At 59.7% G+C, this 55,683-nt stretch carries 52 protein-coding genes, 1 rRNA gene and 3 pseudogenes (1 of these 56 only partly in view); 34 read left to right on the forward strand and 22 right to left on the reverse strand.

Annotation, left to right across the window (positions count from 1 at the left end; genetic code table 11):
• Nucleotides 1–94 (forward strand): 5S ribosomal RNA (gene rrf, locus AC1DKH_RS14715); the annotation flags it as partial.
• A gap of 144 nt (nucleotides 95–238) precedes the next feature.
• Here rrf and AC1DKH_RS14720 read toward each other — a convergent pair.
• Nucleotides 239–400, reverse strand: a pseudogene (locus AC1DKH_RS14720) (transposase domain-containing protein); the annotation flags it as partial.
• Between the two features lie 309 nt (nucleotides 401–709).
• On the opposite strand from AC1DKH_RS14720, the gene AC1DKH_RS14725 reads away from it, so the two are divergent.
• From AC1DKH_RS14725 to AC1DKH_RS14765, 9 genes and pseudogenes are all read left to right on the forward strand, one after another.
• Nucleotides 710–1,675, forward strand: coding sequence for a glycosyltransferase family 2 protein (locus tag AC1DKH_RS14725; protein WP_477798519.1), 966 nt, complete (start codon nucleotides 710–712; stop codon nucleotides 1,673–1,675).
• 3 nt (nucleotides 1,676–1,678) lie between these two features.
• On the forward strand, nucleotides 1,679–2,389 hold the full coding sequence (locus AC1DKH_RS14730) for a class I SAM-dependent methyltransferase (protein ID WP_477756733.1): 711 nt from the start codon (nucleotides 1,679–1,681) through the stop codon (nucleotides 2,387–2,389).
• Complete coding sequence (locus tag AC1DKH_RS14735; protein WP_477798590.1) at nucleotides 2,386–2,772, forward strand: GtrA family protein; 387 nt, start codon at nucleotides 2,386–2,388, stop codon at nucleotides 2,770–2,772. Before AC1DKH_RS14730 ends, AC1DKH_RS14735 begins: the two co-directional genes overlap by 4 nt.
• Nucleotides 2,769–2,990, forward strand: coding sequence for a hypothetical protein (locus AC1DKH_RS14740; RefSeq protein ID WP_477760748.1), 222 nt, complete (start codon nucleotides 2,769–2,771; stop codon nucleotides 2,988–2,990). Before AC1DKH_RS14735 ends, AC1DKH_RS14740 begins: the two co-directional genes overlap by 4 nt.
• Nucleotides 2,915–3,882: pseudogene (locus AC1DKH_RS14745) on the forward strand (DUF6311 domain-containing protein); the annotation flags it as partial. The gene AC1DKH_RS14740 and the pseudogene AC1DKH_RS14745, both read left to right, overlap by 76 nt.
• A gap of 90 nt (nucleotides 3,883–3,972) precedes the next feature.
• Nucleotides 3,973–4,152, forward strand: coding sequence for a DUF6311 domain-containing protein (locus AC1DKH_RS14750; protein ID WP_477798591.1), 180 nt, complete (start codon nucleotides 3,973–3,975; stop codon nucleotides 4,150–4,152).
• 329 nt (nucleotides 4,153–4,481) lie between these two features.
• Nucleotides 4,482–4,826 carry a hypothetical protein gene (locus AC1DKH_RS14755; protein ID WP_477798520.1) on the forward strand — a complete coding sequence of 115 codons (345 nt, stop codon included), beginning with the start codon at nucleotides 4,482–4,484 and terminating at the stop codon, nucleotides 4,824–4,826.
• 104 nt (nucleotides 4,827–4,930) lie between these two features.
• Nucleotides 4,931–5,857 carry a LysR family transcriptional regulator gene (locus AC1DKH_RS14760; RefSeq protein WP_477760740.1) on the forward strand — a complete coding sequence of 309 codons (927 nt, stop codon included), beginning with the start codon at nucleotides 4,931–4,933 and terminating at the stop codon, nucleotides 5,855–5,857.
• A 57-nt stretch (nucleotides 5,858–5,914) separates the two neighbouring features.
• Nucleotides 5,915–6,277, forward strand: coding sequence for a 5-carboxymethyl-2-hydroxymuconate Delta-isomerase (locus AC1DKH_RS14765; protein WP_477798521.1), 363 nt, complete (start codon nucleotides 5,915–5,917; stop codon nucleotides 6,275–6,277).
• A 3-nt stretch (nucleotides 6,278–6,280) separates the two neighbouring features.
• On the opposite strand, the gene AC1DKH_RS14770 is transcribed toward AC1DKH_RS14765, so the two are convergent.
• The 3 genes from AC1DKH_RS14770 to AC1DKH_RS14780 form a co-directional block, all read right to left on the reverse strand.
• Nucleotides 6,281–7,219 (reverse strand): LysR family transcriptional regulator, encoded by a 939-nt coding sequence (locus AC1DKH_RS14770; protein WP_477798522.1) that lies wholly within the window; start codon nucleotides 7,217–7,219, stop codon nucleotides 6,281–6,283.
• Nucleotides 7,220–7,333: 114 nt separating this feature from the next.
• On the reverse strand, nucleotides 7,334–8,251 hold the full coding sequence (locus AC1DKH_RS14775) for a DMT family transporter (protein ID WP_477798523.1): 918 nt from the start codon (nucleotides 8,249–8,251) through the stop codon (nucleotides 7,334–7,336).
• 13 nt (nucleotides 8,252–8,264) lie between these two features.
• A complete protein-coding gene (locus AC1DKH_RS14780) occupies nucleotides 8,265–9,449 on the reverse strand; it encodes a cyanate transporter (protein WP_477798524.1) in 1,185 nt (394 codons plus the stop codon).
• 471 nt (nucleotides 9,450–9,920) lie between these two features.
• Here AC1DKH_RS14780 and AC1DKH_RS14785 point away from each other — a divergent pair, with 471 nt between their 5' ends.
• The 6 genes from AC1DKH_RS14785 (at nucleotide 9,921) to AC1DKH_RS14810 (ending at nucleotide 16,462) form a co-directional block, all read left to right on the forward strand.
• Nucleotides 9,921–11,303 carry a glutamine synthetase family protein gene (locus AC1DKH_RS14785; protein WP_477798525.1) on the forward strand — a complete coding sequence of 461 codons (1,383 nt, stop codon included), beginning with the start codon at nucleotides 9,921–9,923 and terminating at the stop codon, nucleotides 11,301–11,303.
• Nucleotides 11,304–11,490: 187 nt separating this feature from the next.
• On the forward strand, nucleotides 11,491–13,140 hold the full coding sequence (locus AC1DKH_RS14790; RefSeq protein ID WP_477756351.1) for a phosphoethanolamine transferase: 1,650 nt from the start codon (nucleotides 11,491–11,493) through the stop codon (nucleotides 13,138–13,140).
• Between the two features lie 72 nt (nucleotides 13,141–13,212).
• Nucleotides 13,213–13,863, forward strand: a complete 651-nt coding sequence (locus AC1DKH_RS14795; RefSeq protein WP_477798526.1) for a class I SAM-dependent methyltransferase — start codon at nucleotides 13,213–13,215, stop codon at nucleotides 13,861–13,863.
• Between the two features lie 123 nt (nucleotides 13,864–13,986).
• The gene (gene rnd / locus AC1DKH_RS14800; protein ID WP_477798527.1) at nucleotides 13,987–15,120 is read left to right on the forward strand and encodes a ribonuclease D; all 1,134 of its coding nucleotides are present in this window, start codon (nucleotides 13,987–13,989) and stop codon (nucleotides 15,118–15,120) included.
• On the forward strand, nucleotides 15,117–15,410 hold the full coding sequence (locus tag AC1DKH_RS14805; RefSeq protein WP_477760744.1) for a YcgL domain-containing protein: 294 nt from the start codon (nucleotides 15,117–15,119) through the stop codon (nucleotides 15,408–15,410). The genes rnd and AC1DKH_RS14805 overlap by 4 nt, the downstream gene beginning before the upstream one ends.
• A 119-nt stretch (nucleotides 15,411–15,529) precedes the next feature.
• Nucleotides 15,530–16,462, forward strand: coding sequence for a D-2-hydroxyacid dehydrogenase (locus tag AC1DKH_RS14810; protein ID WP_477798528.1), 933 nt, complete (start codon nucleotides 15,530–15,532; stop codon nucleotides 16,460–16,462).
• 139 nt (nucleotides 16,463–16,601) lie between these two features.
• Here the strand turns inward: AC1DKH_RS14810 and AC1DKH_RS14815 are convergent, their stop codons facing one another.
• Nucleotides 16,602–17,195 carry a nitroreductase family protein gene (locus AC1DKH_RS14815; RefSeq protein ID WP_007984791.1) on the reverse strand — a complete coding sequence of 198 codons (594 nt, stop codon included), beginning with the start codon at nucleotides 17,193–17,195 and terminating at the stop codon, nucleotides 16,602–16,604.
• Nucleotides 17,196–17,359: 164 nt separating this feature from the next.
• Here AC1DKH_RS14815 and AC1DKH_RS14820 point away from each other — a divergent pair, with 164 nt between their 5' ends.
• Entirely contained in the window at nucleotides 17,360–17,809 is a 450-nt protein-coding gene (locus tag AC1DKH_RS14820; protein WP_108218518.1) for a YcgN family cysteine cluster protein, read from the forward strand.
• 35 nt (nucleotides 17,810–17,844) lie between these two features.
• A complete protein-coding gene (locus tag AC1DKH_RS14825) occupies nucleotides 17,845–19,074 on the forward strand; it encodes a hypothetical protein (protein WP_477798529.1) in 1,230 nt (409 codons plus the stop codon).
• A gap of 112 nt (nucleotides 19,075–19,186) precedes the next feature.
• Here the strand turns inward: AC1DKH_RS14825 and AC1DKH_RS14830 are convergent, their stop codons facing one another.
• The 4 genes from AC1DKH_RS14830 to AC1DKH_RS14845 all read right to left on the reverse strand — a co-directional run bounded on the left by AC1DKH_RS14830 (nucleotide 19,187) and on the right by AC1DKH_RS14845 (nucleotide 21,420).
• Nucleotides 19,187–19,564, reverse strand: coding sequence for a YgaP family membrane protein (locus tag AC1DKH_RS14830; RefSeq protein WP_015096372.1), 378 nt, complete (start codon nucleotides 19,562–19,564; stop codon nucleotides 19,187–19,189).
• A 79-nt stretch (nucleotides 19,565–19,643) separates the two neighbouring features.
• Nucleotides 19,644–20,114 carry an RNA methyltransferase gene (locus AC1DKH_RS14835; protein ID WP_007993783.1) on the reverse strand — a complete coding sequence of 157 codons (471 nt, stop codon included), beginning with the start codon at nucleotides 20,112–20,114 and terminating at the stop codon, nucleotides 19,644–19,646.
• Between the two features lie 198 nt (nucleotides 20,115–20,312).
• Complete coding sequence (locus AC1DKH_RS14840) at nucleotides 20,313–20,684, reverse strand: YajD family HNH nuclease (protein ID WP_007898702.1); 372 nt, start codon at nucleotides 20,682–20,684, stop codon at nucleotides 20,313–20,315.
• Nucleotides 20,685–20,733: 49 nt separating this feature from the next.
• A complete protein-coding gene (locus AC1DKH_RS14845) occupies nucleotides 20,734–21,420 on the reverse strand; it encodes a spermidine synthase (protein ID WP_477798530.1) in 687 nt (228 codons plus the stop codon).
• Nucleotides 21,421–21,515: 95 nt separating this feature from the next.
• On the opposite strand from AC1DKH_RS14845, the gene AC1DKH_RS14850 reads away from it, so the two are divergent.
• Nucleotides 21,516–21,806 (forward strand): hypothetical protein, encoded by a 291-nt coding sequence (locus AC1DKH_RS14850; protein WP_477798531.1) that lies wholly within the window; start codon nucleotides 21,516–21,518, stop codon nucleotides 21,804–21,806.
• On the opposite strand, the gene AC1DKH_RS14855 is transcribed toward AC1DKH_RS14850, so the two are convergent.
• Both AC1DKH_RS14855 and AC1DKH_RS14860 read right to left on the reverse strand, forming a co-directional pair.
• Nucleotides 21,803–22,276: a cyclic nucleotide-binding domain-containing protein gene (locus AC1DKH_RS14855; RefSeq protein WP_477762595.1), complete on the reverse strand. Its 474-nt coding sequence runs from the start codon at nucleotides 22,274–22,276 to the stop codon at nucleotides 21,803–21,805. The two genes, AC1DKH_RS14850 and AC1DKH_RS14855, sit on opposite strands and share 4 nt — an antisense overlap.
• A gap of 215 nt (nucleotides 22,277–22,491) precedes the next feature.
• Nucleotides 22,492–24,546 (reverse strand): S9 family peptidase, encoded by a 2,055-nt coding sequence (locus tag AC1DKH_RS14860; protein ID WP_477798532.1) that lies wholly within the window; start codon nucleotides 24,544–24,546, stop codon nucleotides 22,492–22,494.
• A 133-nt stretch (nucleotides 24,547–24,679) separates the two neighbouring features.
• Between AC1DKH_RS14860 and AC1DKH_RS14865 the strand changes: the two genes are divergently transcribed.
• Genes AC1DKH_RS14865 through AC1DKH_RS14875 form a run of 3 tightly spaced genes read left to right on the forward strand, consistent with a single transcriptional unit; the run spans nucleotide 24,680 to nucleotide 26,543 of the window.
• Nucleotides 24,680–25,177, forward strand: coding sequence for an MFS transporter (locus tag AC1DKH_RS14865; protein WP_477760658.1), 498 nt, complete (start codon nucleotides 24,680–24,682; stop codon nucleotides 25,175–25,177).
• A gap of 32 nt (nucleotides 25,178–25,209) precedes the next feature.
• Nucleotides 25,210–25,986 carry a class II glutamine amidotransferase gene (locus AC1DKH_RS14870; protein ID WP_477762593.1) on the forward strand — a complete coding sequence of 259 codons (777 nt, stop codon included), beginning with the start codon at nucleotides 25,210–25,212 and terminating at the stop codon, nucleotides 25,984–25,986.
• 14 nt (nucleotides 25,987–26,000) lie between these two features.
• Nucleotides 26,001–26,543, forward strand: coding sequence for a DUF2937 family protein (locus tag AC1DKH_RS14875; protein WP_477762592.1), 543 nt, complete (start codon nucleotides 26,001–26,003; stop codon nucleotides 26,541–26,543).
• Nucleotides 26,544–26,587: 44 nt separating this feature from the next.
• Here the strand turns inward: AC1DKH_RS14875 and AC1DKH_RS14880 are convergent, their stop codons facing one another.
• The 4 genes from AC1DKH_RS14880 to AC1DKH_RS14895 all read right to left on the reverse strand — a co-directional run bounded on the left by AC1DKH_RS14880 (nucleotide 26,588) and on the right by AC1DKH_RS14895 (nucleotide 32,880).
• A complete protein-coding gene (locus tag AC1DKH_RS14880) occupies nucleotides 26,588–28,699 on the reverse strand; it encodes a TonB-dependent receptor (RefSeq protein ID WP_477798533.1) in 2,112 nt (703 codons plus the stop codon).
• A gap of 15 nt (nucleotides 28,700–28,714) precedes the next feature.
• Nucleotides 28,715–29,926 (reverse strand): MFS transporter, encoded by a 1,212-nt coding sequence (locus AC1DKH_RS14885; RefSeq protein ID WP_477798534.1) that lies wholly within the window; start codon nucleotides 29,924–29,926, stop codon nucleotides 28,715–28,717.
• Nucleotides 29,916–31,838 (reverse strand): IucA/IucC family protein, encoded by a 1,923-nt coding sequence (locus tag AC1DKH_RS14890; RefSeq protein WP_477798535.1) that lies wholly within the window; start codon nucleotides 31,836–31,838, stop codon nucleotides 29,916–29,918. Before AC1DKH_RS14890 ends, AC1DKH_RS14885 begins: the two co-directional genes overlap by 11 nt.
• A gap of 112 nt (nucleotides 31,839–31,950) precedes the next feature.
• A complete protein-coding gene (locus AC1DKH_RS14895; protein ID WP_477752896.1) occupies nucleotides 31,951–32,880 on the reverse strand; it encodes a LysR family transcriptional regulator in 930 nt (309 codons plus the stop codon).
• 146 nt (nucleotides 32,881–33,026) lie between these two features.
• On the opposite strand from AC1DKH_RS14895, the gene AC1DKH_RS14900 reads away from it, so the two are divergent.
• The 4 genes from AC1DKH_RS14900 (at nucleotide 33,027) to AC1DKH_RS14915 (ending at nucleotide 36,760) form a co-directional block, all read left to right on the forward strand.
• A complete protein-coding gene (locus AC1DKH_RS14900; protein WP_477752897.1) occupies nucleotides 33,027–34,313 on the forward strand; it encodes an MFS transporter in 1,287 nt (428 codons plus the stop codon).
• A 73-nt stretch (nucleotides 34,314–34,386) separates the two neighbouring features.
• Complete coding sequence (locus AC1DKH_RS14905) at nucleotides 34,387–35,139, forward strand: 5-oxoprolinase subunit PxpA (RefSeq protein WP_477752898.1); 753 nt, start codon at nucleotides 34,387–34,389, stop codon at nucleotides 35,137–35,139.
• Nucleotides 35,136–35,840 carry a 5-oxoprolinase subunit PxpB gene (pxpB, locus tag AC1DKH_RS14910; RefSeq protein WP_477798536.1) on the forward strand — a complete coding sequence of 235 codons (705 nt, stop codon included), beginning with the start codon at nucleotides 35,136–35,138 and terminating at the stop codon, nucleotides 35,838–35,840. The genes AC1DKH_RS14905 and pxpB overlap by 4 nt, the downstream gene beginning before the upstream one ends.
• Nucleotides 35,837–36,760: a 5-oxoprolinase subunit C family protein gene (locus AC1DKH_RS14915; RefSeq protein ID WP_477798537.1), complete on the forward strand. Its 924-nt coding sequence runs from the start codon at nucleotides 35,837–35,839 to the stop codon at nucleotides 36,758–36,760. Before pxpB ends, AC1DKH_RS14915 begins: the two co-directional genes overlap by 4 nt.
• 88 nt (nucleotides 36,761–36,848) lie before the next feature.
• Here the strand turns inward: AC1DKH_RS14915 and AC1DKH_RS14920 are convergent, their stop codons facing one another.
• Nucleotides 36,849–38,027: a vWA domain-containing protein gene (locus tag AC1DKH_RS14920; RefSeq protein ID WP_008049176.1), complete on the reverse strand. Its 1,179-nt coding sequence runs from the start codon at nucleotides 38,025–38,027 to the stop codon at nucleotides 36,849–36,851.
• A gap of 12 nt (nucleotides 38,028–38,039) precedes the next feature.
• Nucleotides 38,040–38,885 carry an AAA family ATPase gene (locus tag AC1DKH_RS14925; RefSeq protein WP_007984829.1) on the reverse strand — a complete coding sequence of 282 codons (846 nt, stop codon included), beginning with the start codon at nucleotides 38,883–38,885 and terminating at the stop codon, nucleotides 38,040–38,042.
• A 204-nt stretch (nucleotides 38,886–39,089) separates the two neighbouring features.
• On the opposite strand from AC1DKH_RS14925, the gene AC1DKH_RS14930 reads away from it, so the two are divergent.
• Both AC1DKH_RS14930 and AC1DKH_RS14935 read left to right on the forward strand, forming a co-directional pair.
• On the forward strand, nucleotides 39,090–39,320 hold the full coding sequence (locus AC1DKH_RS14930) for a DUF4160 domain-containing protein (protein WP_477798538.1): 231 nt from the start codon (nucleotides 39,090–39,092) through the stop codon (nucleotides 39,318–39,320).
• Complete coding sequence (locus AC1DKH_RS14935) at nucleotides 39,308–39,808, forward strand: DUF2442 domain-containing protein (RefSeq protein ID WP_477752901.1); 501 nt, start codon at nucleotides 39,308–39,310, stop codon at nucleotides 39,806–39,808. The genes AC1DKH_RS14930 and AC1DKH_RS14935 overlap by 13 nt, the downstream gene beginning before the upstream one ends.
• On the opposite strand, the pseudogene AC1DKH_RS14940 reads toward AC1DKH_RS14935, so the two are convergent.
• Nucleotides 39,807–39,908, reverse strand: a pseudogene (locus tag AC1DKH_RS14940) (hypothetical protein); the annotation flags it as partial. The gene AC1DKH_RS14935 and the pseudogene AC1DKH_RS14940 overlap by 2 nt on opposite strands.
• A 129-nt stretch (nucleotides 39,909–40,037) precedes the next feature.
• Between AC1DKH_RS14940 and cysK the strand changes: the two are divergent.
• Nucleotides 40,038–41,012 (forward strand): cysteine synthase A, encoded by a 975-nt coding sequence (gene cysK, locus AC1DKH_RS14945; protein ID WP_477752902.1) that lies wholly within the window; start codon nucleotides 40,038–40,040, stop codon nucleotides 41,010–41,012.
• Nucleotides 41,013–41,277: 265 nt separating this feature from the next.
• A complete protein-coding gene (locus AC1DKH_RS14950; RefSeq protein WP_477762582.1) occupies nucleotides 41,278–42,216 on the forward strand; it encodes an aspartyl/asparaginyl beta-hydroxylase domain-containing protein in 939 nt (312 codons plus the stop codon).
• A gap of 177 nt (nucleotides 42,217–42,393) precedes the next feature.
• Here the strand turns inward: AC1DKH_RS14950 and AC1DKH_RS14955 are convergent, their stop codons facing one another.
• Complete coding sequence (locus tag AC1DKH_RS14955; protein ID WP_477762581.1) at nucleotides 42,394–43,302, reverse strand: DMT family transporter; 909 nt, start codon at nucleotides 43,300–43,302, stop codon at nucleotides 42,394–42,396.
• 159 nt (nucleotides 43,303–43,461) lie between these two features.
• On the opposite strand from AC1DKH_RS14955, the gene aceK reads away from it, so the two are divergent.
• From aceK to AC1DKH_RS14970, 3 genes are all read left to right on the forward strand, one after another.
• Nucleotides 43,462–45,180, forward strand: a complete 1,719-nt coding sequence (gene aceK / locus AC1DKH_RS14960) for a bifunctional isocitrate dehydrogenase kinase/phosphatase (protein ID WP_477798539.1) — start codon at nucleotides 43,462–43,464, stop codon at nucleotides 45,178–45,180.
• A 193-nt stretch (nucleotides 45,181–45,373) separates the two neighbouring features.
• Complete coding sequence (hrpA, locus tag AC1DKH_RS14965) at nucleotides 45,374–49,285, forward strand: ATP-dependent RNA helicase HrpA (protein ID WP_477798540.1); 3,912 nt, start codon at nucleotides 45,374–45,376, stop codon at nucleotides 49,283–49,285.
• A 326-nt stretch (nucleotides 49,286–49,611) separates the two neighbouring features.
• Nucleotides 49,612–50,733 (forward strand): beta-ketoacyl-ACP synthase III, encoded by a 1,122-nt coding sequence (locus AC1DKH_RS14970; RefSeq protein WP_477752907.1) that lies wholly within the window; start codon nucleotides 49,612–49,614, stop codon nucleotides 50,731–50,733.
• 227 nt (nucleotides 50,734–50,960) lie between these two features.
• Here AC1DKH_RS14970 and AC1DKH_RS14975 read toward each other — a convergent pair whose 3' ends face one another.
• Nucleotides 50,961–52,292, reverse strand: a complete 1,332-nt coding sequence (locus AC1DKH_RS14975) for a putative porin (protein ID WP_477752908.1) — start codon at nucleotides 52,290–52,292, stop codon at nucleotides 50,961–50,963.
• Nucleotides 52,293–52,572: 280 nt separating this feature from the next.
• Here AC1DKH_RS14975 and AC1DKH_RS14980 point away from each other — a divergent pair, with 280 nt between their 5' ends.
• Entirely contained in the window at nucleotides 52,573–53,697 is a 1,125-nt protein-coding gene (locus AC1DKH_RS14980; RefSeq protein WP_477752909.1) for a GNAT family N-acetyltransferase, read from the forward strand.
• A gap of 11 nt (nucleotides 53,698–53,708) precedes the next feature.
• Here AC1DKH_RS14980 and aqpZ read toward each other — a convergent pair whose 3' ends face one another.
• Both aqpZ and AC1DKH_RS14990 read right to left on the reverse strand, forming a co-directional pair.
• On the reverse strand, nucleotides 53,709–54,407 hold the full coding sequence (aqpZ, locus tag AC1DKH_RS14985) for an aquaporin Z (protein WP_477752910.1): 699 nt from the start codon (nucleotides 54,405–54,407) through the stop codon (nucleotides 53,709–53,711).
• A 309-nt stretch (nucleotides 54,408–54,716) separates the two neighbouring features.
• Nucleotides 54,717–55,683, reverse strand: the 3' portion of a protein-coding gene (locus AC1DKH_RS14990) for an ABC transporter ATP-binding protein (RefSeq protein WP_477752911.1). 866 nt of this gene lie beyond the right edge of the window; only the last 967 of its 1,833 coding nucleotides appear in the window; its start codon lies off the right edge, out of view; the stop codon is at nucleotides 54,717–54,719.

The following is a 55,683-nucleotide window of genomic DNA, read 5'->3' on the forward strand; positions in this document are numbered from 1 at the left end:
AACCACCTGATCCCATCCCGAACTCAGCAGTGAAACGATGCATCGCCGATGGTAGTGTGGGGTTTCCCCATGTGAGAGTAGGTCATCGTCAAGATTAAATTCCGAAACCCCTATCTGCGCATGCAGGTAGGGGTTTTGTTTTTGTCCGCGGGAAAGCCACGGCTGCTGGATTTCTACGGTAAGCAAACAGCGTACCCATCTTTTCATCGTATGCGTCCGGCCATCACGCCTTGCGTAACTAAACCGGTTGCCACTTATGCGGCAGCAACTCATCGATTTCACTCGCCCGCTGCGTCGGCAGGCGCGTGAGAACATCCTTCAGATATGCGTACGGATCATGGCCATTCAGCCGTGCAAACTGGATCAAGCTCATCAGCGCCGCCGCTCGCTGGCCGCTGCGTGTGCCTTTGAATTGCCTGTAAATCTCGAAGTACATTCAGTTCGCTCCCTGCGATAGATCGTGCGACAACCTGTGTGACGCATCGATGCAAGCCTGGCGGAGCGGGTTTTTTGGCTATCGGACACTTGTTTCCAATCGTTGGCGGATGTTCTGAGGCGGCGGGTTAGAGCGGGTGGATCAGCCTCTGAATTGTCCAAAACGACACTGTTTCACCCTTGCAACACCTTCGGAGCTACTGCTTAATACGCAATCGCTCATAACGTCCAAAATCTTTCGGCGACCGAAAACCACTATAAAAAGAGCACTCCATTGACTGAGCACGGAACGCAACTGGCCTCCCAGGTGACGTTATCGCTGGTTGTCCCCGTTTTTAACGAGGACGATAGTCTCGACACGTTTCTCCTGCGCATTGAGGAAGTCTTCCGGCAGCAGGAATTGATAAAGCTTGAATTGGTATTCATCAATGACGGCAGCACTGACGCCACGCTTGCACGTCTGCTTGAGCGTCAGCAGCATGATTCGCGTCTGCGCATCGTTGACCTGAGTCGCAACTTCGGCAAAGAAGCGGCATTGTCCGCCGGTTTACAGATCGCCACCGGACAGATCGTTGTGCCGATCGACGCCGATCTGCAGGATCCGCCAGAAATCATTTTGCAGATGATCGAGCGTTGGCGAGAGGGCTATGAAGTGGTGCTCGGTCACCGGATCAGCCGGCGTAGCGATACGTGGACCAAACAGACTTCCGCCCACTGGTTCTATCGCCTGCACAACAAGATTGCTGAGCAGCCGCTGCCGGAAAACGTTGGGGATTTTCGCCTGATGGATCGCTGTGTGGTCGACGCCTTGCTGACCTTGCCCGAATCCCGGCGCTTCATGAAAGGCCTGTTTGCCTGGTTCGGGTTTCGCACCACCCACGTTGATTACAAGCGTCCCGAGCGGGTGGCGGGGCAGAGTAAATTCAATGGTTGGCGGCTGTGGAACTTTGCGCTGGAAGGTATCACCAGCTTCAGCACTGAGCCTTTGCGAGTCTGGACGTACATAGGGGCGCTGGTGTCGCTCGTCTCTTTCGCTTTTGCCATATTTATCGTGGTGCGCACGTTGATCCATGGTGTCGACATGCCCGGTTACGCCTCGCTGATGGTCGCCGTAACGTTCCTTGGTGGCCTGCAACTGATTGGCATCGGCGTACTCGGTGAGTACTTGGGCCGCACTTACATCGAATCCAAACGCCGGCCGGTTTTTCTTGTGCGCCGTGTCTACGACCCCAAGGCCTAAAGCATGGATCTCAAGGAAATCGACATCCTCGGCGATAACATCGACGAGCATTGGTATTACTGCTCGAAAGCAGCAGCGACCCGCCGCCTGCTGGGTGACGCGCCAATCAAGCGGATTCTCGACGTGGGCGCTGGTTCCGGTTTTTTTACCCACCATCTGTTGACTCATACCGAGGCGCGCGAGGCTTGGTGTGTCGATATCAGCTACCTCGCCGATTCCAGCGCGACCACCGCTGGCAAGCCGGTGCACTACCGTCGCAGCGTCGAGACCGTCAACGCCGATCTGGTGCTGTTGATGGACGTGCTGGAGCATGTCGATGACGACCTCGGTTTGCTCAAGACTTACGTCGATACAGTGCCGTCAGGCAGCCGGTTCCTGATGACAGTGCCTGCCTTCCAGTTCCTCTGGAGCGGCCACGACGACTTTCTCGAACACAAGCGCCGCTACACCCTGGCCCAATTTGAAACTCTGGCCCGGAACGCGGGTTTGACGGTACAACGCGGTGCCTACTATTTCGGTGCGGTGTTCCCGATCGCCGCTGCGATACGTTTGTTGCCCCTCGGACGGCAGGGTTCAGCGCCTCGTTCGCAGCTCAAGCGCCATCATCCGCTGGTGAACACTGTGCTCAAGACTCTCTGTAGGCTTGAATTGCCATTGATGGGCATGAACCGCCTGGCCGGCTTGAGTGTATTCGTGCTGGCGCGAAAGCCCTGACATCAGCCGAAAAAACAGCGTTGATCCAGCGCGGTTTGCGTTTTGCTGTAACCGGATTGTTCGTTACTGCCCTGCATGCGCTGGTTGCGGTGCTGTTCATCAATTTCGTCGTCGCACTTCCGCCTCTGGCTAACGGTGTGGCATTTGCCGTGGCGACGGTGGTGTCCTACGTCATCAATACTATCTGGAGTTTTTCTGCCCGATTGCATGGCAGAACTCTGCTGCGTTTCCTGCTGGCATCGGCGGGCGGTTTTTTGTTGGCGATGTTTGTCGCCTGGGCCGCGCAGATGGCGGGGTTGCATTATCTGCTGGGGATTGGTGCGGTGGCGCTAATGGTTCCGGCATTCACTTTTGTCTTGCCCAATTTCTGGACGTACCAATGAAGCTTTCTACAACGCGCCGGGTGACTGCGCTGCTGCCCGTCCTTTTGGGAATCCTTGCATTTTTCATCGTGGTCGGCCCGCGGGCATTGAACCCGATGAATATTGCCTGGTTGGAGGGGGGGGCGATCCAGCCACCCATTACCTGGGCTGGGCTTTTTTCAGGCATTCACCCTGGACATTTCCGTTGGGGCTTAATCCGTCGTATGGGTTGGAATTGAGCAACGCGGTAATTTTCTCTGATTCCAATCCTCTGTTCGCTTTGATCTTCAAGCCGTTTTCGGCTCTGCTTCCTGAACCATTCCAGTATTTCGGGTTTTGGTTTCTGACGTGTTTCATCCTGCAGAGCTGGTTTGGCTGGAAGCTGACGGGGTTGGTCAGTCGCAATGTGGTGTTGCAATTGCTCGGTGCCGGGTTGTTTTTGTTCGTCCCGACGATGATTATCCGGATGGGAGTGCATTTATCCCTGGCCGGACATTTTCTCGTATTGGCAGCGCTTTATCTGGCCCTGCGCCCATTTACGCAAAAACGCTGTCTGGCATGGGGGGCGCTGCTTGGTGCGACAGCACTGGTGCACGCTTATTTGCTGGCGATGGTTGCATTGATCTGGACGCGGACCTTGCAGCCGGCGCCCTCCAGCGCCGCCTGAAGCCGGGCAAAGCGCTGACCGAGTTGATCGGTCTGTTCCTGCTGGTCAGTCTGTGTTGCTGGCAAGCGGGTTACTTCAGTGTTGGCGATAGTGGTCTTTCGTTAATGGGATATGGCTTGTTTCGGGCGAATGTCCTGACCTTCTTCGATCCGGGTACCTGGTCCTACAACCTGCGGGACATGCCAAGTGTGTTGGGCGACAGTGATGGGTTTGCCTTCCTGGGGGGGGTGTCATTTTCCTGCTCATCTGCGCTTTAGTGCTATTGCTGCAAGGGACGGGGGATCTTGGCGCCAAGGTTCGCCGTATCCAATAACGTAGGTGTAGGGTCATTCGAATTCCGGATTCCCCTGCCGGACGCCGTTGTAGCCGTCGCAACGATCTTCCGTGGCTCAGGGCGGATGATCTGGCCGGTGATGTACATGGTTATTTTTGTCACTCTTTATGTGGTGATTCGCGGGCATACCCCGCGCACGGCGGTGTTGCTGTTGAGCATTGCTTTGGTGATTCAGGTGGCGGATACGCGATCGGGATGGACAGTCTCGCGCGGTTTATTCATGACTTCACCGGCGTCCGAGTGGAAGACGCCACTGGCAGATCCTTTCTGGCAACAAGCAGCAAAGCATTATCAGTACGTGCGATGGATTTGCCCGCAGAACTTATCGGAACAGTGGATGACATTGGCCGACTATGCGCATACCCATCATCTACCCACAAATGCCGTCTATCTTGGGTGAGTCAGTTCGCTGGCCGTCGAGGCGGCGCAGGCTCAGTCGGTTCGGATGCTGGATTCGGGAAGTTACGCGCAAGATACCCTGTACGTGCTGGATAACCGCTCCTTGCTCCAGGCTGCCCAGACATTGAAGAGTGAGATCGATGTGCTCGCCAGAATTGACGGTTTGAATGTGTTGGCACCGGGATGGAAGCGCTGTAACGATTGTCCGCCCGTATTGGCGCCGGATGCATTGAAGCTGATTCCGGAACTCAAGCAAGGCGAGAGAGTGGTGTTCAGTAAAGAGAGTCCGGCGGTGGATTATTTGGCCAAGGGATGGTCGCTTAACGAACCGTGGGGAACCTGGTCCGAAGGCGCCGAGTCGCAAATCGTTTTGCGGCCAACATCAAGGGTGAATTCATTGTTGCTGGAACCAGCGCGTTGCTCGCACCTACGCACACAGAGCAGTCGCTGGAGATTGTCGTCAATGATGTGAGTGTACTGTCCACCCGGTTGGTCAAGCCTGAAGCAAACCGAATCAACATCGGATTACCCGCAGCCGTGCAACAGCTCATCGAACGTCAAGGCGTACTGCGTATTTTTTTCAAATACTCCAATGCCATCAGTCCGGGAGAGCTTGGCATGAGTAACGACCCGCGCAAACTGGCAATCGGATTACAGGCGCTGACTTTGAATTGAACAAACGTAACGTCTGCACCGGCATTGTCTATCGTTCAGGCACGTAGACGTTATCCCCGAGCCTTTCTACACTGCCTTCCAGTCTGGGGATCGGGGGGCAGTGGATGAATCGCAACGAACTTCGCAAGGCGGATATCAACCTGATGGTGGTATTCGAAACACTGATGCTCGAGCGTAATGTCACTCGGGTGGCGGAGAAGCTGTTTCTCGGTCAGCCGACCATCAGTTCGGCGCTCAACCGCTTGCGTGCAATGTTCAATGATCCGCTGTTCATACGCGTCGGCCACCGCATGGAACCGACAGCGCGGGCAGAGGAGATCATCAAGCACCTGTCGCCGGCGCTGGACTCCTTGTCCGTGGCCTTGAGCCTGACCCATGATTTCGATCCGGCCAGCAGTACGATGACGTTCCGCATCGGTCTGTCCGACGATGTCGAGTTTGGTCTGTTGCCGCCATTGCTGCGAGTCTTGCGCCAGGAAGCGCCCAACGTGGTGTTTGTGGTGCAGCATGTCGATTACTGGCGGATTCCCGACTTGCTGGCGTCTGGTGATATCACGGTGGGTATCAGCCAGACCCGTGGCTTGCCGGCCAATGCCAAGCGCAAGTTGCTGCGGCACATCCATCCCAGCATATTGCGCGCCGATGCCTCCGACACACCGCTGACCCTCGATGAATATTGCGCGCGACCACACGTGCTGGTGTCCCATACCGCCAACGTCAGTGGCTATGCCGACGAGTGGCTGGCAGATATCGGTCGCACGCGCCAGGTAGTGCTCTCGGTACCGCAATACAGTGCGTTGCCAGCCTTGCTCGCCGGGACGGACCTGATTGCCAGTCTGCCGGATTACACCGCCGAGGCGATGGCTGCATCGGGAATGCTGTTCAAGGAGCCCTTTCCGATCAAGACGCCGACTCTGGACCTGTCCATGGTCTGGCTCAGTCATGTCGATACCGACCCTGCCGAGCGCTGGTTACGCTCGCGCCTGGAAGCGTTCATGAGTGAACGTGCCGTTTTGCCACTGCCCGAATGAACAGGGCGACGCTGTGTTATATGTACGACCTGCCCAACTACTTACAGGATCTGACTCATGCCTCACCTGCACATGGAATACACCGCCAACCTGACTGATCTGAATGCCGATGTGGCATTGATGCGGTTGAACAATACGCTGGTGGGTTCCGGTCAGTTTGCCGAATTCGACATCAAGAGCCGCGCGGTCGAGGTCGACACGTTCAAGGTCGGTACGGCACTGGCCGAGCGGGCGTTCGTGCATGTGAAACTGGCGCTGTTGAGTGGTCGTTCCGCAGAGATCAAGAAACAACTGTCTGAAAGCCTGCTGGCGGTGGTGCAGGAGCTGTGTGAGTGGCCGACTGGCGTTGAAGTCCAGCTGTGCGTGGAGATTCTTGACATCGATCGCGATTCCTACAGCAAGACCGCCATCAGCAACTGAGTATCAGGCCGTTTCCTGCTCGATGCTGGTCTGGATCACCTGCTCTCGCAGCCAGGTGTTGGCGCTGTCCTGATCCGCGTCCTGGCTCCACTGCATATCGAGGGTGAAACCCGGCAAGCCTTCGGGCGCTTCACAGTGATTGAAAGTGTCTGCACCGGCCAGCAGTCGCTGGATGCGCCGGGGCAGGGTCAGGGCATAGTCGGTGCCGGTAATCAGTTTCAGCGCTGCACTGTAGCTGTTGGCGCGTGCGACGATCTGGCGCTGTTGTCCTTGCTGCGCAAGCCAGCCGTCGACCATGTTGGTGGCGGACGTCCAGGGTGTCGGGAACACGTGTCGACGTTCGACATAGGTTTGCAGACTCAAGCGCGGTTCCGCCGGCGTGGCGCGTTTGTCGAAAACACACACCAGATCGTCTTCGAGCAGCGTCCGGGATTTGAAGTCGACGTGACTGCGATGAAAGTGCGGGCCGAAGCACATCACCAGGTCGAGGCTTCCGTCGCGTAACGCTTCGGCAGGGATGTCGGCTTCGAGTTTGAACACATTGACCATCACTGGAAGATCGGCGAGGTCGAAGCGTTTCAGCAGGCGCGGCAGGATCAACTGTTCGAAATATTCCGGTGCGCAGATGTTGAAGGTCACGGGTTTCAGCCCGGGGTCGAACGTGGGTGGGCCGGCGTGACACAGGTTGATGCTTTCCAGGACTTTCAGCACGTGAGGGTACATCGTGCCGGCCTTGCAGGTGGGCTGCATGCCACCGGTGCGGGTATTGATGAACAGTTCGTCCCCGAAACAGGTGCGCAGTTTTTTCAGGCAGTAACTCACCGTGGACTGGCTGACGCAAAGCGTCTCGGATACGCCGGTGACGCTGTTTTGCTCGTACACGGCGACGAACACCATGAGGTCCTGCATGTCGAGTTTTCTAAGCGAATTACTGTTCAGCATCCATTGCGTCTCGCTGCGTCCCTTGCACTGACCGTGCGCAAGGATGAGCGAAAGATCCTAGCGGAATGAGCGAGCAGGGAGAATGCCTTGCAGGACGTTTCGCCCAGGCCCGTGTCAGCCCTGGACCATCGCCGACACGGCGCGGCGGCTGGACATCAACAGCGCGAACATGCCGAGGCCCACCAGTACCGCGCCGGCCATTTCCAGCGGCAGCGGCGTCTGGCGCCCCCACAGCCAGTGAAACAGGGTGATGAACAGCGTACTCAGGTAGATGTAGGAAATCACCGAGGACGGCGCGATCACGCCGATGGCCCGATGCAGCAGCCAAAACGTCGCCAGGGTGGCGAATACCGCCAGGTACATCAGCCAATAGAAATCGCTGAGCGTCAGCAATGATGCCGAGCGCCAACCGCCACTGAATCCACAGAACACCAGCAGAAACAGCGCACCGAACAGCATGTTCCAGAACGTCATGGGCACCGGCCCACGCCCCTTGAGGCTGTTGGCTTTCAGGCGCTGGCTGAGAGGGGCGTAGAGTGCCATCGCCAGGCAACCGACGCCGTACACCGTCAATGCATACGGCGATGGCAAATCGCCGGGGCCGGTGCCTTTCATGATCAGCAAAACCGCCCCGGCAGCGGCGAGCAGCATCGGCACAATCCGTTGTTTCAGGCGGCTGTCAGGTGTCAGCACGGCTTCGAAACCCAGGGTCATCAGCGGCACCAGCGTGAACATCGTCCCGGTGTTGACGGCCGAGGTGTAGCGCAATGCTTCGAACAGCGAACCGAAGTACAGTGCCAGCAGCAGGCCTAGTACCGCGTGACCGAGCAGCCCGCGAGCGGTCATGACAACATCGCCTTTGAACAGCAACAGCGGCAGGAACACCAAGGCACAAAACAGCAGGCGCAAACCGGTCAGCAGGATCGGGTCGATGGCCTGGCTGACTTGCGCCGCCGCGGAAAACGACACGGCGATCAACAAGGCCCAAAGCAGCATGCTGGCGTGAGCGGCGGCGAAACCGATGGTTTTCATGGCAGGCTCCGGATCAATGGATGTGGCGGGTGTAGTGCCTTGGGTTGAAGCGCAAAACCATCAACATCATCAGTGCCATGACCGCTGTCAGCGACCACCAGGCCCATTCAAAGCTGCCGAGCCGGTCGCGGATTATCCCCGCCAGCAGCGGCGACAGGCCGGCGATCAAGTAGCCAATGCCTTGAACGAAGGCGGTCAGGCCACCAGCGCGCAAGGGATTGTCCAGGTGATCCAGCGATACGATCAGACTCATCGGGAACAGGCCGCCAATGCCCAGCCCCAGCAGGCATGGCCACATCAGGCTCAAATGTTGTGGGCTCAGAATCAATCCGCAGAAACCGGCGATGATCAGTACAAGCAATACCATCAGCACGACACGGCGGTCGCGGCTGCGATTGGCGATGACGGGCGTCAGCAGGCCCGACAGCACTTCCATGGCGGTCAGAAATCCGAGCAGCAATCCGGCGTGCTGCTCGCTCCAGCCCTTTTCCACGTAGTACGGTGCCAGCCAGGCCAGGACACAGGTGTAGGACGCAGTGCCCAGGCCAAAGAAGATCGCGAGTAACCACGCGCGGGAATTGGCGAAGAACGAACCATTACTGGAAGCCTTTGAATCCCGTGTCGGCATCTCCGCCCGTTGGGTACCCCAGAGCAGCAATGCCAGCACGGCGAGAATCGCCCAGATCGCCAGGCCCATACGCCAGCTGCCGGTACGTTCCATCACCAGTGGCGCAAAGGAAGCACCCATGGCGGCACCGCCCATGATCGACGTGACGTAGAGTCCCATGCACAGGGCGACATTGTCGCTGAAGCGGGATTTGATCAGCGCTGGCATCAGCGCCTGGATCAGGGCTATCCCGATACCTGCCAGTACCGCGCTGAGAAGCAGCTCCGCAGCTGAATCAAGGAGCAACCGCGAAAGCGTGGCCACGCCGATGATCAGCAACGAGAACACCACCGTGCGCTGGTCGCCGAATCGCTGGCTGACGTGCAGGCCGACAAACATCGCCAGTCCCATGGCCGTCACCGGCAACATGGTCAGCAGTGAAGCCTGGCTGAAGCTCAGCGCAATGTCGTCGCGAATCGCCGAGAGCAGAGGCCCTACAGCGGCCATGGAAGGGCGCAGGTTCAGGGCAACCAGGACAATGCTGAACATGAACCAGAGGGCAGGGCGGGAAGTGGCTCGGGTGTTTTCCATGATCGGACCTTGAACAGTAGGGTTCCGATTAGGCGCGCGAGGCCTGGAGGCGGCAAATCAGAAATTCCGACGAAGTATTTAGAAATTAAATACAAGTCGCAGCCAAATGTTTAGTCAGGCCTTATCCAAGGTTCTTCAAATCCCGATTTAACGACTCAACCCATCGTGTGACGCTGCGGGTCATCTGTTTTCTGCGGTTCTCTCTATGGACGGTTGGCCAGTCGTAATCCACTTCAAGGCATCCATCGACGCTCGAGCGTCGAGCCTTCTTCGTCGATTCACGCCCGCCACCGCGCCAAACCTCTCTGCACTTCCTTCTGAACTGGCCTTCTGGGCGCTGTGGCATTGCCGCCATGCGCGCCCGCCGGATTCCTGCTTTTTCCGCTGATTGTTCCTACCTATTCCGGTTGATGCCGGGATTAACGTGCGGGTGCTTTTGCGTACCCGTCTGACACGGAAAAGAGAATTCCCATGAGTTGTGCCACGACCTCGTTTGCCACCAGGCTTGAAGCCCAGACATTTCTGGAGCAGAACCCGGACATTGAAATGTTCGAACTGTTCATCCTCGACAATAACGGAGTACCGCGGGGCAAGCTGCTGCATCGTGACGAGTTGCTGGCGGTGTATGAAAGCGGACGGCCATTGCCGAGCACCATCCTCGGCCTGACCATCAATGGCGATGACGTGGAGAACTCCGGGCTGGTCTGGGATGTCGGTGATATCGACTGTCGGGCCTACCCGATCAGCGGCAGTCTCACGCGCATGCCGTGGCGTCTGATACCGACGGCGGCCGTGCAGGTCAGCATGCATCCGACGGAGGGAATGCCCGCCACTATTGCCGATCCTCATCATTTGCTGGCGAAAGTCATCGAAGGCTTGCAGGCTGACGGTTATTACCCGGTCATGGCAGCGGAACTGGAGTTCTACCTGCTGGATCAGCAACGCGACAGCAATGGCCGGCCACAACCGGCACGGGATGTCGATGGCGGGCGTCCGCGCGGCACCCAGGTCTATGGTTTGCGCGAGCTTGAACAGATCGAGCCGTTCCTGGCCGATCTCTATAGCGCCTGCAAGCTCCAGGGGATCCCGGCGCGCACGGCCATTTCCGAATACGCACCGGGGCAAGTGGAAATCACCCTCGAACATCGCACCGACGCACTACAGGCGATGGATGAAGCGGTGCGCTACAAGCGTCTGGTCAAGGGGGTGGCGCACAAGCACGGCATGACCGCCTGTTTCATGGCCAAGCCTTTCGATGACCTGGCCGGCACCGGGATGCACATGCACGTGAGCCTGGCGGACAAGGATGGCAACAACCTTTTCGCCAGCGAAGCCCCGGATGGAACGCCACTGCTCAAGCAGGCCGTCGCAGGCATGCTCAGTACCTTGCTCGATTCGCTCTTGCTGTTCTGCCCCAACGCCAACTCCTACCGTCGATTCCAGGCCAACAGCTATGCGCCACTGGCGGCCACCTGGGGCGTGGACAATCGCACCGTGAGTTTGCGCGTACCGGGCGGGCCGGCATATTCCCGGCACATCGAGCATAGGATCTGTGGCGCAGATGCCAATCCTTATCTGGCGGCTGCGGCGATTCTGGCCGGTATGCATCGCGGTATCCGCGAACAACTCGACCCTGGTGCGCCGGTGGAAGGCAACGGCTACGCCCAGGCTGCGAGACTGTTGCCGACAGACTGGCTGACCACCTTGCGATCGCTGGAAGGTTCGAGTTGGGCCAAAGAAGCCTTCGGCGGGGAATTCCTCAGTGTCTACCTGGCGGTGAAACGCGCCGAATATCGCCAATTCATGGGGGAGGTCGGTGAGCAGGACTGGCGCTGGTATTTGCATCAGGCTTGAGTCGAAGCTGTACCGGAGCTGAACCATTCTCAAATAGTCTGGAAGTATCAGGCTGGTTTGTAAGCCAACTAATCGTTGGCTTCTTTTTCACGAAAAATTGATGGTTGGCTATCTAAAATTAGAGCTGTCTCGGTAAATGAAATTTTCACATTTGCCGAAGACACTTTTTCAGGACCCGCCGAATCTCATGCTTAAGATTAAAGCCGTGCGCCCCGAATGGGTGACGCTGATTGCCAGCGCATTTTTGTTAGTTGGCTTCAATTTTGTACTCTGGCAGCACCTGTTCGAAATCACCGCATCCGACGGCAAAGGCATCGTCATGCGCGTGGCCTTTGGGGTGATGATCTTCGCGGCCTTCAACATTGTGCTGACCCTGCTGGCATTCCGGCCGGTGCTCAAGCCGGTCCTGACCCTGCTGTTCATGATCAGTGCGGGCGTGGCGTATTTCATGAGCCAGTATGGTGTTCTGATCGACACCGGCATGTTGCGTAACTTCGCTGAGACCAATGCTACGGAAGTGCGCGACTTGCTGTCGCCAAAGTTGTTTGTTTTTATTGTGCTGCTCGGCGTTTTACCGTCTTGGCTGTTGTGGAAGACACCGGTTAATTATCGTCGCTGGCACCGTGAACTACTCAGTAAAGTTTTGGTGACTTTTGCCTCGGCAGCGGTCATTGGTGGTGTTGCACTGGTTAACTATCAAGGCCTGTCCTCGCTGTTTCGCAATCACCACGAGTTGCGCCTGATGGTGGTGCCAAGCAACTACATTGGTGCCTCGGCTGGTTTCTTGCGCGAGAAAGTAGCGAGCGCACAACAGCCCTTTGTCAAAATCGGTGAAGATGCCCAGCGCAATCCAGCCTGGCAAACTCACGGGCGCAAATCCCTGACGGTTCTTGTCGTGGGTGAAAGTGCCCGGGCGGAGAACTTCGGCATCCTTGGCTACAACCGTGACACCACGCCGAAACTGAGTAAGGAAGACGGCCTGATCGCCTTCACCGATGTGCATTCCTGCGGGACTGAAACCGCCGTATCGGTGCCTTGCATGTTCTCCAATATGGGGCGCAAGGACTACAACGCCAGCAAGGCAAAGAACGAAGAAGGCCTGCTTGACGTGCTCAAGCACGCGGGTATCGACGTGATCTGGCGTGACAATCAGTCAGGCTGCAAAGGTACGTGCGATCGCGTCACCATTCAGGACGTCAGCAATCTGAAAGATCCGGCGCTGTGCGCCAACAGTGAATGCCGCGATGAAATCCTGCTGCAGGGGCTGCAACATTTCATCGATACCCTGGACAAGGACACAGTATTGGTATTGCACCAGATGGGCAGCCACGGTCCGGAGTACTTCAAGCGTTATCCGAAAGAGTTCGAGCGCTTCACCCCGGTTTGCGAGAGTAATGCCCTGAACAATTGCAGTCGCGAAAGTATCGTCAACGGCTACGACAACACCCTGGTATATACCGACCATGTACTGTCGACCTTGATCGATCTGTTGCGCAGTAACCAGGACAAAGTGGATACCGCGATGCTGTATCTGTCGGACCACGGCGAGTCCCTGGGTGAATACAACTTGTTCCTCCACGGCACGCCTTACATGCTGGCACCCGAGCAGCAAAAGCATGTAGCCATGTTTGCGTGGTTCTCCGACAGCTATAAAAAGTCGTTTGCGGTAGATACCCGTTGCCTGCAACAGAATCGTGAAAAGCCCCTGAGCCAGGACAACTTGTTCCATTCGATGCTTGGCCTGCTGGAAGTCAACAGCAAGGTCTACAACCAGGATCTGGACATGTTTGCCGGATGTCGTGGTCCAGTGGTCAACGGTGTGTTGGCCAAAGATTGAGTGCACAGGTTTTGTTTCACACGGCGGCCGTTGACTTGCGGCCTGTAGAACTTTCATCAAGAGCCATTGCACATGTCCGCTCAGCCTCCATCCGCCATCGAGCTTGAGATTGCCCGGCGCTACGACCAGGAGCACGCGCGCGTCTGCCTTCAGCCGCAAGCGCCGGGTCTGGCCGGGCGTCTGGCGCTCTGGCGTGAGGAGCGTCTGGTGCGCAATGCGCTCAAGGTCGCCGGCGAGCCGGGCCTGATCCTGGATGTGGCCTGCGGTGTGGGGCGTTTCTGGTCGGTGCTGGCCGAGCATGCGAATCGGGTAATTCTCGCGACAGATCCATCTCAAGACATCCTTGATCACGCTCGCATCCATCACCCTCAGAGTTTGTTGAAGCGGATCAAGACCTTTCAAAGCTCGGCGTTCTCGATTGGCTTGTCGGAGAACGCGGTTGACTGCATTTTTTGCATGCAACTGTTTCAGCACCTCACCAACCCGGAACATCGTCTGGCGATGCTGGGCGAGTTTTACCGGGTCAGTCGCGATACGGTGATTGTCGCAGTGCGCCTCGACGGTCTTTTCAAGGCCGCGCGCTCGGGTGTGGAAGGGCCGTTACCGAGCAAGACCGAGGTGGAAAGCGAATTCAGGCAGGCGGGTTTCCGGTTGCTCAGCCATCAGGACTTTTTTCCGGGTTGCGCGCGGATGCGGATCTACGTGCTGGGTAAGACCAGCTAGCCCGACGTTGTCGGACTATTCTGTATGTCACGCAGTAATTTTCGCTAACGCTCTTGTTCAGTGGATGCGCGGAAATCGCCGGGGGCGATATATACTGCGCGCCATTCTTCAAGGGAGAGCCGTGTGGCCATCGATATTCACTGGATTCGCGACAACGATAGCCTCGGACGGTTGTGTGCCGAGTGGCAGCAGTTGCCATTCGTTGCCCTCGACACCGAATTCATGCGGGTCGACACCTTCTACCCGATCGCCGGCCTGCTGCAGGTCGGCGATGGCGAACGCGCCTACCTGATTGATCCACTGACCATCGATAACTGGCAACCACTGGCCGCGCTGCTGGAAACCCCAGCCGTGGTCAAAGTTGTCCACGCGTGCAGCGAAGACCTCGAAGTCTTGCTACGCCTGACCGGCAGCCTGCCGGCGCCACTGTTCGATACGCAGCTGGCTGCCGCTTACCAGAACCTCGGTTTTTCCATGGGTTATTCGCGGCTGGTGCAGGAAGTGCTCGGCATCGACTTGCCCAAGGGTGAAACCCGTTCCGACTGGTTGCAACGTCCGCTTTCCGAAACACAGATCAGCTATGCCGCCGAAGATGCCGTGCACCTGGCTGAAGTCTTCGTAAAGCTGCGGCCAAAGCTGTCTGACGAGAAGTACGCCTGGGTCCTGGAAGACGGCGCCGAACTGGTGGCCAACCTGCGCCGCGAGATCGATCCGTACGAGGTCTATCGCGATGCCAAGCTGGCCTGGAAGCTGTCTCGCGCCCAACTCGCCGTTTTGCGTGAGCTCTGCGCCTGGCGCGAAAAGGAAGCCCGCGCGCGTGACCTGCCGCGCAACCGGATTATCCGCGAGCATTCGTTGTGGCCGCTGGCGCGTACGCAACCGGATAACCTCGGTGCCTTGGCGAAAATCGAAGACATGCACCCGCGTACCGTGCGTCAGGACGGCGAGTTTCTGCTTGATCTGATCAAGCGCTCTGGCAGTGTGTCGCCTGATCAATGGCCACCAGCCGTGCCGGAGCCATTGCCGGTGGACGCTGCCGTGCTACTCAAACAGATGAAAGCCATCGGCCAGGCCGAAGCCGAGCGGCTGAACATTGCGCCGGAACTGATGCTGCGCAAGAAAACCCTGGAAGCGCTGCTCAAGAGCGGCTTTCCCAATGGTCCCTACCAATTGCCTGATTCGCTGCGTGGCTGGCGCCGCGAATTGATGGGCCAGGCGCTGCTCGACAGCCTGGCCACCGCCGGAGAACAGCCTTGAAACGTATTTGTTCCATCTACCGCAGCTCGAAGAAAAACGAAATGTACCTGTATGTGCTCAAGAGCGATGCTCTGGAACGTGTGCCGGATCCCCTGATGGCAGCCTTCGGCAAGGCCATCCACGCGTTCGATCTGGTGCTGAGCCCCGAGCGCAAACTGTCGCGCGAGGACATCACGGTCGTGCTGGAAAACCTCGACAAACAGGGTTATCACCTGCAAATGCCGCCTGCCGAAGACGAGTACATCGAGCACTTGCCGGAAGAATTGTTGCGTCGCAACGATCCGGTGTGAGCGGCAGACAGGCTCTGTTCAGAGTGGTTATGAAACACTGATTGATTTTTGCGATGGCAGCATCGACGGAGCACCGCTCTGTCGGCGGCCGTCTGTACCGTTTTTGAAAGGTTTGAAGCATGCGCGTCCTGATTGCTGAACACGACCACCCCGTGTACGCCCAACTGTTACGCGAGGCGGCACCGGACCTGGAGGTGCTGACCAGCGGTGATTCCGCCGAACTGGCCAGCCAGGCCGCCGATTGTCCGGTGTGGCTCGGCCAGCCAGATTTGCTGGCGACCCTGTTACGACAGGGCCATCAACCGCAATGGCTGCAATCGACCTGGGCCGGCATCACGCCGCTGCTGGCCGATGGCTTGCCGCGGCACTATCGGCTGACCCGTGCCGTCGGCATCTTCGGACAGGTCATGGCCGAGTATGTGCTCACGTATATGCTCGGTCACGAACGTGAAGTGCTGGCGCGACTGGTCAGCCAGGTCGAGCGCAAGTGGGACAGCCGCCATGGCCAGAGCCTGGCGGGGCGCAAGGTGTTGATCGTCGGCACGGGTGATATCGGTCAAAGTGTCGCGCAGTTCCTCGTGCCGTTCGGCGTCGAGTTGTATGGCGTTGCCAGCAGCGCACGGGAGCAGGCACCGTTTATCGAAGTCGGATCAATGGCGGATTTGCCGCGGCTGGTCGGTGAAGTCGATTACGTGGTCAATCTGCTGCCGAACACGCCGGACACCCACGATATCTACGACGCGGCGCTGTTCAAGCAATTCAAGCCGACCGGGTTGTTCATCAACGCCGGGCGCGGTGTGGCGGTGGTCGATGCGGATCTGGTGGATGCCTTGAAGGAAGGGCATCTGGCGGGTGCGGTGATCGATGTGTGCCGTCAGGAGCCGTTACCCCAGCGTCATCCATTCTGGACAGCCTGGGGCCTGCTGCTGACCGGCCACAGCTCGGCACCGACTTCGCCTTCGATGATGGTGAAGCTGTTTGTCGAGAACCTGCGGGCGTATCAGGCGGGAGAGGCGTTGCGCGGGGAAGTGGATTTCGATCGCGGGTATTGATTCACCGCTTGCTTGAAAATTGTACAGAACCTGTAGGAGCGAGCTTGCTCGCGATAGCGGTGGGGCAGTCAACATCGATGCTGGATGTGACGGCCTCTTCGCGAGCAAGCTCGCTCCTACAGGGGGCTAGCGGTTGGGCTTAGAGGGTGAAATCACCTTCAGCCGCCAACTCGCTCAATGGACGACGCGGGCTGGGTTCTTCACGGGCTTGCAGGTAATCCGCCAGGCTTGCCTTGTCCCCCAGCTTGCCCACCGCGACGGCGGCGTGCAGGGCGTAGCCTTCAGGAATGTTCAGCTCCTTGCGGGTCAGTTCCTGGTCGAAACCGGCCATGCCGTGGGTGTGCCAACCGCTCAGGCTCGCTTGCAAGGCCAGGTGACCCCAGGCGGAACCGGTGTCGAAGGTGTGCCACAGGGCCGGGGTTTCTTCGGTGGCGCCAGGCACGGCGAAGGTGGTTTTCGAGATCACGATCACCAGGGCCGAAGCATGTTGCGCCCAGCTGCGGTTGAATTCGTTCAGCAGGCCCAGGTAGCGCTCCCAGTTCGGCGTGTCGCGACGTGCGTATAGGAAGCGCCAGGGTTGCGAGTTGTAGGCCGAGGGTGCCCAGCGGGCGGCTTCGAAGAAGCTCAGCAGGGTTTCCTCTGGAATCGTTTCGCCAGTGAAGGCGCGGGGCGACCAGCGATCGGTGAACTGAGGGTGAATGGCGTAATCGGCAACGCGTGGGTTGGCACTCATCAAGAGATTCCTTGCTACGTTTGAAAGTGGGAGCGACGCAAAACCCTACTTGGCAGCGCAAAATCTGACAAGCCCGTTCTACCGACAGTCGCCAATGCTTGGCCCGCGGGCTTTCGGGCACTAGACTGGCTGCCTTTTCACCACCTGATGTCGATGCTCGAACCATGGCCGCCAAAGTAGAACCGTTCTGGATACGCAAAACCCTTGATCAACTCGATCGGGAGGAATGGGAGTCGCTGTGCGACGGCTGTGGATTGTGCTGCCTGCAAAAGCTTGAAGACGAAGACGACAACAGCGTTTATTACACGCGCATCGCCTGCAAATTGCTGGACCTGAAAACCTGCCAGTGCACGGACTATCCCAACCGTCGTGACTCTGTGCCGGACTGTATCCAGCTCACGCCGGGCAAGGCCGACGAATTCAAATGGCTGCCGCCGACCTGTGGCTATCGCCTGGTCAGCGAAGGCAAGGACCTTCCATTGTGGCATCACCTGGTGTGCGGTGATCGCGATGCTGTGCATCACGAGCGGATTTCCCAGTCCGGGCGCATGCTCGCCGAAGGCAGCGTGCCGGAAGATGATTGGGAAGATCACCTGATTTTCCGCGCGGGCTGACGGCCGAACGTATAACGTTTCACGAAGGAGTGTGTATGGCTGTGGGATGGCGGCAGGCGTGGGTCGTTGGACTACTGGTCGTGAACTCACCCGTATGGGCAGCGAACAAAGTCAATCTGGATTATCACGTACACCTGTTGCCCCAGAGCGATCAGGCCGAAGTGCGCCTGACGCTCGCCCAGGGTTCGGCGGTGCGCAGCCTGGATTTCGACCTCGGCGACGGCAGCCACTACAGCGATTTCAAGGCCGACGGCCAATGGCAACTGACCCCTGGCAAAACGGCGCGCGGTATCTGGCGTCCGACTGCCGACAAGGCCAGCCTGATTTACCGTGTGAATATCAGCCACGGGCGCAAGAGCGGCAGCTTCGATGCGCGCATGACGCCAAACTGGGCGTTGATGCGCGGCGACGATCTGGTGCCGGCTGCCAGACTCGATCAACAGGATGGCATCGAACTGGTTTCACGCCTTGAATTCGAGCTGCCCGATGACTGGAAAAGCGTTGAAACCGCGTGGCCACGGATTGGCCAGAACAAATTCCGTATCGATAATCCTTCCCGACTGTTCGACCGGCCCACGGGCTGGATGCTCGCCGGCCAGCTTGGCAGCCGCCGTACTCGTCTGGGCGAGACCGAAGTCACCGTCACCTCGCCGCTGGGGCAGGGTATGCGCCGTATGGATGTACTGACCTTGCTGAGCTTCGTCTGGCCGCAAGTGCAGGCGCTGTATCCGCGACACCCTGGCAAACTGCTGATCGTCGGGGCCAATGATCCGATGTGGCGTGGCAGCCAGTCGGCGCACGAGTCGATCTATCTGAACAGTCACCTGCCGTTGGTCAGCGAGAGCGGCTCCAGTGCGCTGGTCCGTGAGTTGGCCCAGATGTTCGGGCGGATCAACGGCGCCCAGCGCAGTGACTGGATCAGCGAAGGCTTTGCCGAGTATTACGCCATCGAACTGATGCGCCGGGCCGGCGGCATGAGCGATGAACGCTACGAGAGCGTGCACGGCAGACTGGTCAAGAGCAGCCAGAAAGTCACCACGCTGCGCGGTGAACAGATCAGCCCGGCGCAGGTGACCAGGGCAGTGGTGTTGCTGCAGGAACTGGATCGCGAGATTCGCCTGAAAACCCACAACAAGCGGTCGCTGGACGACGTGTTGCGCGGGGCGATGCAGCTGGGGAATATCGATACCCAGGCGTTTGTTCAGCTCAGCGAGAGCGTGATTGGTGGCTCTTCAAAAGTACTAAGTACCGAGTTGATCCAGTAACTCCGCGTTCGCTGGCAAGCCAGCTCCTACATCGGTTTTGTGAATGGCACAGTTCAAATGTAGGAGCTGGCTTGCCAGCGAAGGGGCCGGTTGCCTCAGTGAAACTCCCGGATCAAACCCCTGCTTTCGGCGATTTCAGTGAATCATTGCCGGTAACGGTCGCGGTTTTGGTCGCCGCCTCGGCATTGGCCTTCAACTGGCTCAGTTCTTCACCCGCCCGCTGGATTTTCGCCCGCACGTTGTTCATGTCCTGACGGCTTTTCTCCAGCAGGCTTTTCGCCGAACTGTGGCCGGTAATGCCGCGCGCCAGGGCCACGCCGCCGATGGCCACCTGGATCAGGCCAAAGATCCCGCCACGCCGCAGGCCCTTGCCCACCATCACCACGCCGCCGGCCAGGGAGCCGATGCGTTCCCAGCCCTGCACGTTTTGCTCGGAGGGGCTCTGGAACGGGGTGGATTCGATACGCTCGACGCGTTTGAGTTCGCTCATGGTCTGTCTCCAGGCTTGGGTGATCGATAGTCAAGCTGACAGCCAGGGCGGGCAGCTCGTTCAATCGGATGTGCGGCGATTAGCGGAATTTTGGCCCGGAGCGGGTATTGAGCCCCTTGGACATGCGGTCGTAGAGCACGACGTTGACCGTGGCGGCCAGGTTCATGCAACCGGTGGTCGGAATGTAGACCACGTCTTCGCACCAGTCGCGAATCTCTTTATCCAGCGATCCGTCTTCCGGGCCGAAGATGTAGAGCGCGCGATCCGGGTGGGTGTATTCCGGCAACGGGCGAGCGCCTTCGACCAGTTCCACGGCGACCGGCACACAGTTGAGCGGCAGGATTTTCTTCAGGTCGTCGATGCCGATCAGTGGGATATCGTAGTGCACGCGCTTGGTATCGGTGACGAAGTCGGCGGCGCGCTCATAGCGCTTGCCGGTGTAGAACACCGACGCCACGCCATAACAGCCAGCGGCGCGCATCACCGAACCGACGTTCTCCGGTGATTTGGGGTTATACAAACCAATGCAGCTGTACCGTTTGTCTGCCACGAGCGGGGTGCCTTTCGGGAAAAAAGCGCGATTATACGGGGATTGGGCGGCAGCGGTCAGTTCGGAGATTGGCGGTGTCAGGACTATTGCAATCGCGAGCAAGCTCGCTCCCACAGTTGACCGAGGTGTCCTGACGGACGCAGAACAATGTGGGAGCGAGCTTGCTCGCGATGAGGCCAGTTCAGGCACTGAAGATTTTTAATCTTCCTTTTTCATCAACCCCGCCAACGCCGCAAACGGATTGTGCGTGGCCTTGGCGATTTTCGGCGTGCTGAGGGAGCCTTCGTCGAAATACTGCTGGTCGGTATAACGCGAGTGTTCGTTATCGTGGCAGTACAGGCACAACAACTCCCAGTTCGAGCCGTCCTGCGGGTTGTTGTCGTGGTTGTGGTCGCGGTGGTGCACCGTCAGTTCGCTCAGGCGCTTGCCGGAGAACTCACGGGCGCAGCGGCCGCAGACGTGCGGATACATCTTCAGGGCCTTGTCGCGGTAGCCCATTTCCTTGTCGCGCTGGTTGTCGGCGAGGATGCGATCCAGCTTCGAAGTGTTGGTCGGGGTGGACGAACTCATGGGTTCACCTTTGTAAAATGACTAATGACGGTATTAAGCGAAGTTTAGCTCAGCCCTTGAGCTTCTCGGCAATCCAGATGGTGTGGCGGGTGCCCTTGTCGCCATGGGCGAAGACCTGCACTTCCTCGGCCTTGAAACCGGCTTTCTTCAGTTTGTCGGAAAATTGCCGGTCAGCGCTGGCCGACCAGACGGCCAGCACACCTTTTGGTCTCAGGGCCTTGGCGCAGGCACTGAGGCCACCGGCGGAGTACAGCCAGCTGTTGGCTTTCTGGGTCAGGCCTTCGGGGCCGTTGTCGACGTCGAGCATGATCGCATCGAAACCCTGGGGTTCGGCTTGCAGGACTTTGGCCACGTCTTCCATGCGAATCACCGTCCGCGGGTCGAGCAGCGGATTGCCAGCCTTCTCGCCCAGTGGTCCACGATTCCACTCAACGACACCGGGAACCAGTTCGGCGACCACCACTTCGGCAGTCTTGCCCAAGTGCTTGAGCGCCGAAGCGAGGGTGAAGCCCATGCCCAGGCCGCCGATGAGCACCCGTGAATTCGGTCGACCGGCGACTTTGCGACACGGGATTTCGGCCAGAGCATCTTCGGAGCCATGCATGCGCGTATTCATCAATTGCCCGCCATCGCCCCCCTGGATCTTGATGACAAAATCCTCGCCGTATTCGAACAGGCACAGGGCACCGCCGTTTTCAGGAATGGGGGTGGTGTCCAGCAGAACGAAACGTTTCATGGGGCTCACTTGAAGAAAATTGGCAGAACACGGGAGGGCAAACAGACGCAGTTGGGAGTAGCCTGTTTATGACGACAAGGTCAACGGAGCCATTGATGAAGCGCACCATTCTAACGGTCATTGCCCTGGCCGCGCTCTCGATAACTGCAGTGCCGGCTCAACAGCTGCAATCGATTCCCGTCAGCCCCGCGCCGATGCCCGGTTCGCCCGGCACCGCGACGCCCACGCCATACCCGCAAATCAGCCCGGCGCCTTTGCCTAAAGTCGGCCCCGGCAGTAGCGGTCCGCCGTTGGTGCCGATTGAAATGCCGAGCCCGCCGACCAAGGACCAGCCGATACCGGGTCTTGCGCCCAATCCGCCGAAAGCCAAATCGCCGGGCGGCTAGACCTGCTGTGAAAGCAGTTGGCCGTCGGCCATGCGCAGGCGTTTGGACAGGGAAACGGCGAGGGCGCGGATGATCTTGGCGGCGATTTTCGGTGCGTCGTTGAGCATCTTTTCCAGCGAGTCCTTGCCCAGGTTGAGCAACTGGCAGTTGCTTGCGGCCACGCAACTGGCCGAGCGCCGTTCGCCGTCGAGCACGGCCATTTCGCCGAACGAGCGGCCGCTGCGCAACGTGGCGATGGTGACGCGTTGCCCGCCGGCGGTGGTTTTCTGCACTGCCACCTGACCGGTGTGGATGATGCACATGAAGCTGCCGGCATCGCCCTCCTGGAAGATCTCCTCGCCCTGGGCAATGGTGCTGATACTGAAGTAGCCCGAAGCCGCGACGAAGTCCGCCGGCAGCAGTTGATTGAACAGGCCGCAATCCATCAGCCAGTCGCGAATTTCGTTGTTCAGAAAGGTTGGTTCTGACATGTCGTGCGGTCTTTTTTGTTGTCTGGTTCGGTTCCGGATATGAATTCACCGCACACCCTGTAGGAGCTGCCGCAGGCTCGGGCCGCGTTCGGACGATCTTTTGACTTTGATATTTCAAGATCAAAAGATCGCAGCCTGCGGCAGCTCCTACATGGGTCAGTGTTGTGTCGGCTTCCTGTGTTCGGAACTATGACCCGCACACCCAGCCAAGTTCCTCAGGCAATGCCCAAAACCTTGAACAAAAATGCATATTCGAGTGCTACGTCACGCAATCCCTGATATCGACCGCTCATCCCGCCATGCCCGGCACCCAGTTCAGTCTTGAGCAGCAGGGGATTGCTGTCGGTCTTGGTCGCGCGCAATTTCGCCACCCACTTGGCTGCTTCCCAATACTGCACACGGCTGTCGTTGTAACCGGCGATCACCAGAGTCGCCGGATAAGCTTGTGCGGTGACGTTTTCGTACGGGGCGTAGGCCTTGATCCGATCATGGACGGCCGGCTCTTCAGGGTTGCCCCACTCGTCGTATTCCGTGACGGTCAATGGCAGGTCAGGGTCGAGCATGGTGTTGAGTACGTCGACGAACGGCACTTCGGCGATGGCGGCGCCAAACAGCTCCGGCCGTTGATTGAGCACCGCGCCGATCAGCAAGCCACCGGCGCTGCCGCCGCTGATCGCCAACTGCGGTGCAGTGGTGAAGCCCTGGGCGATCAGGTGTTCGGCGCAGGCGATAAAGTCGCTGAAGGTGTTGTGCTTGTGCTCCTGCTTGCCGGCGCGATACCAGGCTTCCCCCAGTTCGCCACCGCCACGCACGTGGGCAATGGCAAACGCCATGCCGCGATCCAGCAGGCTCAGGCGCGCGTGGGAAAACCACGGGTCGAGGCTTTCGCCATAGGCGCCATAGCCGTAGAGGTACAGCGGCACGGGTTTGCCGAGGTCTGCACGCTTGATCACCAGGCTGATGGGCACTTGCGTACCGTCCGGTGCAGTGGCCCACAGGCGCTGGCTGACGTAGGCATCGGCATCGAACGGGCCCAGCACCGGAGTTTGCTTGAGCACTTTCTGCTCGCCAGAGGCCAGGTCCAGTTGGCGGATTTGCGCCGGACGGTTCAACGCTTCGTAGCGCAGGCGAATCCGCTCGCTTTCGAACTCCAGGCTGTTTTGCACGTGCAGGCTGTAGGCCGCATCCGGCAGTTGCACGCGATAGGGCGCCAGGCCTTGCGGGTGAACCTCAATGACCGGCAAGCCGCCGACCCGCAGGCTGAGGGTCATGGCCCCGGTGTTCAGGCTGATGCCGTCGATCATCACCGTGTCACTGTGGGGGATCAGGTTCTGCCAGTCGGCTTCGGTGGGCGCGGCACCGGTATCTACAGCGGTGTACAAGGCGAAATTGATGCCGTCACGGTTGCTGCGAATGAACCAGGTCCATTGACCGTCGAGTACGCCGTGGTCGACGTCGTACTCATGATCCTCGACCCGTGGCGCGATGCAGGTAAAGGCTTGCTGCGGCTGGTTGGCGTCGAGGACCCAGGCTTCGCTGGTGGTCTTGCTGCCCACGGACAGCAGCAATTGCTGCTCGGAGCTTGAACGGTAGCAATGCATGAAGAAGCGCCCGTCCGGCTCATGGAACACTTCTTCGGCCGCCGTGCCGTCCAGTCGATAGCGATACAGCTTGTGCGGACGATGGGTGTCATCCAGTTCGCCAAAGAACAGCGTCAGGCTGTCGTTGGCCCAGGTCATGCTGCCGTCGCAGTCCTGGAATTCCAGTTCACTGACACGGCCGTCGGACAATTCCTTCACGAACAGCGTGTAAATCTCCTCGCCACTGGAGTCGATGCTGTAGGCCAGGCGCTGGTTATCCGGGCTGATGCTGAACGCCCCGAGCGAAAAGAAGCCGCCATTGGCCAGTTCGTTCGGGTCCAGCAGTAGTTGTTCGCGGCTTTCGTCGAGGGTCAGGCTGTCATCGGCCGGACGCGGGCAGCGGTAGTGCCGGGCGTACTCATCGCCCGCCGTGGTGCGGGTGTAATACAGATACGGTCCCCACGGCGAGGGCAGGGACAGATCGGTCTCGAGAATCCGCCCCTTGATCTCTTCGAACAGGGTTTCACGCAGCCCGGCCTGGTCGGCGGTTTGCGCTTCCTGATAGCTGTTTTCGGCCTTGAGGTAGTCGAGCACTGCTTCGGTGTCGCGCTCTTGCAGCCAGGCATACGGGTCGGAGCCATCAGCCATGTGGGCAATCGGAGCGTCGTGAATGTTGGCGGATAGGGGCATGAAGGGCTCTCGAACAGTGTACGGAATAGGGGCTTGGCAACCGGTGGGAGCGGGCCGCGCCCAACAGTCAGGCATTGATGCAGCCTGACGGGCGAAAAGCCGTTATCATAAGCGCCTCTTTGCCTGCCTTGCCATGGACACCATGACCGAGAACGACTATCTGATCGCTTGGGGCCTCTACGCCTTCGCCGCTTTGGGCTGCCTGTTGGTGTGGATGCGCTTGACCCGCTGGATGTGGCGCTGGCTGCGTGAGCCGCTACGGCTGGCCATGGCCGTGCTGCTGTTCAGCCCGACCATCATCGACCCGGTCAAGGATAAAGTCGCACCGGCCGTCGCCATTACCGCCCTCGACCTGCTGTTCAAGGTCGGCAACAACGCCTGGCGGGCGATTTCCGATCTGTTCATGTACGGCATGATCGCGTTCGGCCTCTATCTGGTGCTGGTGGCGATCCGTTTCCCTATCGAGCGCGCCTCCAACGCCCGCAAGGAACAGGCTGCCGCGGCCAAAGCCGCCGTGCGCGCCGAAGAACCCGAAGATGATCAACCGTTCGGCGGTGCCGGCGATGATCGTTACGGTCGTCCACCGGTGCCGAGCAATCCTCAGCGGATGCGAGTCGAACCCCGTCTGTAACCTTGCCCCTGCGATTGAGCGAGAGTCCGAGCATGTGTGAGTTATTGGGCATGAGCGCCAATGTCCCGACCGATATCGTGTTCAGCTTCACCGGGCTGATGCAGCGCGGCGGACGCACCGGCCCGCACCGCGATGGCTGGGGCATTGCCTTCTATGAAGGCCGTGGGCTGCGACTGTTCCAGGATCCGGCGGCAAGCTGCGAGTCGGAAGTCGCGAACCTGGTGCAGCGCTATCCGATCAAGAGCGAAGTGGTGATCGGGCACATCCGCCAGGCCAACGTCGGCAAGGTCTGTCTGTCCAACACGCATCCGTTCGTCCGTGAGCTGTGGGGGCGCAACTGGTGTTTCGCCCATAACGGCCAGTTGACGGATTTTCAGCCAGTGGCCAGTTTCTACCGCCCCGTGGGTGATACCGATAGCGAAGCGGCGTTCTGCGATTTGCTCAACCGTGTGCGTGCGGCGTTCCCCGAGCCGGTCGAGGTCGAAGCGTTGCTGCCGGATCTGGTGGCCGCTTGCGCCGAATACCGCAGCAAAGGCGTATTCAACTGCCTGCTCAGCGATGGCGATTGGTTGTTCTGCTATTGCTCGACCAAACTGGCGCAAATCACCCGTCGCGCACCGTTTGGCCCGGCGCGCTTGAAAGATGTCGACGTGATCGTCGACTTTCAGGCCGAAACCACGCCGAACGATGTGGTTACCGTCATCGCCACCGAACCCCTGACCGAAAACGAAACCTGGACCCGCTACGAACCGGGTCAATGGAGCCTGTGGCGGCGCGGCGAATGCGTCAGCCAGGGCCAGACCGAATAAGGATTCAATCCCCCATGTTGCTCAGTTATCTACGGCTGGTGTTGTTTGCGGCGGGCCTGTTGATCGGTGTCCAGGTTCCGGGCTTCATTAGTGATTACGCCAAGCGGGTCGAGGCGCATCTGATCGAGGCGCAGACCGGGTTGAGCGGGTTCCAGAACACCGCGAATCAGTTCTTCAAGGGCGATATGCAGGCACTGGTGGCCCATTACCGCGTCAGCGAAGACCCGATCTTCCGCAGCGATGCCGACAGCCTGAGTAACCTGTTGACCCGCCAACTGGCGCTGGACAAGCAATTCCAGGCGATGCAGGGCCCGTGGTACATCCGCTTCCTGCAAGTGGTGCTGGCTGCCGATCCAGACATTCGCAAGGAAACCTGGAATGGCTACAGCTACCAGATCCTGTTGACGCCCGAGGCGATGGTCTGGGGCATGAGCGGCGCGTTGCTGCTGTCGTTCGGGATCGAGTGCCTGTTCCGTCTGATCGACTGGGTGGTGCTGGGCGGCAAGCGTCTGCGCCAGAGCCGGCCGATCGAAGAGCGGGATTTGCGCGGTTTGTAACACCGTCGAACGTCAAGGAGCCGGCAAGCCGGCTCCTTGCTGGATTACCAATCAATCGAATAGGTCATGCTCAAGGTACGGCCTTCGGCGTTGGGGAATGGCGCTCTGGCGTTGGCCTGGGCGAACAGGTTGACGTACGTGCGGTTGGTCAGGTTGTACACCCCGCCTTCCAGGCGACCGACCGGCAAGTACACGGAGCCGAGCAGGTCCACCAGCGTATAGCCATCGATGTCGCGCCCGTTGTTGTCCTTGGCGGCAGCGTCGTAACTGGACAGGTGCATGCCTTGCAGGCGCAGGGTGTAGTCGTCTTCGGCGTAGCCGACGAACAGCGTGGTTTTGGCCGGTGAAATGCGTGTCGCCGGCAGATCGATCCATTTCCCGTTCTGCTCGGTCTCGCCTTTGGCCCAGGCATAGGTGCCACCCACCGACCAGTGATCGGTCGCGAGGTAGGTCAGGCTGTTTTCGATACCGCGAACCCGCTCCTTCTGGTTGATCAGACGCAAGACACGGTCATTGGCATCGTAGAACTGAGTCACGTCCGAGGTGTTTTCATAGACGGTGACGTCGGCCTGCCACCGGTCCCAGTCACCGCGCCAGCCCAGCTCGTAGCTGTCGACCTTGATGGCCTGGGCGTTGAGGCTCTGGATGTCGAAGGTGCTATTCACGTCACGCAAGAAGCGCTGGATGTCCGGCAGCGAAAACCCCTGGCTGTAATTGGCGAAGACGTCCTGATGTTCGCTCAGATGATAGACCGCGCCCAGGTTATAGAGCGTCGCGTCGTATTTGAGGGTGTCACCGGGCAGGATGGCGCGTACGCCGGTCTGGACGATCTGACCGTAAGCGATGCTGTCGGAGACCTCGCTTTCGATCCATTCGCGGCGCACACCGCCACGCAAGGTCCAGTCTCCGATGTCCCAGGACATCTGCCCGAACAGCGCCTTGGTGGTGGTTTCGATATCCGGGCCCATCTCGTAAGTGGTGCCGGTCTTGGTGTAGGTCAGCCCATTGAGGGTGTATTGGTCACCGCGCTGACGGGAGCGTTCGTGATCATAGTCGGCGCCCCAGACCAGGTTGCCTGTGGCGCTGCCGATGGCCGGCAACGGCGTGTCGATGGCCGCACGCAGGCCGTAGACATCCTGCACGCTGTTGTTGTCGGCGATCCCGGCCTTGCCCCGCGACAGGTCCGGGAAGAACAGCGCGTCGGCCCGGCGCCAGTAGCTTTCCAGTTGCAGGCCCTGGCCGTAGAAGTCGTTGTCGGTGTAGTTGAGGTTGGCCGCCTGGTTATGGGTGTAGGGCTGGTCGTCGAGTTTCAGCCCTTTGACCGCCACGGCCTCTTGCAGGTTTTTCGGGTCTTTTGTGTAGCCAGTGTCCTGCTGGTCCTTGTAGTCCTGCAGCGACAGGCTGAGTTTTTTATCGGCATCCAGTTCGTAACCGAAACGACCTTGCAGGTCATAGGTGTCGGTGTCCATGTTGCTGCCCTGGGACGTGTCCTGAGGGATGCGATTGCCGTTGCCGTCGTACTGATCGTTGCGCTGGGTCAGGTCGGCGGACAGGTACCAATCCAGGGCATCCTTGCGCCCGGTCGCACTCTGAAAGGCCTCGTAGGCGAAACCCTTGCTGTTGAGGTTGTTGCCGGTGGTCAGGCCCAGTTTGCTGCTGTAGGCAAGGTCCTGACCCTGATTGCGCTTGGTGATGATGTTGATGATGCCGCCCGAAGCACCGGCACCATAAATGCTGCTGGCGCCGGAAACCACCTCGATGCGTTCGATACTGGCCGGTGCGATGCTGTTGAGCTGGCGGAAGTTGTCCCGCGTGGCGTTCTGCGACACGCCGTCGATCAACACCAGCATATTGCGCCCGCGCAGGGTCTGGCCGAAGTTGCTCATCCCGCCGCTGGACGGCGCCAGGCCGGGAACCAGTTGCCCCAGAATGTCGGAGACCCGACGCCCGGCGCCACTCTGTTGGCGGATCTGTTGTTCGTCGATCACCTGGACCGAGCCTGGAATCGAGGCAATGGTCGCTTCGCTGCGCGTCGCGGAAACGACGGTGGCCTGCATGTTCAATGTGCCGGGTTGCTGGTCGGTGTCCTCGGCCCAGGTCTGGGCGCTGAAGGAGCCGAGCAGCGGAATCATCAAAGAAAGTTTGGTTCGGGTCATGAGTGGGTCTTTTTTTTAGTCGTGATTAGTGTTGGTAGACAAGATTGCGGGGGCAGGTGTGGTGGTGAATGAGCGCACCCAGCGGATCCCGATGGCGGCCAGTGCGTAGGTCAACGCCACCAGCCAGAAACTGTGGGCCAGCCCGACCAGCCCCATGCCGATCCCGCCGAGGACGGCACCGAGCAGAGCGCCAGCCTTGGCCGCGCTGTTGCCCAGGCCGAGGGCAAAACCCTGCTGGCTTGAAGACACGGTGTTGGCGATCAGCGCATAGGCGACGGGGAGCAGTGCGCCTTGCCAGATGCCCCAGACCAACCGGCTGACGAGAAAACCCAGCCATTCGCTGGCCAGTGCTGTGGCCGCGAGCGTCAGGGCGCAGAGCCAGGCAACGCCTTCGATGACACGCAAGGTGTAAGCCGGCTGCCAGCGGTCGAACAGACGCCCCCACAGCGGAGCGGAGATGGCCAGGGTCGCGGCGCTCGCCGCGTAAGTAGCGCCGATCAGCCAGCCCGGCGCGCGCAGAATGTCGGCGACGTACAGCGCGTAGAAGGGTTGCGGCATCATCTTTGCGGCTTGAATCAACACGATCACCAACAGGATTCCACCGAGCCAGCCTTTAGGCAGGGCCACTGGCGCAACCGGTTTCTTCGTCGAGGTTCGCGCCTTGTCGGCCGGCAGGAAAAAGCTCCCCAGTGCACACAGCAGGCAAATCGCCGACGCGCCATAACAGAGCAGGGCAAACCCCGAGATGTCCATCAGCCAGCCGCCCAGCACCGGGCCGATCAACGAGCCGACGGCGGTCGCCGATTGCAGACGGGCCAGGGTGTGACCGCGCCGGGAATTGTCGCAGCAGGCCAGGGCATAGGCTTGCGCGGCGGCGAGAAATCCTGCCAATGCGCCTTGCATCACGCGAATGCCCACCAGCAGCCACGGGTCGAGGGTAATCGCCGCCAGCCCTTGGCACAGCGCAAGTGCCAGCAACGCCCGAACGATCATCGGCTTGTGCCCGGTGCGATCACCCAACCGCCCCCACGCGGGCGTCAGCAGCATGGCCGCCAGCATCGGGCCGGCATAGACCAGCGCCGATAGCAGCGAGGTGTAGCCGGCGCCCTCTGGCCCAAGCAGATGCTGGATCTGCAAGGGCCAGAACGGGCCGCTCATTTCCATGGCACCCATGGAGACAAACTGGATGACGATCAGCAGCCGCAACGCACGACCATCAGCGAGCATCGGCGTTGGTTCGCAGCGGATTACTCAGGCGTCCGACGATGTCGGCGTGGCTGTCGTGCAAGCGCATGCGCATGAACGATTTGGCCGGCCAATCCTGTTCCAGCAAGGCCTGGCGCTCGCTTTCCCAGCGTGCCGGTTCGACGTGCTCGCGCACACTCTCGAAGCACTGTTCGACGTGCATGGCCAAGCGCTCCCAAAGGCTGTTTTCCGGCACATTCCAGTGGCGGGCACAGAGCAACGTCAACTCACCGAGGTGGCACATGAACGTGGTGTGCAGGAGCTTGTCGCGGACAAAACCGGCGTCGTCGTACAGGGTCATTTCCGGATCGTGCAGCTGGATATCCAGACCCTTGGCGTGCAGGGTTTTGCGATCGATGCGAATGTCGCCGAAGTCACGCAGTAACAACCGATTCAACCGCCCGTCAGCGCCCATCACCATGAAGCTGTTTTGCTGGTGCGCTTCGAACGCCACGCCATACATCAGGTAGATGCCCAGCAGGCTCGGGACGGCAATCGACAGGTAATCATCGAAGAACGCCAGCATGGCCTCGCTGTCGTCACGGCCCTGAGCCAGTTGCACCCAGTCACGCAGCAACGGTTGTTCGAATTCATTGACGGCGAACAGGCTGCCGACCGGCACGGCCAGTTCGCCTTCTTGCAGCAGGGTCAGCGGGTTGTCGCGGTACAGCACAGCGGCATGCCGGGACAGTTCGTCATTGGCCGGTTGTGGCGCGTAGTGCACGCCGATGCGCTCCGGCACGATGTTCAGCAGACGCTGAATCTGCGGTTCATGATCGAGAATCTGCAATATCAGTTGGCTGATGCGCGGACCCATCCGGGCCGAGCGCGGCGACACGGTGCGCTGCACGCTGGTCAGACGCAAGGCCACCGGCAGTTTGACCATCGGCGCAACGCGGCTGGCCTCTGGTAGGACCGTGCGGAAGGACATTGTCGGGTGGCCGGTGAAGGCAACGATGTCGGTGACGATCAGCAGGTTGTCGGCGATCTCGTTGGCGAACGAGTTGGGCAGTTCTTCATTGACTTGCCATGGGTGCGACGGCAGCGGGAGGTAGTCCGTTGCCTCCAGGCCCCGTTGCTGCAAATGGCGCTGCAATTGTTCGGCGGCCTGCGGGAAGTGGCCCTGCCACCAGTCCCAGTAATCGGCGGTGCCGGCCAGTGACTCGACGTGGGCGTACTGTCGGTGCAGGGCGCACAGCACAATCGGAAAACTCGCTTCGAATTCCGGCGAGAAAGCGATGACCTGCGCAGCGCTCAAGCCCAGTTTGGTCTTGTAGTTCGGATGCCAGGGATGGCCGAGCGTGCCCCACTGTTCGAGCAATGACGTCGGGTTCTGGTGGTCGGGGCTGGCTTTGAGCCAGGCGAAAAGATTGTCGTTGTGCTCGGTGTCGATCTGCTCTCTCAGGCGCTCGGTCCATCCATGGTGGAACGCCAGGCACAGGGTGTCGTTGCTGTAGCTATCGTCCAGCTCGTGGGCCAGACGTTCCAGTACCTGCGGGGAGGCGGGCGGGTTGAGCTGAGTGCTGAGGTGAGCGAGCAGTTCACTGGGCAACTGGATTTTGTGCGGCAGGCTGTCGGGGGTGTGCAGGACGATGCTGCCACGCACGTCCCAGCTGTTCATTCTTCCGCCCGTCAGGTGGTCGAAGCAAAGCTGCATACCGTCGCCAAGCGGCAGCCAGCAACGGCCGTTGTTGTCGTATTCACAGACGTCGGGGTTGATCAGGCCTTCGCGAAACAGCGCCTGGATCAGGCGTTGGAAGCAGCGCTGGGCGGCAGGCTCCAGGGCATTGCTCAAATGGTCGAGGGTGATGCGGTGGGACTGGAAGGCAGGAGTGCCGAGGGCTTCGCTCCAGTTTGAGAGCAATTGCTGCTGTTTTTGCGTGTAAGCGCGCATCAAGTCCGACTCCTTCTGGACAGTGGTTTAACTGAATGCGCGCAGAGAATACATTTTTCAAATAATAATGCAAATGATAGTAATTCCTACTTGTGGTGTGGAAAACTCCTTTTCAGAGGCCGGCCAGGGGTTTGCTCAAGACCATGTAGCGCTCTCCCACCTTCCGCGCATACTCCTCCAACACCTGCTGACACAAGGCCACAATCTCCTCGACCCACTCAACGCCCACCCGCCACGACACCACCACCTGCAAGTCGGGTGGTCGCTGATCGATGTCCAGCAAGGTCAATTCGCCACGCGCCAGTTCCTCGGCCACCAGCACCGGCGGCAACGCGCCGATGCCAAAACCGTCGCGCAGCAGCCGGGTAATCGCCGACACCGAGTTCACGCAGTTCAACCGTGGCGTCATCACGCCATTGGCCTGCATCAGGGCGAGCACTTCCTGATGCGGGTGGGAGTTTTTCGAGTAGGTAATGATCCGCTCTTTCGCCAGATCGGCGACGCCAGAATACTCACGGTTGTACAGGGAATTGCTGGCCACAATCCAGCCCATGGGGTGGCTGGCCAGTTCCAGGCTGCGCACGCTTTCCTGGCGCAGCAGGTCGGTTTGCAGGATCACGTCGAGAAAGCCTTTTTGCAGCTGATCGCAGAGATTGAGCGAGGTATCGGCCACCAGCTCGATTTCCACCAGTGGGTAGTGATCGGTCATCTGCGCCACCAACGGGCTTAGCCAGGTGTGGATCACCGTGTCCATCACGCCAATGCGCACCCGTCCGGCCTTGCTCGAACGGGTCTCGATCGACTGCTTGAGTGCCTGCATGGTGTCCATCATCTGCTCTGCGTAATCGAGCACTTTGAGGCCTTCGGGCGTCAGGCTCACGCCGCGCGAATCCCGCAGAAACAGCTTTACCCCGAGCTCGCCTTCAAGCACCGCAATTCGGCTGGAAATCGAGGCCTGAGTGGTGAAGAGCTTGTCGGCGGTCAGGCGAAAACTCTTGAGTCGGGCGACCCAGACGAAGGTCTCGAGAAACTTCAGGTTCATGGGATAAAGATTTCTTATGGCTAAGGCGGGTTTTTATTAGTTGGACGCAGCAGGGGCGCGCGTCCAAAAATCGACGCATCCGGTTCCCACGATAGGCGTCGTCGGGGCTCAGAACAATACCAATAAAATCAGCGCGGAGATTTGCCATGAGTGCGCCCGACACCACCGCCACCCCGAAAGCCTCGGCCCGTCCGGGACCTTTCGACTGGTATCGCAACATCAATCAGCAGGAACGCCGCACCTTCTGGAGCTGCAAGATCGGCTATGGCCTGGACGGCATGGACACCCAGATGCTCAGCTTCGTGGTGCCGACCCTGATTGCCATGTGGGGCATCACCACCGGCCAGGCCGGGCTGATTCACACCAGCACGCTGATCGCTTCGGCCATCGGTGGCTGGGTGGCGGGGATTCTCTCCGACCGCATTGGTCGTGTGCGCACCTTGCAACTGACGGTGCTGTGGTTTGCCTTCTTCACCTTCCTCTGCGGCTTTGCCCAGAGCTACGAGCAACTGCTGATTGCACGGACCCTGATGGGATTCGGTTTCGGCGGTGAGTGGACGGCCGGCGCGGTGCTGATCGGCGAGGTGATTCGTGCCCAGGACCGTGGCAAGGCCGTTGGCATGGTGCAGTCCGGCTGGGCGCTGGGTTGGGGGCTGACCGCGATTCTGTATGCGCTGCTGTTCTCGGTATTGCCACCGGAGGATGCCTGGCGTGCGCTGTTCATCCTCGGCATCGTGCCGGCGATCTTCGTGATTTTCGTCCGCCGTCTGGTCAAGGACCCGGAAATCTATCGTGAAGCCAAAGCGAAACAGGAGCCGGGCAACCCGTCGAAGTTCTACGAGATCTTCGCCCCCGGCATGCTCTTCACCACGATTCGCGCTTCGTTGCTGACCACCGGCGCGTTGGGCGGCTACTACGCCATCACTTCCTGGTTGCCGACTTTCCTGAAGAACGAACGCGGTTTGAGCGTACTCAATACCAGCGGTTATCTGGCGATGGTGATCGTTGGTTCCTACGTGGGTTATGTCATCAGCGCCTATTTGACCGACATCCTGGGACGTAAAAAGAACTTCATCCTGTTCGCCGTGGGTTCGTTCACCATTGTGTTGCTGTACACCCAACTGCCGGTCAGCAACGGCGTGATGCTGTGGCTGGGCTTCCCGCTGGGTTTCTTCGCCTCGGGGATTTTCAGTGGTATGGGTGCATTCCTGACCGAGTTGTTCCCTACACGCATTCGCGGTTCGGGCCAGGGTTTTTGCTACAACATCGGCCGGGCGCTGGCGGCGTTGTTCCCGCTGCTGATCGGCCTGCTCAGCCAGACCGTGCCGCTGAGTGTGGGCATCGGTGCCTTTGCGGCAGTGTCCTACGGCGTGGTGATCCTCGCGGCCCTGAGCCTGCCGGAAACCCGTGGCAAGCAACTCGACGCCCGGTAACTGATAACCTGCGGGCTTGTCTTACAGATATGTCCCACAGCTAAAAAGATTAATGCCTACAGGAGTGTTCAGCGTGAGCCGCCTGCTATTGAACTGCGACATCGGCGAGAGTTTCGGCAGCTGGACCATGGGTCTGGACGCAGAAATCATGCCCTTTATCGATTGCGCCAACATCGCTTGCGGTTTTCACGCTGGCGACCCGAGCATCATGCGCAAGACCGTCAGCCTGGCCCTCAGCCACGGTGTGCAAGTTGGCGCGCATCCGGCCTATCAGGATCTGGTGGGGTTCGGCCGCCGCTCCATGGCCTATGCCACCCAGGAACTTCAAGACATTCTGCATTACCAGATCGGCGCCCTCGACGGCATCTGCCGGGCTCAGGGCGGGCGGGTCAGTTACGTCAAACCCCATGGCGCGATGTACAACGACATGATGGCCAACCCGGCGCAATTACGCGCCGTGCTGCAAGCCGTGGCGTCCTATGACCGCAACCTGCCATTGATGTTGATGGCGACTCGCGACAACAGCGCCGCCCAACAACTGGGCGATGAATACGGCGTGACGCTGTGGTTCGAGGCTTTTGCCGATCGTGCTTACGACAGCGCCGGCAGGCTGGTGTCGCGACAACTGCCGGGAGCGGTGCATCACGACCCGGAAAAAATCAGCGAGCAGGCGCTGACCATTGCCCGTGGCGATCACCTCACCGCCAGCGATGGCAGCGCCCTGCATTTGCAGGCCAACACCCTTTGCGTGCACGGCGACAACGCCAGTTCGGTCGCTGCCGTACAACGTATCCGTGAAGCCTTGAACCGGCAGAGTGCGTCATGAAGCTGCGGGTTGAAGTGGTGGCGCTGGATTGCCTGATGGTGCGCCTGTTCGATGAAATTGCCGAAACCAACATGCCGTGGATGCTGGCGGCCAGTGAAAGTCTGCGGGCGGCGTTCGCCGGGCATCTGATTGATCTGGTGCCGTCCTACACCACCTTGATGGTGCATTACGACTTGACCGAGCTGAGTCCCGCCCAGGCCCGGGAGTTGATTGCCGAAGCGTTGATCGATCTGTCGCCCAACACCCATGCCCGCGGTAAATGTCATGTGTTGCCGGTGTGGTACGACTTGAGCGTCGGACCGGAGTTGAGCCTGTTGTCGCAGCGCAGCGGGTTGGCGGTGGAGGAGGTGATCCGTCGTCACTGCGAGCGTGAATATCAGGTGTTCGCCCTGGGTTTTGCGCCGGGCTTCGCCTTCATGGGGCTGGTGGAAGAGGCACTCGCCGCGCCGCGTCTGAACACGCCACGCAAGAAAGTCGCGGCCGGCAGTGTCGGCATCGCCGAACGGCAGACGGCGGCTTACCCGGTGGTGTCGCCGGGCGGCTGGAACCTGATTGGCCGCACGCCGGCCAAATTGTTCGATCGCAACCGTGACGGCTACAGCCTGATGCAACCCGGTGACACCGTACGGTTCGAAGCGGTCAGCCTTGCCGAGTTCATTAACCTGGGCGGTGACGATACGCCACTGGAGGCCCAGGCATGAGCCGTCTGACGATTGAAGCGAGTACGCCGCTGTGCCTGTTGCAGGATGCCGGTCGATTCGGCGTGCGGCATCTGGGTGTGACCCAGGGAGGAGCGGCTGATTGGCGTTCGATGTCCTGGGCCAACTGGCTGCTGGGCAACGGGCTGGATGCGCCGGTGATTGAAATCACCCTCGGCGGATTCACCGTGGTGGCCGAGGAGGAATGCGTGCTGGCCTTGGCCGGAGCGGATCTGGGCGCGCGGGTGGACGGCGAGGCGCTGGCACCGTGGCGCAGTTTCAGGCTGCACAAAGGTCAGCGTTTGCAATTCACCCGGCCGTTGCTCGGCGCCCGGGCCTATCTGGCGGCGCCGGGTGGGTTTGATGCACCGAAAGTGCTGGGCAGCAGCGCGACGGTGGTCCGTGAGGAGCTCGGCGGCCTGGACGGAATGGGCCATGCGCTGGGTAAGGGCGCGTCATTGAGCTATTCGGGCAACTCGGTGATGTTGCTGTGCGAAATGACCGCAGACCAGCGGCCGGACTTGAACCTTGATGCTCCGTTGGACTTGGTCCTCGGTGCACAGATCGGTGAGTTCAGCGGGCAGAGCCTGTTCGACGCGTTCAACAGCGTGTGGAGCCTCGACAGTCGTGCCGACCGGATGGGGATTCGCCTGCTGGGTAAGGCGCTGCAGTACCAGGGCAAACCGATGATTTCCGAGGGTATTCCACTGGGGGCGGTGCAGGTGCCGCCGGATGGGCAACCGATTGTGTTGCTCAATGATCGGCAGACCATTGGCGGTTATCCGCGTCTGGGAGCGTTGACACCGTTGGCGCTGGCGCGGCTGGCGCAGTGCCTGCCGGGGGCGCGGGTGCGGTTGCGGCCGGTGGTGCAGGAGGTTGCGCACCGGGAGCATGTCGAATATTTGCTCCGTTTTACAGTTTGAAGATCAAAAGATCGCAGCCTGCGGCAGCTCCTACACCGATCTCTGTAGGAGCTGCCGCAGGCTGCGATCTTTCAGGGCCGTCACGCGGTCATTTGGACAAAAACCGCATCCCTTCTTCCAGCCCACGAAGAGTCAACGGATACATCTGGTCCTCAATCAAATCCCTCACGATGTTGGTCGAGGAGGTATAGCCCCAGGTGTCCTTCGGGTACGGGTTGATCCAGATGAGCTTCTTGTACTTCTCCTTGAACCGCTGCATCCACACGTAACCGGCTTCTTCGTTCCAGTGCTCGACGCTGCCGCCCGCCTGGGTGATTTCGTAGGGTGCCATGGCGGCGTCGCCGATGAAGATCACTTTGTAGTCGGCGCCGTACTTGTGCAGCAGGTCCATGGTCGAGGTGCGCTCGGAGGTGCGGCGCATGTTGTTCTTCCACACCGATTCATAAATGAAGTTGTGGAAGTAGAAGTACTCCAGGTGCTTGAACTCGGTCTTGCAGGCCGAGAACAGCTCCTCGCAAATCTTCACGTGGGCGTCCATCGAGCCGCCGATGTCAAACAGCAGCAACAGCTTGACGGTGTTGCGCCGCTCCGGCCGCATCTGGATGTTCAGTAACCCGGCATCCTTGGCGGTGTGGTCGATGGTGCCATCGATGTCCAGTTCTTCCGCCGCGCCCTGACGGGCAAACTTGCGCAAGCGACGCAAGGCGACCTTGATGTTGCGCGTGCCCAGCTCGACGGAATCGTCGAGGTTCTTGTACTCGCGCTGGTCCCAGACCTTGGCTGCCTTGCCCTGGCGCTTGCCGGCATCGCCGACCCGAATGCCTTCCGGGTTGAAACCGCCGGAACCGAACGGGCTGGTGCCACCGGTGCCGATCCACTTGTTGCCACCGGCGTGGCGTTCCTTCTGTTCCTCGAGGCGTTTCTTGAACTCTTCGATCAGCTTGTCGAGGCCGCCGAGGGACTGGATCGCCGCTCGCTCTTCATCAGTCAGCGAACGCTCGAATTCCTTGCGCAGCCAGTCTTCGGGGATCAATGCCTGAAGATGATCGTCGAGCTTTTCCAGGCCATTGAAGTAGGCACCGAACGCCCGGTCGAATTTGTCGAAATGCTTTTCATCCTTCACCAGGATCGCCCGGGACAGGTAATAGAACTCGTCCATGTCGGCGAAGGTCACGCGCTGTTTCAGCGCGTTGATCAGGTCCAGCAGTTCACGCACCGAGACCGGCACCTTGGCTGCGCGCATTTCATTGAACAGGTTGAGCAACATGGCATCAGCCTCTTAGCGGGTGCCGCGACGGCTCATGAACGCCAGACGCTCCAGCAGTTGCACGTCCTGTTCGTTTTTCACCAAAGCGCCGGCCAGCGGCGGGATGGCCTTGGTCGGATCACGTTCACGCAGCACCGCTTCGCCGATGTTGTCGGCCATCAGCAGCTTCAGCCAGTCCACCAGCTCGGAGGTCGAAGGCTTCTTCTTCAGGCCCGGCACCTTGCGCACGTCGAAGAACACGTCCAGCGCTTCGCTGACCAGGTCTTTCTTGATGTCCGGGTAGTGCACGTCGACGATCCGCTGCATTGTCACGCGGTCGGGGAAGGCGATGTAGTGGAAGAAGCAGCGACGCAGGAAGGCGTCCGGCAGCTCTTTCTCGTTGTTGGAGGTAATGATGATGATCGGGCGCTTCTTGGCCTTGATGGTCTCGTCGATCTCGTAAACGTAGAACTCCATCTTGTCGAGTTCTTGCAGCAGGTCGTTGGGGAATTCGATGTCGGCCTTGTCGATTTCGTCGATCAGCAGGATGACCCGTTCTTCGGATTCGAAGGCTTCCCAGAGCTTGCCCTTTTTCAGGTAGTTGCGAACGTCGTGGACCTTTTCCGTACCGAGCTGCGAATCGCGCAGGCGGCTGACCGCGTCGTACTCATAGAGGCCTTGATGGGCCTTGGTGGTGGATTTGATGTGCCAGGTGATCAGCTTGGCGCCAAAGGATTCGGCCAGTTGCTCGGCGAGCATGGTCTTGCCGGTGCCCGGTTCGCCCTTGACCAGCAACGGCCGCTCCAGGGTGATGGCGGCGTTGACCGCCAGCTTCAGGTCATCGGTGGCGACGTAGGCCTGGGTGCCTTCGAACTTCATCTGCTAATCCTCGAACGGTAACGCCGACCTGAACGAGACAGGGCGGGGCGCTATAAAATGGTCAGCCCCGACTATAACGCGGTGCCCGGTCGACTGTGAACGCAGACGGCTTATTCAGTCTCTGAATGGGGCGTCACATCTTGACTCAGTCTCGGCTGCTGGCCAGTATTGAGCTATCGCCATTTTGGCGATAGCTTGCCGGGTATGTCTACTAAATACCGATTTCGCGACACATACCGCATTCAATTGCGCGAGAAGGATCATCCGCCGCCTCATGTCCACCTGACCGGTGGCGGCCTGGACGTCATGCTCAGCCTGGAAACCGTCGAGGTGATGGTAGGCAGGGCTCCGCCCCTGATCATCAGGGAAACACTGGATTGGGTCAGGGCCCATCAGGCGCAACTGCTCGAGGACTGGAAACGATGTTACCCATGAAACGACCACGACTGCTGGCCGTACAGGCACTACCGGAGTATCGCCTGGCGTTGACCTTTATTGACGGCCAGCAACTGACTCTCGACCTGAGCCGGGATTTGCTGGCCTTTCCAGGCTTGCAGCCATTGCAGGGACGCGCTTTCGATGGCGCGGCTCTGGGTGATGATGGCTGGTGCGTCGAGTGGTCTGAGCAGGACATCCAGATTGGTGCAGATACGTTGTTCCTGGATGCGATCGCACAAAATGCCTCCGACGAAAATACCCGGATTTTCATCGACTGGCGCGCTCGCACCGGGTTGTCACTGACACAGGCCGCCGAGGCGCTGGGGGTCAGTACCCGCAGCATCAGTCGTTACAGCCGTGGCAAGGAAGCGGTGCCGCGGTCCCTGGCACTGGCCTGTCTTGGGTGGGATTTCCTGCAGTTGCAAGCGAATGCGCCACGGGCGGCCGAGGAAACAGGCCGCTACACAGTCACTCGTTCTCAATGAGGTAGTCGCGCACCAGATAGGGCAAGGCGATGTGTAGCGATATCAGCAGTACAACGAAGCCGAAGAGGGACCACAGGGGCCAGTTGTATCGACGTTTCATGATGGCAAATCTGCGGCGATCCAAAGCCATTGGCTGCACTGATAAGCGGACGTTCGACCCGACTGGACGCCTGCGGGCAAGAGGCTTACCTTGATGCCCTATTTCAATGCTGTCGTTAAGGACCCAGCCATGAGCCGCATTTTCGTTGACAACGCCCACTCCATCGGCAACACGCCGCTGGTGCAGATCAATCGCATTGCGCCGCGTGGTGTGACCATCCTGGCCAAGATCGAAGGGCGCAACCCGGGTTACTCGGTCAAATGCCGGATCGGCGCGAACATGATCTGGGATGCCGAGAGCAGCGCAAAACTCAAGCCGGGCATGACCATCGTCGAACCGACCTCCGGCAATACCGGCATCGGCCTGGCCTTCGTGGCCGCCGCCCGTGGCTACAAACTGATGCTGACCATGCCGGCGTCCATGAGTATCGAACGCCGCAAGGTGCTCAAGGCACTGGGTGCCGAACTGGTGTTGACCGAGCCGGCCAAAGGCATGAAGGGGGCCATCGAGAAGGCCGGTGAAATTGTTGCCAGTGACCCGTCGAAGTACTTCATGCCGGCGCAATTCGACAACCCGGCCAACCCGGCCATCCACGAAAAAACCACGGGCCCGGAAATCTGGAACGATACCGACGGCGCGATCGATGTGCTGGTGGCAGGCGTCGGAACCGGTGGAACCATCACCGGGGTTTCACGGTATATCAAGAATACCCAGGGCAAGCCGATACTCTCGGTAGCGGTGGAGCCGGCGGTGTCGCCGGTGATCACCCAGACCCTGGCCGGTCAGGAAATCAAGCCGAGCCCGCACAAGATCCAGGGCATCGGTGCCGGTTTTGTGCCGAAGAACCTCGATTTGTCGATCGTCGATCGGGTGGAGTTGGTCAGTGACGAAGAGTCCAAGGCCATGGCCTTGCGCTTGATGCAGGAAGAAGGAATCTTGTGCGGGATTTCCTGCGGCGCCGCCATGGCCGTGGCTGTTCGGCTAGCGGAGACCCCGGAAATGCAGGGCAAGACCATCGTCGTGATCCTGCCGGATTCCGGTGAACGTTATTTGTCGAGCATGCTGTTCAGTGATCTGTTTACCGAACAGGAGAATCAGCAGTAAGCGCTGAACATTGATGGGTCGTGGCTGGCGGTGATGCTTGAGGCGTTATCACTGGCTGCGATCTATTGATCGGGTCCGGTTGATGATGGATTTGCATCAGCCAGCGTTCAGGCGTTTCATGTTAGGAAATGTTTTGTTGCACATTCATTTATAATGAATGTTGAAAAGTGCAGGTTTTTCGCCGGATCGGTAGTGTTTATCATGCCAGCAGCCACGTCGGGCAATGGACGTGGCGCAATGTCGCTTATCTTCAAAGGAGTTGTTGATGACCTTATCGTTTGCCGCGAAGGCCTCGTTGTTGCTGCTGTTTCTCGGCAGCACCCTCTATGTGCATTTGCGCGGCAAGGCGCGTCTGCCGGTGTTGCGCCAGTTTGTTAACCATTCGGCACTGTTCGCACCCTATAACGCCTTGATGTACCTGTTTTCCGGTGTGCCATCGAAACCGTATCTGGATCGCAGCAAGTTCCCGGAACTGGATGTGCTCAGGGACAACTGGGAAGTGATTCGCGATGAAGCGATGCACTTGTTCGACGAGGGCTATATCCGTGCGGCGGCAAAGAACAACGACGCCGGTTTTGGCTCGTTCTTCAAGAAGGGCTGGAAGCGTTTCTACCTCAAGTGGTATGACAAACCGCTGCCTTCTGCCGAAGCCTTGTGTCCGAGAACCGTGGAATTGGTCAGCAGCATTCCCAACGTCAAGGGCGCTATGTTTGCGCTGCTGCCGGGCGGCAGCCACCTCAACCCGCATCGTGATCCGTTTGCCGGTTCCCTGCGTTATCACCTGGGGCTGTCGACACCGAACTCCGACGATTGCCGTATCTTTGTCGACGGTCAGGTTTACGCCTGGCGCGATGGGGAAGACGTGATGTTCGACGAAACCTACGTGCACTGGGTCAAGAATGAAACGGAAAAGACCCGCGTCATCCTGTTCTGCGATATCGAGCGTCCACTGAGCAATCGCTTCATGACCCGTATCAATCGCAGTATCAGCGCCTGGCTGGGTCGTGCGACTGCACCGCAGAACCTTGATGACGAGCGCGTAGGAGGGATCAATAAAGCCTATGCCTGGAGCAAGAACTCCAGCGACAAATTCAGCGGCATGGTCAAGCAGTGGAAGCGTCGAAATCCAAAGGCCTACCGCGTGATGCGCCCGGTTTTGGCGGTGGTGGTGCTGACGTTGTTGGGGTATTGGCTGTTTGGGTGACATCCGCTCTCGGAAATAAAAAAACCGCTCGTTGTGAGCGGTTTTTTTATGGTTCTTCACGGAGTTCCGAGCCCCTCCGAACGCACAATGCGGACGCTGTGCCGACTGTCGTTGCTGGCCCATGCGTCGCCCTTCGCCTTCCTGATGTTACGTTTCGTCATCCGCAACGCAACAATGCTACCGGTCAGCCACCAAGCCCGGCTTCACAGCAGCCGGCTTCAACACCAACCACAACGCCATCGCAATCAACAACCCGCCATACAGATGCGCCAACGACAGCGGCTCATCGAGAAACATCGCGCCCCATAACACCCCGAACGGCGGGATCATGAAGGTTACGGTCGATGACTTTACCGGGCCGATCGAACTGAGCAACCGGAAGTAAATGATGTAGGCAAACGCGGTACACGCCAGCCCCAATCCCAATAGTGATAACCAGACATTCCAGCCGCCCCAGCTCGCCGGTGGCTGGCTGATCACGCTGTAGCCGAACAGCGGCAGCAAGAACAGCGTGGCGCCGAGCATGCTGCCCAGCGCCGACAGTCGACTGTCCAGCCCACCGGCCTGATCGAGCCAGCGCCGGGCGAGAAAGCCGGCGAAGCCATAGCAGGTGGTGGCGAGCAGGCAGGCGAGGGCGCCCATCAGCAGTTGCATGTCGAACGCCACGGGACCGGCGCGGGTCAGGACGCCGACGCCGAGCAACCCGAGGAAAACCCCGCCGAGCTTGGCGGCGCTGAGTCTTTCATGGAAGAACAGGCCGCCGATCAGCACGCCCATCAGCGGCGTGGTGGCGTTGAAAATCGCCGAGTAACCGGCCGGCAACACTTGCGCCGCGACCGAGTAGAGCGTCGCCGGGATGCCGGAGTTGATCACCCCGAGCAGCATCACGGTCTTGAGTTTGCCTTTGAAATCCCAGCTGATGCGCATCAGGCCAAGAATCACCAACAGTCCGACCGCGGCAATCGACACACGGAAAAACGCCGTGGGAATAGTGCCGATCACCGGAGCGATGATGCGCATGAACAAAAAACTCGCACCCCAAATGGCCGCCAGTGACAGTAAACGAAAAATATCGACGGGGTTCACAGCGCGTTCCTTCCTTGATGGAGGGGCGAAAGTGTTGCTGAGCGTGTGGTCGATAGCAACCGAAAACCGGGCATTCAATTCGCCCGGAAAATTACGCTTCTCCTGCACCCGGTTCACTGGCTAAGCTCAAGCCTCCCGAATTCCCGCAGAGGTCTCACCATGCCGCAGCAATGGCCAGCCGCCGACATCGCCCGCTTGATCCTCGATGGCTTTGACGATTACCGCGAGCATTTTCGCCAGATCACCGACGGCGCCCGGGCCCGATTCGAACAGGCCAGGTGGCAAGAGACGCAATCGGCGTCGGCGGCACGGATCAATCTGTACGAAGAAAAAGTCGGTGAAACCGTGGAGCGACTGCGCACCGCGTTTGACCCAGGCACCCTGGACGTCAGCTGCTGGCCGCTGGTCAAAAGCGCCTACATCAGCCTGATCGACCTGCGCTTCGACGACGAACTGTCCGAGACCTGGTACAACTCGATCTTCTGCGGGCTGTTCAGCCATGACCTGATCAGCGATGGCTGCATGTTCATCCACACCACCCGGCCGAGCCTGCGCCGTGCCCGGGCCGCGCAAACCCGCACCTACAAGCCGCAAGGTCAATTGTCGGCGATGCTCGCCAGCATCTTCGCCGACTACCGCTTCAGCGAGGATTATGCCGACCTGTCCGGTGACCTGAAGCGTCTCGAAGCGCAGTTGCGCGAGAACCTGCCGGATTGGGTATGCAAGGACCCGGAGCTGAGCGTCGAGCTGTTTTCCTCGGTGCTGTACCGCAACAAAGGCGCGTACCTGGTGGGGCGCATCTACACCGCCGACGAGCAGTGGCCGCTGGCGATTCCATTGCTGCACCTTGAAGGCCGCGGCATCCAGATCGATGCGCTGATCACCGACGAAGCAGACGTGTCGATCATTTTCTCCTTCACCCGCTCGTATTTCATGGTGGATGTGCCGGTGCCGGCGGAGTTCATTGGCTTCCTGCGGCGTATCCTGCCCGGCAAGCACATTGCCGAGCTGTACACCTCGATTGGCTTCTACAAGCACGGCAAGTCGGAGTTCTACCGGGCGCTGATCAATCACCTGGCCAGCACCGACGACCAGTTCATCATGGCCCCCGGTGTGCGCGGTATGGTCATGAGCGTGTTCACCCTGCCGGGTTTCAACACCGTGTTCAAAATCATCAAGGACCGTTTCTCACCGTCGAAAAACGTCGACCGCGCCACGGTGATCGAAAAGTACCGCCTTGTGAAAAGCGTCGACCGGGTCGGGCGCATGGCCGATACCCAGGAGTTTGCCGATTTCCGTTTCCCGCTGAGCAAGTTCGATCCGGCGTGCCTGGAGGAGTTGCTGGAAGTCGCGCCGTCCACGGTGTCGGTGGAAGGCGACACGGTGCTGATCCGTCACTGCTGGACCGAACGCCGCATGACTCCGCTGAACCTGTATCTGGAAAACGCCAACGAGGCGCAGGTACGCGAGGCCTTGGAAGACTACGGGCTGGCGATCAAGCAACTGGCGGCGGCCAACATCTTTCCCGGCGACATGCTGCTGAAGAACTTTGGGGTGACCCGTCACGGTCGTGTGGTGTTCTACGACTATGACGAGATCTGCTTCCTTACCGAGGCCAACTTCCGCCACATTCCGCTACCGCGTACACCCGAAGATGAAATGGCTTCCGAGCCGTGGTACTCGATCGGGCCGCTGGACGTGTTCCCGGAAGAGTTTCCGCCGTTCCTGTTTGCCGATTTCGGGCAACGCAAGTTGTTCGATCAGTTGCATGGCGAGTTGTACAACGCCGATTACTGGAAGAGCCTTCAGGACGCGATTCGGGCAGGGAAGGTGATCGATGTGTTTCCGTATCGGCGCAAAGGCCTCGATAACGAGTAGAGACAGGGGGCTCCCAACCCCGTAGGAGCTGCCGAAGGCTGCGATCTTTTGATCTTGATCTTTTCGACGCGCCTGAAAAGCAAGATCAAAAGATCGCAGCCTTCGGCAGCTCCTACAGGGGAACCAGCCAATCCATGCCAAATCTGCGACAATCGCCCCCCTTGCGCCACTAGACGACTGAATTGCGTACCCGATGACCGACGAATCGCCCTCCATCGACAAACTGCTGAAAAACCTCGATCACGCCATGCTCGCCGACCGCCACCGGTTGCGGCGGCAGTTGCTTGAGCTACGCAAGAAACCCGACGAGGCCAGGCTGGGCCAGTGGGTGACGCGGATGCAGGCGTCTTGTGAGCAGGTGCTGGTGCGCAAGGCAAGCCTGCCGGTGATTCGTTACGACGACAGCCTGCCGATTGCCGCCAAACGCGACGAAATCAAAAAGGCGCTGGAAAAGCATCAGGTGCTGATCATCGCCGGTGAGACTGGCTCGGGTAAAACCACCCAGTTGCCGAAGATCTGCCTTGAAATCGGTCGCGGCCAGCATGGTCTGATCGGCCACACCCAGCCGCGGCGGATCGCTGCGCGCAGCGTCGCCAGCCGCGTAGCTGAAGAACTCGGCACGCCGCTGGGTACGCTGGTCGGCTATCAGGTGCGCTTCGAGGATCAGAGCGATTCCAGCACCCTGATCAAGCTGATGACCGACGGTATCCTGCTGGCGGAAACCCAGAACGACCGGTATCTGGAACGCTACGACACGATCATCGTCGACGAAGCCCACGAACGCAGCCTCAATATCGACTTTCTGCTCGGCTACTTGAAAACCCTGCTGCCGCGTCGTCCCGATCTGAAAGTCATCATTACTTCGGCGACTATCGACCTGGAGCGTTTCTCCAAGCACTTCGATGACGCGCCGATTGTCGAGGTGTCCGGCCGCACCTACCCGGTGGACACCTGGTATCGCCCGCTAACACTTGAGCAGGACGAAGAGGGCAACCGCGTCGAGGATGACTTGACGGTGGATCAGGCGATCCTCGCCACCCTCGACGAAATTGCCGCGTTTGAGCGTAGCGAGCGCCGCAGTCCCGGTGACGTGCTGGTGTTCCTGCCCGGTGAGCGCGAGATTCGCGATGCCGCCGACATGCTGCGCAAGGCCCAGCTCAAGCACACCGAAATCCTGCCGTTGTACGCGCGCCTGTCACCGGCCGAGCAGCAGCGGATTTTCCAGTCGCACCCGGGCCGTCGCGTGGTGCTGGCGACCAACGTCGCGGAAACCTCGCTGACCGTACCGGGCATCCGCTACGTGATCGACAGCGGCACCGCGCGCATCAGCCGCTACAGCTACCGGGCCAAGGTCCAGCGCCTGCCGATTGAAGCCATTTCCCAGGCCAGCGCCAATCAGCGTAAAGGTCGTTGCGGGCGGGTCGAGCCGGGCATTTGCGTGCGCCTGTACAGCGAGGAGGATTTTCTCGGTCGCCCGGAATTTACCGATCCGGAGATCCTGCGCACCAACCTCGCGGCGGTCATCCTGCAGATGTTGCATTTGCGCCTTGGCGAGGTCAGCGCGTTCCCGTTCATCGAGCCGCCGGATGGCAAGGCCATCAGCGACGGTTACAACCTGCTGCAAGAACTCTCGGCGGTGGACCGCAACAGCCAGTTGACGCCGCTCGGCCGGCAATTGGCGCGTCTGCCGGTGGACCCGCGCATGGGCCGCATGCTGCTGGAGGCGGCGAAGCTCGGTAGCTTGCAGGAAGTGCTGATCGTCGCCAGCGCCATGTCTATCCAGGACCCGCGCGAACGCCCGCCGGAGCGTCAGCAAGCGGCGGATCAGGCCCACGCCCAGTGGAAAGACGCCGATTCGGACTTCGCCGGGCTGGTCAATCTGTGGCGCGGTTTCGAAGAACAACGCCTGGCGCTGACCGCCAGTCCGCTGCGTAACTGGTGCCGCAAGAATTTCCTGAATTACCTGCGCCTGCGCGAATGGCGCGACTCTCATCGTCAGTTGAGCCTGATCTGCCGCGACATGCAGCTGAGCCTCAATAAAGAACCGGCGGACTATCCGAAACTGCACAAAGCGGTGCTGGTGGGGTTGCTCAGCCAGATCGGCCAGAAAACCGAAGAGGGCGATTACCTCGGCGCACGTCAGCGGCGCTTCTGGATTCACCCGTCGTCGGGTATCGGTAAAAAGCGTCCGCAGTGGCTGATGACCGCCGAACTGGTGGAAACCACCAAGCTCTATGCGCGCATGGTGGCGAAGATCGATGCCGACTGGATCGAGCCACTGGCCGGGCACCTGATCAAGAAAAACCACTTCGAACCCCATTGGGAGAAGAAGCGCGGCCAGGTCGTGGCGTTCGAACAGATCACCCTGTTCGGGTTGATCGTGGTTGGGCGTCGGCCGGTGCATTACGGCCCGGTGGACCCGGTGGTATCCCGTGAGTTGTTCATCCGCGAAGCACTGGTGCGTGGCGAAATCCAGTCGAAGGCCAGGTGCCTGACGGCCAACGAGCAGTTGCTGGAGCAACTCGACGAACTGGAAGCCAAGGCCCGTCGCCGCGACATCCTCGCCGACGAAGAAACCCTGTACGCCTTCTATGACGCGCGATTGCCGGCGGAGATCCATCAGACGGCGACCTTCGACAGTTGGTATCGGATCAACAGCCAGAAAGACCCGCAACTGCTGATCATGCGCGAAGAAGACGTGCTGGCCCGCGAAGCCAGTGAAGTCACCGCCCAGCATTACCCGGATACGCTGCACATCGGCGATCTGGAGTTGGCCTTGAGTTACCACTTCGAACCCAACCATCCACGGGACGGCGTGACCCTGCGCGTGCCGGCACCGCTGCTGCCGATGCTGCCACCGGAACGCCTGGAATGGCTGGTGCCGGGTGTCATCGAAGCCAAGTGCATTGCGTTGGTGCGCAACTTGCCCAAGGCCTTGCGCAAGAATTTCGTACCGGTGCCGGACTTCGTCAAAGCGGCCTTGCAACGCATGACAATTGCCGAGGGCTCACTGCCTCAGGCCCTGGGTCGCGAGCTGCTGCGCATGACCGGCGCGCGGGTCAGCGACGAAGCCTGGAGTGAGGCGGCGCAGCAGGTCGAAAGCCATCTGCGGATGAACCTGGAAATCGTCGACGCCCAGGGCAAGTTCCTCGGTGAAGGTCGCGATCTGGCCGAACTGACGGCGCGTTTCGCCGAGGCCAGCCAGGCGGCATTGGCGGTGCCGCAAACCGCGAAGAGCCAGCAGCCGGTGGAGCCGAAAGTATTCGCCGCCGTGGCCGAGAAAACCCAACAGAAGATCGCCGGGCTGTCGATGACGGTGTATCCGGCGCTGGTGGAGGAGAGCGGTACGGTCAAGGAAGGGCGTTTTTCGACGCCGGCCGAGGCCGAGTTCCAGCATCGCCGTGCCCTGCAACGCCTGCTGATGCAGCAACTGGCCGAGTCGGCTAAATTCCTGCGCGGCAAATTGCCGGGGCTGACCGATCTGGGCCTGCTGTACCGCGACATGGGGCGCGTCGATGCGGTGGTGGAAGACATTCTGCTGGCCAGCCTCGACAGCTGCATTCTTGAAGGCGAAGACCCGCTGCCACGCGATGGCGCTGGATTGGCGTCGCTGGCCGAGCGCAAACGTGGCGCCTGGACCGAGCACGCCGAACGTGTGGCGAAGCTGACCCTGGAAATCCTCAAGTTCTGGCACGGCTTGCAAAAGCGCTTCAAGGGCAAGATCGATCTGGCGCAAGCCGTGGCCCTGAACGATATCAAGCAACAGCTCAGCCACTTGGTCTATCCGGGGTTTGTCCGGGAAACGCCGATGCAGTGGCTCAAGGAGTTGCCGCGTTACCTCAAGGCGATCGAGCAGCGCTTCGAAAAAATCGGCGCCCAGGTGCAGCGCGACCGGGTCTGGAGTGGCGAATTGAGCGGCCTGTGGACGCAATACCAGACCCGCGCCAGCAAACACGCCCAGGAAGGCAAACGCGATCCGCAACTGGAGTTGTATCGCTGGTGGCTGGAGGAATACCGGGTTTCGCTGTTTGCGCAACAGTTGGGAACCAAGGTGCCTATCTCCGACAAGCGCCTGAACAAGCAGTGGAGCCAGGTCGAGCCTTGACCTGATCCCTGTAGGAGCGAGCTTGCTCGCGATGAGTTCAAGAACGCCGCGGGGTGTCAGGCACGAAGCGTTATCGTTGACGACCATCGCGAGCGAGCTCGCTCCTACAAGGTATGGCGTTGCTCTTGCAAAAAGGGGCCAAAACCCTGGGTTTATGGCAAACTTCGCGCCTATAAACGCCGGCCCCGCGGTTTTGAGCCTTCACGGTCTCGGGCAGGTCGGAATAAAGCGATGCCAGGTTTGCGTCCCCCGGATGGGAATAGATCCTTTGTGTATTGGTACGTCGGTACCAATACTTTCTGCCTGAACAGATTAGAGACACGACCATGCATAACGTCGTCATCAGCGGCACCGGCCTTTACACCCCGGCCAACAGCATTTCCAACGAAGAGCTGGTGCAGTCTTTCAATACCTACGTCGCGCAATTCAACGCCGACAACGCCGATGCCATTGCACGCGGTGAAGTGGAGGCATTGACCGAATCCAGCGCAGCGTTCATCGAAAAAGCCTCCGGCATCAAGAGCCGCTTTGTCATGGACAAGGACGGCATCCTCGACCCGCAGCGCATGGCCCCGCGCCTGCCGGAACGTTCCAACGACGAATGGTCGGTGCTCTGCCAGATGGCCATCGGCGCGGCCGAACAAGCCTTGCAGCGTGCCGGCAAGACCGCAGCAGACATCGACGGCGTGATCGTCGCCTGCTCCAACCTGCAACGCGCTTACCCGGCCATTGCCATCGAAGTCCAGGAAGCGCTGGGCATCCAGGGTTTCGGTTTCGACATGAACGTGGCGTGTTCCTCGGCGACCTTCGGTATCCAGACCGCCGCCAACAGCGTGCAACTGGGCCAGGCCCGGGCAGTCCTGATGGTCAACCCGGAAGTCTGCACCGGCCACCTGAACTTCCGTGACCGTGACAGCCACTTCATCTTCGGCGATGCCGCCACCGCGGTGATCATCGAACGTGCCGACCTGGCGACGTCCAAGTACCAGTTCGACATCGTCAGCACCAAGCTGCTGACCAAGTTCTCCAACAACATCCGCAACAACTTCGGCTTCCTCAACCGCGCGGCAGAAGAGGGTATCGGCGCCAAGGACAAACTGTTCGTGCAGGAAGGCCGCAAGGTGTTCAAGGAAGTCTGCCCGCTGGTTGCCGAGCTGATCAGTGAGCATCTGCAGGAGAACCAGCTCAACGTCAGCGACGTGAAGCGCTTCTGGCTGCACCAGGCCAACCTCAGCATGAACCACCTGATCGTCAAGAAACTGCTGGGTCGCGACGCCACCGAACAGGAAGCGCCGGTGATTCTCGATACCTACGCCAACACCAGCTCCGCCGGTTCCGTGATTGCGTTCCACAAGAACCAGGACGATCTGGCCGCCGGTTCGCTGGCCGTGCTCAGCTCATTCGGCGCCGGTTACTCGATTGGTAGCGTGTTACTGCGCAAGTTGTAGGATGTAGGAGCGAGCTTGCTCGCGAAGAACTCAAAGACGCTGCGTTCATCCAGATTTCACGCGTTATCGTTGACGACCTTCGCGAGCAAGCTCGCTCCTACGAGGGCGGGTTAGCAAAAACAAACAGCCCGGCGTTGATATGTCGGAGGATGATGGGGACCGACACACCAACGCCAGGCTGTAAAAGGAGCCCGGGCTTCCTTGCCCGAGTCGTGTAGCGGGGTGAATCAGAACTTCGCTTCGGCATCCAGTTGCAGGGTGTTGATGTCCGAATCTTTCTTGTTGATGTTGGCGTTGGTCTGGTCCGAGGTCGCCATGAAGTAAGTCGCGCCCAGGGCGAAGTTCTTGTCCAGGTCGTAGCTCACTTTCAGCTTGCTGCCGCGCGAACCGGTGAAGCCGTTGGCGAAGTCGGAGTCGGTGAAGGCGCCCACCACAGCGTTACGCTGCACGTCGCGGTAGTTGTAGTCCAGGTTGAAGCCGTAGAGCTTGGACTTCACACCGGCCAGCCAGCCAGTGTCCTGGTCGTTGCTGGCATCGGTATTGTTGACGTACTGACCGTAGATCGACAGCGGAACTGGCAGGTTGCTGAAGTCCAGCTGACCAAAGCCTTCGTACAGTTTGAAGGTTTCGTTCGGGCTGTTGCCGTTGACGGCCAGGGCGCATGGCGTGGTAACAGTGCCGGAGGTAGGGCAGGCACTGCTACTGTCGTTGTCGTAGGAGTAGATACTGCCGCCCAAGGTCATTTTCATGCTGTCGGTGATGGCGAAGCGACCACCCAACTGGCCCGCGTACAGACGCAGGTCGTGCTTGAACTGCACGCCTTCGCCGTCGACGTTGTCCTTGAGGGTGTAGTGACCGGCGCTACCGAACAGCTCGGTGCTGCCGCTCAGCGGGTACTTGTAGGTGACTGCCAGACCTTCCGGGTTGATATCGCTATCCCAGATGATGTCGCCCATGCTCACCCATTGTTGCGGCATCTTGCCGCCAACCAGGTGCAGGTTCTTGATCGCGTCCGGGTGGTAGTCGATGTAACCCTGGTCCAGCCAGATCTGCTTCTTGTCGAAGTAGTTGTTCAGGTCCTGGTTGGTCGAGCGAGCGTCGTCGTTGCTGCCGGTGGCGATACGGATACCGGTGTCGACCTGCGGGTTGATTTCGCTGTAGGCACCCAGACGGGCACGAATGCGCTGACGGTCCTGGTCCTTGTTGTTTGGCACGCCATCGTTGTGCACGGTTTCTTCACGGAAGCGTACGTCACCCTTGAACTGGGTCTTGGCGGCCCATGCCAACTTCTGGTCAAAGGTGCTCAGTGCGTCGGTTTTCTTCGCGGTGGCCGCGATTTGCTCGTTAGTCTCTTGCTGAGCCTGACGGGCGATCTGCTGGTCTTTCTGATCCCTGGCCAGCTCGGCTTGCAGTTCGCTGTACTGCGCATTGGTGATCGAGCCGTTAGCCTTGAGCATGTCGAGCAGTTTGGCGTCGACTGCAGCACTGGCCGGAACGCTCATGGCCAGCAACAGGCCACCGCACAAGGCCGCCGCAGTTTTCGTGGAAGCAAGACGCATATCAATCTCCGAAGATGAGAGGGGATGACAGAGCCATCCGGGAAACAACCGGCCGTTAGGGGCGGAAAACACTGACCGGGTATAACCCGGCGCTCTAAAAACAGGCGCCAGTATCGCGATGGTTTATGACAGAGCAGCGGCACTGTGATGTCATGTCGATGACGATACAAAGTCGCCGTGAACTATTGAGTTAGAGCACTGTCGTCGGTTTGCTCGTGTGCAATGCAGAGCGATAGGCGATACTCGCGGGGCTTTCACGCCATGAAGAGTGAGGATGGTGATGCCGTTGCAACGCCTGCAAAAACTGTCAGAAATCGCCCCGCAGACCTGGGACGCACTGGTGCCCGAGACTCAGCCTTTTCTGCGTCACGCTTTTTTGAGCGCACTGGAAGACAGCGGCAGCATCGGACCCCATACCGGCTGGCAGCCTGAGCATTTGCTTCACGTTGAAGGTGAGCGCTTGATCGCCGCGCTACCCGGTTATCGCAAGTGGCATTCCTACGGCGAATACGTGTTCGATCACGCCTGGGCCGATGCCTGTGAACGTGCCGGCATCGACTACTACCCCAAGCTGTTGACCGCGGTGCCGTTCAGTCCGGTCACCGGGCCGCGGCTGTTGGCGGCCACGGTCGAAGACGGCTTCGAGTTATTGAAAAGCCTGCCGGGTTACCTTGAGCTTGAAGGGCTCTCCAGTGCCCATATCAATTTCACCGATCCGTTTACCGACGCGGCACTGAGCGAGCAGCCCGGCTGGCTGCAGCGCGTTGGCTGTCAATACCACTGGCAGAATCGCGGCTACCGGGATTTCCAGGACTTCCTCGATGTGCTGAGTTCGCGCAAGCGCAAACAGATGCGCAAGGAACGCGAGCAGGTGGCCGGGCAGGGCTTCGAGTTTGAGTGGCTTGAAGGGCGGGAGCTGAGTCAGGCGCAATGGGATTTCGTCTATGCCTGCTACGCCAATACCTATGCGGTGCGCCGGCAAGCGCCGTATCTGACACGGGAGTTTTTCAGCCTGCTGGCCGAACGCATGCCGGAGTCGATTCGCGTGGTGCTGGCCAAGCAAGGTTCACGGCCGGTGGCGATGGCGTTCAGTCTGGTGGGGGGCGACAGCTTTTATGGCCGTTACTGGGGATGCCTGGCGGAGTTCGATCGCCTGCATTTCGAGACCTGTTTCTACCAGGGCATGGACTATGCCATCGCCAACGGTTTCCAGCGTTTTGATGCCGGGGCACAGGGTGAGCACAAACTGATTCGCGGATTCGAGCCAGTCATTACGCATTCCTGGCACTACTTGCGGCATCCGGGATTGAAAGCAGCGGTTAAAGACTTTCTGGAGCAGGAGCGGCTGGGAGTGTTGGCTTATGCTGAGGATGCGAAGTCAGCCTTGCCTTATCGACAAGGCTGATCTTCAGCGTTTCAGCTTTCTTCTTTGCCCAGCCAGCGATACAGCACGCCGCCGACCACGGCACCGAGTAGCGGTGCGACCCAGAACATCCACAGTTGTTGAATTGCCCAGCCGCCGACGATCAGCGCCGGGCCGGTGCTGCGCGCCGGGTTGACCGAGGTGTTGGTGACCGGGATCGAGATCAGGTGGATGAGCGTCAGCCCCAGGCCGATGGCAATCGGCGCCAGTCCTGCCGGTGCACGTTTGTCGGTGGCGCCGAGGATGATCAGGATGAACATTGCGGTCATCACCAGCTCACAGACAAAACCTGCGGCCATTGAATAGCCGCCAGGCGAGTGTTCGCCATAGCCGTTGGACGCCAGGCCTCCCGCCAGTTCGAAACCGGGTTTACCGCTGGCAATGAAATACAGCAGGGCGGCTGCAATCACGCCGCCAATGACCTGGGCAACGATGTAGGCCGGCAATTCATTGGCTGGAAACCGCCCACCTACCACAAGGCCGAGGGACACCGCAGGATTGAGATGGCAGCCGGAAATATGGCCGATGGCGAAAGCCATGGTCAGCACTGTCAGGCCAAACGCGAAGGATACCCCGAGCAGACCGATCCCCACATCCGGAAAAGCCGCCGCCAACACCGCACTGCCGCAACCACCCAACACCAGCCAGAACGTACCTACCAACTCGGTAGCCGAACGTTTTAACAGAGACATAAGAGAGTGTCCTTTCGAGATTATGCTGCCTTTAGCATCCAGCCGATGGACTGCAGAACCACCTCCAGAACGTTGAAGTCAGTACAGCACGGTTTTTTCAGAATTCCAGCAGGCATAAAAAACCGCCAGGGCCCGTTGTTGGCGGGGCCTGGCGGTTATCCAAGGTCCATCGGAATCACTTGACCCCTGTAGGAGCGAGCTTGCTCGCGATGGTCGTCAACGATAATGCTGAGGGCCTGACACCGCGCGGCGTCCTTTAATTCATCGCGAGCAAGCTCGCTCCTACAGGTAATGTGGCCATCTTGATACTCAATCGATCCCGACAAACCCACCGGTCTGGTGTTGCCATAACCGCGCATACAAACCGCCATGGGCGAGCAGCTCGGCATGGGTTCCGGTTTCGGCGATTTTGCCGTTTTCCAGCACCACCAGCCGGTCCATCCGGGCGATGGTCGAGAGCCGGTGAGCGATGGCGATCACGGTTTTGCCCTGCATCAGGGTTTCGAGGCTTTCCTGGATCGCCGCTTCGACTTCCGAATCCAGTGCCGAGGTGGCCTCGTCCATGATCAGGATCGGCGCGTCCTTGAGCAACACACGGGCAATGGCGATGCGCTGGCGCTGGCCGCCGGAGAGTTTCACCCCGCGCTCACCGACGTGGGCATCGAAACCGGTGCGGCCTTCGGCGTCCGACAGTGAGGGAATGAAGCCATCAGCCCGGGCCTTGTGCACCGCTTCCCAGAGTTGGGCGTCGGTGGCGTCGGGCTTGCCATACAGCAGGTTGTCGCGGATCGAACGGTGCAGCAGCGACGTGTCCTGGGTGATCATGCCGATGCGTTCGCGCAGGCTTTCCTGGCTGACGTCAGCGATGTTCTGGCCGTCGATCAGGATGCGTCCGCCTTCGACGTCGTACAGGCGCAGCAGCAGGTTCACCAAGGTCGATTTGCCTGCACCGGACGGGCCGATCAGGCCGATTTTCTCGCCGGCCTTGATGGTCAGGTTGAGGTCACCGATGATCCCGCTCCGCTTGCCGTAGTGGAAGTCCACCTGTTCGAAGCGCACTTCGCCACGGGCCACCGCCAGGGGCTTGGCCTGGTCGCGGTCGGTGACGCTGACCGGTTGCGAGATGGTCTGCAGACCGTCCTGCACCATGCCGATGTTTTCGAAGATGCCGGTCACCACCCACATGATCCAGCCGGACATGTTGACGATGCGAATCACCAGGCCGGTGGCCAGGGCAATCGCGCCCACGCTGATCAGCGACTGCGTCCACAACCAC

The sequence above is a fragment of the Pseudomonas sp. 05L36 genome, assembly GCF_056398125.1.

Excerpts from the sequence above, each read along its gene's own strand:
- AC1DKH_RS14730 (WP_477756733.1), top strand. The coding sequence starts at position 1,679 with ATGGATCTCAAGGAAATCGACATCCTCGGCGATAACATCGACGAGCAT.
- AC1DKH_RS14740 (WP_477760748.1), top strand. The coding sequence starts at position 2,769 with ATGAAGCTTTCTACAACGCGCCGGGTGACTGCGCTGCTGCCCGTCCTT.
- AC1DKH_RS14750 (WP_477798591.1), top strand. The coding sequence starts at position 3,973 with ATGACTTCACCGGCGTCCGAGTGGAAGACGCCACTGGCAGATCCTTTC.
- AC1DKH_RS14760 (WP_477760740.1), top strand. The coding sequence starts at position 4,931 with ATGAATCGCAACGAACTTCGCAAGGCGGATATCAACCTGATGGTGGTA.
- AC1DKH_RS14765 (WP_477798521.1), top strand. The coding sequence starts at position 5,915 with ATGCCTCACCTGCACATGGAATACACCGCCAACCTGACTGATCTGAAT.
- AC1DKH_RS14770 (WP_477798522.1), bottom strand. The coding sequence starts at position 7,219 with ATGCTGAACAGTAATTCGCTTAGAAAACTCGACATGCAGGACCTCATG.
- AC1DKH_RS14775 (WP_477798523.1), bottom strand. The coding sequence starts at position 8,251 with ATGAAAACCATCGGTTTCGCCGCCGCTCACGCCAGCATGCTGCTTTGG.
- AC1DKH_RS14780 (WP_477798524.1), bottom strand. The coding sequence starts at position 9,449 with ATGGAAAACACCCGAGCCACTTCCCGCCCTGCCCTCTGGTTCATGTTC.
- AC1DKH_RS14785 (WP_477798525.1), top strand. The coding sequence starts at position 9,921 with ATGAGTTGTGCCACGACCTCGTTTGCCACCAGGCTTGAAGCCCAGACA.
- AC1DKH_RS14790 (WP_477756351.1), top strand. The coding sequence starts at position 11,491 with ATGCTTAAGATTAAAGCCGTGCGCCCCGAATGGGTGACGCTGATTGCC.
- AC1DKH_RS14795 (WP_477798526.1), top strand. The coding sequence starts at position 13,213 with ATGTCCGCTCAGCCTCCATCCGCCATCGAGCTTGAGATTGCCCGGCGC.
- AC1DKH_RS14810 (WP_477798528.1), top strand. The coding sequence starts at position 15,530 with ATGCGCGTCCTGATTGCTGAACACGACCACCCCGTGTACGCCCAACTG.
- AC1DKH_RS14815 (WP_007984791.1), bottom strand. The coding sequence starts at position 17,195 with ATGAGTGCCAACCCACGCGTTGCCGATTACGCCATTCACCCTCAGTTC.
- AC1DKH_RS14820 (WP_108218518.1), top strand. The coding sequence starts at position 17,360 with ATGGCCGCCAAAGTAGAACCGTTCTGGATACGCAAAACCCTTGATCAA.
- AC1DKH_RS14825 (WP_477798529.1), top strand. The coding sequence starts at position 17,845 with ATGGCTGTGGGATGGCGGCAGGCGTGGGTCGTTGGACTACTGGTCGTG.
- AC1DKH_RS14830 (WP_015096372.1), bottom strand. The coding sequence starts at position 19,564 with ATGAGCGAACTCAAACGCGTCGAGCGTATCGAATCCACCCCGTTCCAG.
- AC1DKH_RS14840 (WP_007898702.1), bottom strand. The coding sequence starts at position 20,684 with ATGAGTTCGTCCACCCCGACCAACACTTCGAAGCTGGATCGCATCCTC.
- AC1DKH_RS14845 (WP_477798530.1), bottom strand. The coding sequence starts at position 21,420 with ATGAAACGTTTCGTTCTGCTGGACACCACCCCCATTCCTGAAAACGGC.
- AC1DKH_RS14850 (WP_477798531.1), top strand. The coding sequence starts at position 21,516 with ATGAAGCGCACCATTCTAACGGTCATTGCCCTGGCCGCGCTCTCGATA.
- AC1DKH_RS14855 (WP_477762595.1), bottom strand. The coding sequence starts at position 22,276 with ATGTCAGAACCAACCTTTCTGAACAACGAAATTCGCGACTGGCTGATG.
- AC1DKH_RS14860 (WP_477798532.1), bottom strand. The coding sequence starts at position 24,546 with ATGCCCCTATCCGCCAACATTCACGACGCTCCGATTGCCCACATGGCT.
- AC1DKH_RS14865 (WP_477760658.1), top strand. The coding sequence starts at position 24,680 with ATGGACACCATGACCGAGAACGACTATCTGATCGCTTGGGGCCTCTAC.
- AC1DKH_RS14870 (WP_477762593.1), top strand. The coding sequence starts at position 25,210 with ATGTGTGAGTTATTGGGCATGAGCGCCAATGTCCCGACCGATATCGTG.
- AC1DKH_RS14875 (WP_477762592.1), top strand. The coding sequence starts at position 26,001 with ATGTTGCTCAGTTATCTACGGCTGGTGTTGTTTGCGGCGGGCCTGTTG.
- AC1DKH_RS14880 (WP_477798533.1), bottom strand. The coding sequence starts at position 28,699 with ATGACCCGAACCAAACTTTCTTTGATGATTCCGCTGCTCGGCTCCTTC.
- AC1DKH_RS14885 (WP_477798534.1), bottom strand. The coding sequence starts at position 29,926 with ATGCTCGCTGATGGTCGTGCGTTGCGGCTGCTGATCGTCATCCAGTTT.
- AC1DKH_RS14890 (WP_477798535.1), bottom strand. The coding sequence starts at position 31,838 with ATGCGCGCTTACACGCAAAAACAGCAGCAATTGCTCTCAAACTGGAGC.
- AC1DKH_RS14895 (WP_477752896.1), bottom strand. The coding sequence starts at position 32,880 with ATGAACCTGAAGTTTCTCGAGACCTTCGTCTGGGTCGCCCGACTCAAG.
- AC1DKH_RS14900 (WP_477752897.1), top strand. The coding sequence starts at position 33,027 with ATGAGTGCGCCCGACACCACCGCCACCCCGAAAGCCTCGGCCCGTCCG.
- pxpB (WP_477798536.1), top strand. The coding sequence starts at position 35,136 with ATGAAGCTGCGGGTTGAAGTGGTGGCGCTGGATTGCCTGATGGTGCGC.
- AC1DKH_RS14915 (WP_477798537.1), top strand. The coding sequence starts at position 35,837 with ATGAGCCGTCTGACGATTGAAGCGAGTACGCCGCTGTGCCTGTTGCAG.
- AC1DKH_RS14920 (WP_008049176.1), bottom strand. The coding sequence starts at position 38,027 with ATGTTGCTCAACCTGTTCAATGAAATGCGCGCAGCCAAGGTGCCGGTC.
- AC1DKH_RS14925 (WP_007984829.1), bottom strand. The coding sequence starts at position 38,885 with ATGAAGTTCGAAGGCACCCAGGCCTACGTCGCCACCGATGACCTGAAG.
- AC1DKH_RS14930 (WP_477798538.1), top strand. The coding sequence starts at position 39,090 with ATGTCTACTAAATACCGATTTCGCGACACATACCGCATTCAATTGCGC.
- AC1DKH_RS14935 (WP_477752901.1), top strand. The coding sequence starts at position 39,308 with ATGTTACCCATGAAACGACCACGACTGCTGGCCGTACAGGCACTACCG.
- cysK (WP_477752902.1), top strand. The coding sequence starts at position 40,038 with ATGAGCCGCATTTTCGTTGACAACGCCCACTCCATCGGCAACACGCCG.
- AC1DKH_RS14950 (WP_477762582.1), top strand. The coding sequence starts at position 41,278 with ATGACCTTATCGTTTGCCGCGAAGGCCTCGTTGTTGCTGCTGTTTCTC.
- aceK (WP_477798539.1), top strand. The coding sequence starts at position 43,462 with ATGCCGCAGCAATGGCCAGCCGCCGACATCGCCCGCTTGATCCTCGAT.
- hrpA (WP_477798540.1), top strand. The coding sequence starts at position 45,374 with ATGACCGACGAATCGCCCTCCATCGACAAACTGCTGAAAAACCTCGAT.
- AC1DKH_RS14970 (WP_477752907.1), top strand. The coding sequence starts at position 49,612 with ATGCATAACGTCGTCATCAGCGGCACCGGCCTTTACACCCCGGCCAAC.
- AC1DKH_RS14975 (WP_477752908.1), bottom strand. The coding sequence starts at position 52,292 with ATGCGTCTTGCTTCCACGAAAACTGCGGCGGCCTTGTGCGGTGGCCTG.
- AC1DKH_RS14980 (WP_477752909.1), top strand. The coding sequence starts at position 52,573 with ATGCCGTTGCAACGCCTGCAAAAACTGTCAGAAATCGCCCCGCAGACC.
- aqpZ (WP_477752910.1), bottom strand. The coding sequence starts at position 54,407 with ATGTCTCTGTTAAAACGTTCGGCTACCGAGTTGGTAGGTACGTTCTGG.